Below are 50,707 nucleotides of genomic sequence, written 5' to 3'. Positions count from 1 at the left end.
GAGGCCATGACCGCCAGCCGGCACCTCGACATGGCATCCTTGGAACCGTCGATCCGTCGACTCCAGACAACCAGATGACCCCAAGCCTCGCGCTCACCATGCGTGAGGCACCAGGTCAGCTCTCGCGCTCACTTCTCAGTGAGGCACCTCGCCCCTCGCCCGACCCTGGCGTCGGTTGCGTACTGGTGCAGCACCGGTTAGACGGCGCATCACTCGGATCCGGCGTCACAGCACCGGGTCGGCGGCGAGGGACCAGTCCGTGATGTGGTCCGGATCCTCGCCCACCTCGCGGGTGTACGCGCGGGCGGCGAGCTGGGCGTCCTGCAGGCGCTGCCGGAGTACCGTCTGCGTCCCGTGCAGGGCCGGGACGCGGTCGATCGCGTCGATGGCCAACTGGTACCGGTCGATGCCGTTGAGCAGCGCCATGTCGAACGGCGTCGTCGTCGTGCCCTCCTCGTGGTAGCCGCGCACGTGCATGCCGGCGTGGTTGGTGCGCTTGTAGGTGAGCCGGTGAATCAGGGACGCGTACCCGTGGTAGGCGAAGATCACCGGCCGGTCCTCGGTGAAGATGCCGTCGAAGTCGGCGGCGGAGAGCCCGTGCGGGTGTGACCGGTCATCGATCAGCCGCATCAGGTCCACGACGTTGACCACCCGCACCGACAGGTCCGGCACGTGGTGGGCGAGCAGTTGCGCCGCCGCGACCGTCTCGGTGGTCGGCACGTCACCGGCGCAGGCCAGCACGACGTCGGGCTTCTCGCCGGCCCGTTCGGTTCCGGCGAACTCCCACACACCGAGGCCGCGGGCGCAGTGGTGGGCGGCGTCCTCGGGCCCGAGCCAGGTCAGTGACGGCTGCTTGCCGCTGACCACGATGTTGATCCGGTCCGTGCTGCGCAGGCAGTGATCCATCGTGGAGAGCAGCGTGTTGGTGTCCGGCGGCAGGTAGACCCGCACGACGTCGGCGGACTTGTTCACCGCGTGATCGATGAACCCGGGGTCCTGGTGGGAGAAGCCGTTGTGATCCTGCTGCCACACGTGGGAGGAGAGCAGGTAGGTGAACGAGGCGATGGGCTGCCGCCACGGCAGCCGCTGGTGCACCTTGAGCCACTTGGCGTGCTGGTTGAACATCGAGTCGACGATGTGCACGAACGCCTCGTAGCAGTCGAAGACGCCGTGCCGGCCGGTCAGCAGGTAACCCTCGAGCAGGCCCTGGCACAGGTGTTCGCTGAGCACCTCGATCACCCGGCCGTCCGGGGCCAGGTTCTCGTCCACCGGCAGCAGGCGGGCGTTCCAGGCCTTGTCCGTGGCCTCGTACACGTGCTGCAGCCGGTTGGACGCCGTCTCGTCCGGCCCGAACAGGCGGAACGTCTCGGGGTTGGCCCGGATCACCTCGGCCAGCCAGCTGCCCAGGGTGAGCATCGGGCTGTTCCGCTGCCGCCCGGGCTCGGGCACGTCGGCGGCGACGGGCGTGACGGGGGGCAGCCGCAGCGGCGCGAGGAGCCGGCCACCGTTGGCGAAGGGGGTGGCGCCGAGCCGGCGGTCCCCCACCGGGCTGAGCGCGGTCAACTGCGGACGCGGTCGGCCGTCGTCGTCGAACAGGTCCTCGGGCCGGTAGGAGCGCATCCACGCCGTCAGCGCCTCCCGCGCCGCGTCGTCGTCCGGGCTCACCGGGAGCGGGATCTGGTGGGCCCGCCACGTGCCCTCGACGGGTTTGCCGTCCACCTCCGTCGGACCGGTCCACCCCTTCGGGCTGCGCAGCACGATCATCGGCCACGGTTCGCGCCGCGCCTCGTCCTCGGCCGTGTCGGCCGACGCGGACGTACCGCCGCGGGCGTGCGCCTGGATCCCGGCGATCCGGTCCAGGCAGGCATCCAGGGTGGCGGCGAAGTCCCGGTGGGCGACGTCGACGGCGTCCGGGTCGTCGACCGTGACGAAGAACGGTTCGTAACCGTGCCCGCGCATCCGCCGCTCGAGCTGGTCCTGCGGCATCCGGGCGAGGACCGTGGGGTTGGCGATCTTCCAGCCGTTCAGGTGCAGGATGGGCAGCACCGCGCCGTCGCGGTGGGGGTCGACGAAGACGTGCGCGTCCCAGCTGGCCGACAGGGCCCCGGTCTCCGCTTCCCCGTCGCCGATCACGACGGCGGCCACCAGGCCGGGGTTGTCCAGGACGGCGCCGAACCCGTGGGCGAGACTGTAGCCGAGTTCACCGCCCTCGTTGATCGATCCCGGCGTCTCCGGTGCGGCGTGCGAGGGGATGCCGCCGGGGTAGGAGAACTGCCGCACCAGCAGTTCCATGCCGGCCTCGTCCCGGCTGACGGCCCCGTAGATCTCGGAGTAGGAGCCCTCCAGCCAGGTGCTGGCCACCAGTGCGGGGCCGCCGTGGCCGGGTCCGGCGACCAACAACACGTCCTGGTCGCGGTCGGTGATCACCCGGTTCAGGTGCGCGTAGACGAAGGTCAGCCCGGGGGTCGTGCCCCAGTGGCCGAGCAGGCGCCGCTTGATGTCCTGGTTCTGCAGCGGCCGGCGGAGCAGGGCGTTCTGCCGCAGATAGAGCTGACCCACGGAGAGGTAGTTGGCCGCGCGCCACCAGGCGTCGATGGCGGCCAGCTGCGCGTCGGTGGCTGGGTCGTGGGTGGCTGGATTGTCGGTGGCCATGGTCCCTCCCGGGTCTCGGCCGGCACCGGGTCACGCGCGCGCCGGCGGTCCGTTCATCAGCATACGTATCACCGGCGGGCGGGTCACTCAGCGGGTCACTCAGCTCCCGTTCGGCAGGTGCTCGTCGAGGAAGGCGAGGGCCCGCTGCCAGGAGTCGGCCGCGGGCTCCGCCCGGTAGGCGTGCGGGTTGGTGTCCTCGATCAGCACGAGCCCGCCCCGCACGGGCGCCCCGGGCGAGGGTTCGGCAAGGTGGGCCGGCAGCGTCCGACCGCCGGTGGTCGTCGTGTCGGTGCTGGTCAGTTCGATGATCGGCATGGTGCCGAGTGTAGGACCCGGCGCTGGATACGACGACGGGCCGGCACTCACGCAGTGCCGGCCCGTCGTCGGATATGGGTGGAGATGGGGGGAATCGAACCCCCGTCCGATGAAGTGTTGTCAGGGCTTCTCCGGGCGCATTCTGCGTCGGGTGTTACTCGGCCCCAGCCGTCCTGCAGACAGATGGCTGACCCGGGCCCAGCCGCATCAATGTCCCCTCAGTTCCCTGCGGCAAGGACTGAGAGCAGTGGCTTCCTGATCGACGCCAGTCACCGGGGCGGAAGCGTCCCCGGGCTGACGGACTCATTCTGGCTGCTCAGGCAGCGAGAGCGAAGTCAGTGCGCTTAGAATTGGCACTTATTGGTTTGCAGAGAGCGTTGACGAGATGACTCTGCATCCTCGGCCCGCTTCCCCTGTCGCGACATCCATCGTCGAAACCTGTCATCCCCGTATGCAGTTGCCAACCGCCCCGTGCCGGTGGTCCGGTCGTGACGTCTGTCCGGAACTCGTCCGGACCATTCAGCATAGCGCATGCGGCGCCCGGTGTATTCCTTCACATTCCTTCACCCCCCCGGTGCCCGGTCAGGTGACGGCGAGCATGCCGACGATGACGGCGCCGATCACCAGCGCCGGCACCAGCAGCCACGGCCAGCGGCGCTGCCGGATGAGCACGATGGTCAGCACGGCGCTCATCGGCACCGTCACGAAAGCCGCGTAGGCGGCCAGCACGAGCACGACCAGCAGGTACCAGGACAGGGTCTGGTCCACGAACGAGGACAACGCGAAGCTGATCGCGGTGCCGAGCAGCGTGAACACCAGCCAGATCAAGTCGATGACGACCATCGTCGTCGTCCACCAGGGCATCGGCGGGTTCACGGCCCGGCCGTCAGCCACGGCGATTGCGTTGCCGCATCTCGCGGGCGGCCTCCCGCTTGTCCTGGGCCTCACGCAGGCTCTGTCGCTTGTCGTAATCGCGTTTGCCGCGCCCGATCCCGATCTCCACCTTGGCGCGCCCGCCCACGAAGTAGAGGGAGAGCGGCACGATGGTGAAACCGGACTCGCGTGTCTTCTGGGAGATCTTGATCAGCTGCTCCCGGTGCAGCAGCAGCTTCCGCCGCCGCCGGGCCGTGTGGTTGGTCCAGCTGCCCTGGCTGTACTCCGGAATGTGGACACCCTCGAGCCACAGCTCGTCGTTGTAGAAGACGGCGAACCCGTCGGTCAGATTCGCGTGGCCCTCGCGCAGCGACTTCACCTCGGTGCCCTGCAGCACCAGGCCCGCCTCGAACGTGTCCGAGATGAGGTAGTCGTGCCGGGCCTTGCGGTTCGTCGCCACCCTCGTGATGCCGTCGGCACCGCGGTCCTGGGGCACGGCTTCCTCCTGCCTGGTGCGCGACGAACGACGCCTGCGCTGCTGGGTGGGTGCTCGGCGGCCGGGGACCGCCTCCGCCCGGTGGGCGGCTCACCATTGTACGCGAACCGGGTCAGAGGTAGGGCGCGGGATCCACCAGCGAACCGTTGACCATGACCTCGAAGTGCAGGTGGCAGCCGGTCGAGTTGCCGGTGGTGCCGGCGTACCCGATGGTCTGGCCCCGCGTGACCCGTTGTCCCGGTTTCACCACGGAGGACGCCAAGTGGTAGTAGATCGTCGAGACCGCGCTGCCATCGCGTACGCCATGGTCGAGCACGATTCGGTTGCCCGCGGTGGGCACGGCGCCGTCCGCGAACATCACCTCGCCGTCGGCCGGGGCCAGCACCGGCGTGCCGCACCCGGCCCCGAAGTCCTGACCGGTGTGCAGGTAGGTGCCCGTACCGGTGAAGTCGATCGTGCCCGCCGGGACCGGGCGGGATCCGTAGGGGGAGGTCACCGACACCCCGGCCGGGACGGGGCGGGTGAGACCCAGCGATCCGGACGGGGTGAGGGCCGGGTCGTCCTCCACCGCGGCCGGCGCGAGGGGCGCGCCGGCCGCGGCGGCGGCGGCGGCCACCCGCTGGCGGGCGGCGGCTGCGGCGGCGGCGCGGGCCGCCGCGGCGGCGGCCGCCCGCTGGCGGGCCGCCGCCAGCTCCCGGCGCTGGCGCTCGGCGATCTGGTTCCGCACCTGGGCCCGGTCCGCCTCCACGCGCGCCAGGCGGCTGCTGATCTGCGGCTTCTTCGCCTGCAGTTGGGAGGTCAGTGCGGCGCTGTTCGCGACCAACCCGTCCACGGTGCGCTTCCGCGCGGCGGCGGCGTCCCTGGCGTTCTGCTCCGCCGACAGCGCCGCCTCGGCCCGCGCCTTGAGCTGCCGGATCTCCTCCTCGACGGCGCGCAGCCGGGCGGCGGCGTTCTGGTCGGTCGCCTGCTGCTGGGCGTAGGCGCTCAGCATCGTGCTCTGGCTGCGCAGGGCCGCATCGACCAGGCGCATGCTGTCGGTCAGGTCCGTCGAGGCGCCAGCGCCGAGCAGCAGCGAGACGTTGCTGGACAGGCCACCGTTCTTGTACGCCTGGGCAGCGATGGCTCCGATGGTGCGGCGGGTCCTCTGAGCCCCCTCCCGGTCGCGGCGCAGTTGCCGGTCCAGGTCGGCCTTGGACTGCTCGGCCAGCGTGAGACGCGCCGACTGGGATTCCACCTCCCGGATGGCGTCGGACACCTTCGCCTCGGCGTCGGCGAGCGCCTGGCGCGCACCGGGCAGTTGCTTCTGGTAAACCCTCAGTTGTGCGATGGAGCGGGTGATGCTCGCATCCAGGTTCTCCATCGCCGCACCGACCTGGCGTGCTTCCTCCTCCAGCGCGGACTGCCGATCGGTCAGGTCGTCGGCGGTGGCGGGGGCGACGGCGGCGAGCCCGGTGGTGAGCACGGCAACCACCGTCACGGACGCCCAGCGGGCGGTCCACCGGGACGGACGCGCCGGCCCGGACGTCGTGCGTTTCACGGTCACACCTTCAGGTAGCGGCGCAGGGTCAACGCGGAGCACGTCCCGGCCAGCACGATGCCGAACAGGATCAGGGCGGGCGCCACGAGGAGCGCGTCGGCGGCGGAGATGAAGGCCAGGTCCTGGCTCTCCCGGCTGAGATAGTCCTCGACGTAGAAGCGGGTGAATATCCACAGCGCCGCTGAGGCGAGCAGCGCCCCGATGGTCGCCGCGATGATGCCCTCGAGCACGAAAGGCAGCTGGATCACCGACCTCGAAGCGCCCACCAGACGCATGATACTGGTCTCCCGGCGCCGGCTGAAGGCGGAGAGCCGGATGGTGGTCGCGATCAGCAGCACCGCGCACACGATCATGACCGCCGCCGTGCCCAGGGCGAAGACGGACGCCTGGTTCAGCTTGGAGAACAGGGGTTCGAGCAGTTCCCGTTGGTCGTTGACCGTGTCGACCCCCGGGGTGGACGAGAAGCCCTCCTGGATCACACCGAACGTGGTCGGGTCCTTCAGTTGGATGCGGAAGGACGAGGGCAGTTGGTCGGCGGTGACCGAATCGACGATGGGCGAGTTCCTGAACTGGTCCCGGAAGCGGGTGAAGGCCTCGTCCGAGGACTCGAATTGGGCGGACGCGATGTAGGGCGCGAAGCTCGGAGACCGCAGCTGTGCGGTGATCGCCTCCCGCTGCTGGGTGGTGACCGCGCCGGACGCGCAACTCGGTGATACCGATCCCTGCTGACACAGGAACACCGAGACCTCGACCTTGTCGTACCAGTAGCCCTTCATCTGGTTGATCTGTAGCTGCAGCAGGGCGGCGGCACCGACGAACGTGAGCGACACGAAGGTGACCAGCACGATGGAGATCACCATGGTGAGGTTCCGGCGCAGCCCGTGGCCGATCTCCCCGAGAACGAAGGCGGCCCTCATCGGGCGCCCTCGTAGATGCCCTCGGCCTCGTCGCGGACGACGGCCCCGTGGTCCAGTTCGATCACCCGGCGGCGCAGCTCGTTGACGATCGCCCCGTCGTGCGTGGCCATCACCACCGTGGTCCCGTTCTGGTTGATCGTCTCCAGCACGTTCATGATGCCCATCGACGTCGTGGGATCGAGGTTGCCGGTCGGTTCGTCGGCCAGCAGGATGGCGGGGCGGTTGACGACGGCACGGGCGATGGCGACCCGCTGCTGTTCGCCGCCCGAGAGCTCGTGCGGGAAGCGGCCGTCCTTGCCGTGCAAGCCCACGGTCTCCAGCACCACCGGAACCGTCTGTCTGATCGCAGTGCGGCTCCTGCCCAGCACCTGCATGGCGAAGGCCACGTTGCCGAACACCGTCTTGTTCGGCAGCAGCCGGAAGTCCTGGAAGACGACGCCGATGCCGCGGCGGAAGCGGGGCACGCGCCACGCCGGGATGGCCGACACGTTCTGTCCGGCCACGTGGACGGCGCCCCGGGAGGCGGTCTCCTCGCGGAGCACCAACCGGATGAACGTCGACTTGCCCGAGCCGGAGGCGCCGACCAGGAAGGTGAACTCGCCCCGATCGATCTCGACGCTGACGCCGTCCAGAGCGGGATGCGACGTGTCGCCGTGGACCTTGGTGACGTTGTCGAATCGGATCATGCGCGCATACTGCTCCCGGCCCGCCCCGTCGGCACCGAGGCGGGACCGTACCTGGGAACAGGGGCCTCGGCGGTTCGACTATAGGGCGGTGGCGGTCACCGACTCGTGACCCGCGCCGGTGTGTCGGTCAGTGGGGTGAGAGAACTAGTCCGCGACGGTGCGCGCCGCGGCCCGCCACCGGATGCCGGCGTCGACGAAGTCGTCGATCTCGCCGTCGAGCACCGCCGCCGTGTTGCCGACCTCGTGCTCGGTCCGCAGGTCCTTGACCATCTGGTACGGGTTGAGCACGTAGGAGCGCATCTGGTCGCCCCACGAGGCCTTGACGTCCCCGGCGAGCGCCTTCTTCTCCGCGTCCTCCTGCTCCTTCTTCAGCAGCAGCAGGCGGGACTGCATGACCCGCAGCGCGGCGGCCCGGTTCTGGATCTGCGACTTCTCGTTCTGCATGGACACGACGATGCCCGTGGGCAGGTGGGTCATGCGCACCGCGGAGTCGGTGGTGTTCACGGACTGGCCCCCCGGGCCCGAGGAGCGGAACACGTCGATCTTCAGCTCCGACTCGGGGATCTCGACGCTGTCGGTCTGCTCGATCAAGGGGATCACCTCGACGGCGGCGAAGGACGTCTGCCGCCGGCCCTGGTTGTCGAACGGGCTGATCCGCACCAGCCGGTGGGTGCCGGCCTCGACGGAGAGCGTGCCGAACGCGTACGGCGCCTTGACCTCGAAGGTCGCCGACTTCAGCCCGGCCTCCTCCGCGTACGACGTGTCCAGCACCGAGGTGGCGTAGCCGTGCCGCTCGGCCCAGCGCAGGTACATCCGCATCAGCATCTCGGCGAAGTCCGCGGCGTCGACGCCGCCGGCGCCGGCCCGGATCGTCACGACCGCCTCCCGCTCGTCGTACTCGCCGGAGAGCAGCGTGACGACCTCGAGTTCGCTCAGCGACTTCTTGATCGAACCCAGCTCCCGTTCCGCCTCGGCCCGGGTGTCCTCGTCGTCCTCCTCGCCCGCCAGCTCGACCAGCACCTCGAGGTCCTCGATCCGCGCTCCGAGCCGCTCGACCCGCTCCAGGTCGCTCTGCCGGTGGGAGAGCCGACTGGTGACCTGCTGGGCGGATTCGGGGTCGTCCCACAGGTCCGGTGCGCCGGCCTGCTCGCTCAACGCGGCGATCTCGGCCCGCACCTTCTCGACGTCGACGACGTTCTCGATGCTGGCGAAGGTGGAGCGGAGCTGGGCGATCTCGGCGGGAAAATCGGTGGTTGCCATGGTGCCTTCCAGCCTACGGCACGGTCCTGCTACGCTCGGGCGACCCCCGCCGTCGCCCTCTGGAGTCCCCATGAGCACCGGTCGAGCCCGCCCCACCGTCCTGGCCATCCTGCTCGCCGGTGGTGCCGGCGGCCGGATGGGCCCGCTGACCGAGGGGAAGGCGAAGCCGGCGCTGCCCTTCGCCGGGTCCTACCACCTGGTCGATATCCCGCTGTCCAACCTGATGCACAGCGGCATCGCCGACGTCTGGGTGGTCGAACAGTTCCAGCCGCACGCGTTGAACGAGCACGTGGCCAACGGCCGGCCGTGGGACCTGGACCGCACCCGCGGCGGCCTGCAGCTGCTGCCGCCCTACCAGGGCGACGCCGGGGAGGGCTTCGCCGAGGGCAACGCGGACGCCCTGTACCGGCAGGCGGGCCTGATCCGCGAGTTCGGTCCCGACCTGGTGCTCACCCTCAGCACCGACCACCTCTACCGGCTGGACTACCGCGACCTCATCGACACCCACCTGGCCGCGGACGCGGACCTGACCATGGTGACCACCGAGGTCGACGGCGACGTCTCCCGGTTCTCGGTGGTCACCGCGGAGGATGGCCGGGTCACGGACTTCGCGTACAAGCCCGAGTCCCCGTCGAGCTCCCTGGTGGGAACCGAGGTCTTCCTCTACGACACCGGCGTGCTGCTGGACACCCTGGGCATGCTGCTGGAACGGGACGGGAAGCTCGAGGACTACGGCGACGCACTGATCCCGCACCTGGTGGAGCACGGCACCGTGGCCGAGCACCGGCTGACGGGCTACTGGCGCGACGTCGGCACGGTCGAGAGCTACTGGCAGGCGCACCAGGAGCTGGTCCACGGCACGGGCTTCGACGTCGCCGACCCGACGTGGCCGATGCACACGGCGCAGCCGCAGCAGCGGCCGGCCCTCGTGGCAGCCGGCGCTGTGGTGTCGGACAGCCTGCTCAGCCCGGGCGCGGAGATCCGCGGCACGGTGATCGACTCGGTGATCGGGCCCGGCGTGGTGGTCGCGGCCGACGCGACCGTCCGGGAGTCCGTGCTGATGGACGGTGCGCGCGTCGGCGAGGGCGCGACCGTGACCCGGGCGCTGGTGGATCTCGACGTGCGGGTCGGCGCCGGGGCGGTCGTGGGTGCGGACGACGCCGGTGGCTCGTCCTCCGCCGCGGACGACGACGCCGGCATCACCGTGCTCGGCGCCCGCCACCGGGTGCCCGACGGGGAGCGGATTCCGCCGGGAGCCCGGCTGCCCGAGCCCGACTGACTGCACCGGTGACCTGTGCCGGGCGACCTGCGCTGCGCCCTACTGCCGCAGTTCCGCGCGGGCGTGGGCGAAGGCGGTGACCGGGATGCCGTCGGGCAGCAGGATGCTGATCAGCGGAGGCCGGGCCACGCCGTACAGCTCGACCTGCGCCGTCCGGCCGTCCGCGGTACCCGTACCGGCGCCGATGGTGAGGCCGGACACGCGGGCGTCCGGGCCGAGCCCGTCCAGGTAGGCGCGGACCGCACCGCCGACCCGGTCCGAGCGCAGCACCGGGACCGGAGCGGTGCCCGCACCGTCACCGGCGTCGGCACCGGCCAGGTCGAAGGTGTCCGCGGCCGCGAGCGCCGCGGAGTCCGCGATGCCGAGCAGCTTCTTGTGTTCGATGTAGACCGCCGTGATGCCGGCGACCACGCTGGTCACCAGCAGGGTCAGCAGGACGAACCCGACGATCAGTACCGTCGCCTGCCCGGTCTCCCGATCGTCGTGGCCCGCCGGGCGGGCGGGGGGAGCGCTCACCGGAACCTGCCGAGGATCTCGGTGGCGCTGGACCGGACGGAAGCGGCGCTGAGGGTGGATCCGCCGATCACCGGCGCCATCGGCAGCGGGACGGTCAGGCGGACCGTCACGGTGATCCGGGACCCCGGTTCGCTGCACCCCGGTGCCGAGCAGGCGACGTCGACGGTCCACGCGGCCCGGTCGAAACCGAAGTCCGCCATGGTCGTTGCCGCGGCGGCCCGGGCCGAGCCGCCGGCGGTGGCCGGGTCCTCGCTCAGCGCGATCGTCTTGGCGGCCTGGTCCGCGGCACCGACGACGGCGAAGGACGCGGCCTGCACCGCGCCGAGGCCGAGGATGACGTAGACCACCGGCACCAGGAGCAGCGTCCCGAGAACCACGAACTCGACGACCGCGCTCCCGCCGTCGCCTCCGCCCGGACCACCGACCGCCCGGTGCCGCAGCACGGCGAGCGCGGACCGCGCGGGGCGGTCAGGGGGCGGCACTGGCGTGCCCCTGCACCCGGAGCATTCCGGCCGGACCGATCAACCCGAGCACCGGCATCGGGGCGCTGATCTCGACCCGCAGGGTCCGCCGCCCGCCGTCGCGCCCCTCCGCCACCGTGACCGAGCCCGCGTAGTCCGGCCCGAGCGTCGAACTGACCAGGTCGTACGCGCGCTCCCGACCGTCGGCGGCCGTGCGGTCGGCGAGCGCCCCGTACCGCGCCCCCGAACTCGCCGCGTCGAGCAGGGTGTTGCGCACGTGCAGGACGACGGCGAGCTGGACGATCGACATGGCGAGCAGGGTCAGCACCGCGCCGACGAGCACGAAGTCGACCACCGCCGAGCCCCGGTCGCGGTCGTCCCCATCGGGCCTGCGCGCCTCGGTGCTGCTCGGCGGGGTGCTCATCGGCGGGGTGTTCATCGGCCGGGCTGCACCTGCTGCATGGCCTGTTCGAACAGACCCTGCAGGGCCGGTGCGGCGATCGCGAGCAGCGCCGCGACCAGCACGGCCGACATCAAGGTGATCATCACCCAGCCCGGCACGTCACCGCGTTCGCCGTCCTCATCGCCGCGGGCGCGCGCGAGAAGCAGGTGTGGCGCCGCCGTCAGGACGGCGACCAGCAGCGCGGTCAGCGCGGTCCCCCCGGTGCCGCCGGGGCGACGGTGCACCGGAGCCGGGCGCAGCGAGCGGGCGGTGCGGGTGGTGGTCCTGTCCTGCATGGTTCTCTCCTGAGCGTGTCGTGCCGGTCGTGTCGGCCGGCCGGCGGTGGATGGGTCAGAGTCCGAGGTTGAGCAGGGCGATGCCCGGGAAGACGGCGAACACCACGGTGAGCGGCAGCACCCCGAAGACGAGCGGGACCATCATGCCGATCTCCTTGCGACCGGCGGCCTCCATCAGCTGACGCTTGGACATGTCCCGCACGTCGGCGGCCTGCGCGTGCAGCACATCGGCCAGCGGCGTGCCGCGCTCGATCGCGACGTTGAGGCCGTCCACGAAGCGGGACAGCGGCGCCAGCGCCGTGCGGCGGGACAGCTCGCCCAGGGCCGTCCGCAACGGTGTACCCGCCCGGTTCTGGGCCAGCACGCGCCCGAACTCGCCGGCGAGCTCGCCGTGGGAGGTCCGCACCACGCGCGCCAGGGCGCCGCCGGCGCTCTCCCCCGCACTGACGGCCAGCGCCATCAGCTCCGCCAGGCTCGGGAACTCGGCCAGCATCCGTGCCTCCCGTCGCCGGATCTGCGCTCCCAGCACCGCGTCGCGCAGCGCGAACCCGCCGACCGCCCCGGCCGCGACCAGCAGCGCGGCGGCCAGGGTGGAGAGCCGGCCCGCGAGCACCCCGGCGACGCCCACGGCGGTGCCGACCAGGAGCCCGAGCCCGCACCACAGGACCTGTTGCACGCGGTAGTCCAGGACGCTTCCGTCCCGGCCGGCCTGCGCGAGTCGGCGCCCGGTGGCCGCACCGCCGACGGTGAACCGGGAGAACCAGCGGGCGACGTCGACCAGTACCGGCCGGAAGATGCGTTCGACCGGACCGAACGGCGTCACCGGCCCCGCGCCGTCGAGCAGCCGGGACCGGGTCGAGCTGGCGCGCAACTGCGGGGCGATCCGGTCCGCGAAGGTCGGTGCCCGCAGCACCGGCAGCCGGACGACGGCGAGCCACAGCCCGAGGCCGAGTCCCGCACCGGACAGGACCGCCCAGCCCACCAGTTCGGCCGTCATCGCAGCACCCGCTCGTCGGGCGGCAGGGAGCCGATCCGCAGCATCAGCCGGTAGCAGACGATCGAGACGATCAGGCCGCCGACGAGTACGGCGGCGCCGGCGGCGGAGTTGTAGGCGGCGACCGCCTCGGGCCGGGTCGCCATCAGCAGCAGCACGATCCACGGCGCCGCGACGGCCAGCCGGGCGGCGTTCACCGTCCACGACTGGCGCGCTTCCAGCTCGCTGCGGGTGCGGGAGTTCTCCCGCAGGAAATCGGACAGGGTACCGAGCAGCCTGCCCAGGTCGGACCCGCCGACGTCGCGCGTCATCCGCAGCGCCTCGATGATCCGGTCCGCGACGGGGTCCGCCAGCCGCTCCTTGAGCCGATCCAGGGCGGCCTCGAACTGTCCACCGGACCGGTGATCGGCCCCGAAGTCACGGAAGAAGCGGCGCAGCTCCTCGGGCCCACGCTCCCCCAGCTGGGTCAGCGCCTCGGCCAGGGAGAGCCCGGCACGGATCGCGGAGCGGAGGTGATCGACGACGTCCGGCCAGAGTTCGCGGAGGGAGGCGGCCCGCCGGTGGGCGCGCCAGCGGACGACGGCCAGCGGGGACCAACCACCGAACAGGCCGAAGCAGGCGGCGATCGGCGTGGCACCGGAGCTGAGGACGAAGACCACCAGGAACACGAGCGCACCGGCACCGGCGCAGGTGGCGAGCAGGGCCGTGGGGCTGACGTTCTCGATGCCGGCGGCCAGCAGCATCGACCGCAGCCGCCCGGAGCCGCGGCCGGGGATGCGCGGGGCGGGCCGCGACCAGCAGGACCACCAGATCAGCAGCAGACCGATACCGAGGGCGGTGCCGAGGACCGCGGACATCGTCACACCTCCAGCAGGTCGGCGACGTGGTGGCCGGCGCGGACGAACTTGTCCTCGACCGGCATGCCGCTGCCGGTGGGGCGCAGCTCGCCGTCGCGCCGGTCGAACAGGACCGCGGTCTCGATCACCCCGTTCTCCACCCGGCGGCCGACCGCGAGCACCTGGGCCACCTGCCGGTGGCCCGACGCCAGGCGCTCGGCGTGCACGACCAGATCCAGACAGGACGCCACGGTCGGCACGACGAAGGCGGCGCCGATGTTCTCCCCGGCCAGCAACGGCAGGGTGCAGATCTTGGCCAGAGCGTCGTGCGCGGAGTTGGCGTGCACGCTGGCCAATGCCGCTATGCGCTTAGGGGCGTTCAGCACGCTAGCATGCGTGCATGCCCAACGCTCTCATCTACGCGCGCATCTCGAAGGACAAGACCGGGGCCGGCCTCGGCGTGGATCGGCAAGAGCGAGACTGCCGGAAGCTGGCCGACCGGCTCGGCGCTACGGTGCTCGACGTCTACGTGGACAACGACATATCGGCCTACGGCGGAAAGCACCGCCCCGGCTATCGGGCCATGCTCGACCGGATGACCCAGGGCGGCATCGACTACGTGCTGTGCTGGGCCACCGACCGGCTACACCGCCGCGTCGATGACCTGCGAGAGTACGCCGATATCAGCATCAAGCACGGCGTGCTGACTCACGCCGTCACCGCTGGAATCATCGACCTGAGCACCGGCAGCGGCCTGTTCGCCGCTCAGATCAACGGCGCGTTCGCAGAGCTAGAGTCCACCCGCAAGAGCGAGCGCGTGAAGGCCGCACAAGAGCAGGCAGCCCGCGCCGGTAAGTGGCTCGGCGGGCGACGCCCCTACGGCTGGGCATTCGAGGACGGCGCACCCGTCATCGTGGACGACGAAGCCGAGCGCATCCGCGTCATGCACGACGCCGTTCTCAGCGGCCAGTCGATCCGGTCCATCGTGGACGGCCTCAACTCCGCTGGTGCCCTCACGTCCTACGACGGGCACTGGACACGTAACACCGTGCGGCAGGTGCTCAAACGGCCACGGAACGCCGGACTAGCCACCTACCGGGGGCAGATACTCGACGGGCACGCCTCGACTTTCCCGGCCATTGTCAGCGAGGCCACACACCGCGCCGTCGTCGCCAAGCTCACCGACCCCAACCGGGCGCGCTCCACCAGCAACCGCGTCAAATACCTACTATCAGGCATCGCCCAGTGCGAATGTGGACGACTCATGGTCAAGGCCACCGTCAAGCCGCAGGCGACCAGCCTCTACCGGGTCTACAAATGCCAAGCCAGCGGCCGCGGGCATGCACACAAGAAGATGGAAGCGGCTGACGCCCACGTGCTCGACGTGGTGACCGCCATCCTCCACTCAGACGCCGGACTCGACGCCACCCCTAGCAGCAACGACGACGCACGGCAACAGCTAGAGGACGAAGCCGCAACACTGCGCCAGATGACCGATGAGGCCGCCGACTCACGATTCAGGGGCACCATCGATCAGCGCCAGATGGAGCGGATCACTGTCCCTGCCAACGCTCGCCTTGCCGACATCGAACGCCAGCTAGCTGACCTGCACGCCGCCAGCCAGACACCCGGCGTACTCAGCGCGGAAGGACGCGCGACGCTCGCGGCGCAATGGGACACGGGCGACCTCGAAGAACGACGGCGCATCCTACGTGCCGCGTTCGGCGTCGTCATCACCCGGACCCCGCCCGGTGCCGCCCGCAGGTTCGAACCCTCGACCGTGCGCATTGCCGTCAAAGCCAACGCCGGGCCGCTCACGCCTGAGCAGGTCGAGACAGTCGTAGCCGCCGAGGTAGCCGCCGGGCAAACGTCGATCACCCTCCTACCCTGACCGTCCCGGACGAGGAACGCCCCAGCGCCGCCAGACGGCCCTCTCGCGAGTCAACGGGAGCGGGAGCTAGCTTGGGGTGCTCGACCGCCTGCCAGCCCTCCAGATCGGTGCCGAGCGGTGGCGTCGCTCCGGTCATTCCGACACGCCCACGGATCGAGACACGCCGAGCAGCTTGACACGGCAAGGCGTCATGCCCATCTGTGGACGGAAGTGGCCGAGAACCGCGCCATTCCTCGGACCGCGATCAGTGCCAGCCTGTGGAAAACTAGCCCTCCGGCCGCGCTCGACAGATACATCATCTCGGGGTCGTTCCCACCGCCGAGCACTAGATGTAGTATCTTCCGAGTGGCGTTCGAGAGAACGGCACATCGCCTAGTAAGCGGACCCCCGCATCACCTCTGAGCCCTCCACGCGACGGCACGGTGAGGTCACTGCAAGACGGGTCCGCCCAAGCGTGAGAGTCAGCACCAGCGCCCCGACACGTCGAGCATCCCGCCGACTGCGGCTGAGCGCAGGCAACGCATGACGACCCGAGCGCGTCGCCATGTTCCTCCGCCCCATCCGGGCGAGTCAGGGAACACGCCTTGCCTACCAGCAACACCAAGAACCAAGACGCCCCCGAGGCGTTCACCCTCGTTGCGGACAGCACCGCCGAACTCTCACGGCTCCTGACCGAACACCGCGACCACCCCGCCGTGCGAGCGGGACTCGACCATCTCGGCGCATTCGGACGCCGCAGCCTCACCGGGCAGGTGAGCCGCCATGCTGCCTGACACCCTCGCATGGTCCGAGCAGGCGAAGGCCGCCCACGACGGCGACGCCGAGACGCTGGCCGTAGTCAGCAGCCTTGCCCGCTGGTCCACCGGCCTCGCCGCCCACAGCTACGCGTCGCACCGGGACGTCACCCGTGAGACCGGCATCCCCGCACCCCGGACGCTCGCCGTCCTGCGGACACTCCGACACACCGGCTGGACCGGTCAGCCCGTCACCACGGGCACCCTGCACTACGGGCGGCGGCTCACGATCCCGGCACCCCCGGACGCTGGGAACGGTCACGCCAGTAGTGGGGTAGGGTCCACCGAAATCGCGGGCATGGGCGACCGGCTCGAATCCGGCGCGGATGCTGGGGAAACCTGCGCTCCGCTTGCTGCATGAGCCCGTCTTTTACAACGTCAATCACACCGGTCGTTCCGCTGGCTCGGAAGCCCCGCCGGGGACGCCCGCGACTAGCCGACTGGTGCGACGTGACTGGTTGCTCAGAACCTCACTATGCCAAGGGCAAGTGCCGCCGCCACTGGGAACAGGGATGGCGGGCACAGCCTAAGTGCCGGACGCCGGGTTGCCGTGCCAACGACGCTGGGCACGGTCGATGCCGACCACACGAGCGCGACGCCCTGACGGCAATGCGTCTACAGACAGTCACGCGAGCGCTCGACCGGCTCGCGGAAACTGTCGTGCCGGACTGGAACTCGGGGTGCTGGATCGCCACGGAAACGGACGGCGCCGGGTACGGAGTGATTCGTCCGGGCCGCCAGTGGTGGTACGCCCACCGCTTCACCTACGTGTGGTTCTACGGCGGTCACGGTCACCGGCTCCAATTGGACCATATCGAGAATCGGTCCCTTTGCTGTCGGCCGGACCATCTATGGAGCGTCACAGCAACGCAGAACCAAGCTCTGCGGGACCGGCGGGCATACGCCGGCGACCTTCCCTGGTGGCGAGACGCAGCCGGTATCCCCGTACCGGATGCGCTGGCGACGTGGGCAATCGAGAAGGGACTTCCCATCGGGAAGATGCCCGGATTCGACGCAGCGACTATCGCGCAAGCTCAACCAATCGAGCCGCCGCCAACACTGGTGACGCTGCAAGACAGGAGGGACACGAAATGCCAGGAGGGCGACCGAAACGGTCTTGCAGCGTGGACGGATGCAACAACCCCCGAGACGCTCAGGGCTTGTGCCTAAAGCATCGAATGCGGCTGCGGCGCACCGGCTCCACTGAGCTACTGCCGCAGCCCAGTCGACGCCGCGATCCCGTAGAGCTGTTCATGCAGTACGTCGAGGCCGACTGGCAGAGCGGGCGCGGTTGCTGGCTTTGGAGTGGTATGAAGTTGCGCGGACGGGGAAGGTTCAAGAACGGCGGTAAGGGCTATCAGGCCGCCCGCTTTGCCTTCGAGTTCATCGGAGGGCAGACGATCCCGGAAGGCATGGACGTTGATCATGTGATGTGCCCCGACGTGTCCTGCGTGCGTCCGGCGCATTTGCAACTCGCCACGCGAAGCGACAATCTCCGGCTCCATCACGCCCGCAGGAAATACACCCCGCCCGAAGGAATGGAACTAGTGCCACCGCAGAAAGCGCACAGCATGCGGGAGCTATTCGTGGCCATGGAATATGACCTTCCAACCATCTTTCACCATCCCGGAGCTTCGCAACTAGTCGAAGTTCCATTCATCAGCAACACCAAGTAACACCCCGAGAGGAAACACGATGACTGATAACACGACCATCACCACCGCCGCCGAACTCGAAGCCGCACAAGAGACGCATGCCGCCGCCGTCGCCACCCTCACCGAGGCACGCGGAGAACTCGCCCGCGTGCGTGCCCGCGCTGCCGCGCTGCAAGCCCAGGTGGACGCAGGGGACGCCAGCTTTGACGTGGACGAAATGGTCCGCTCAGGCGCGACGATCAAGGGCGCAGAACTCCGAGAGGAGGCAGCCGCCAACGCTGTCAACGGTGCCGCACAGCGAGTCACACGCGCCAAGGCCGCGCACATGGCGGCGCAGATCGACGGTGGCACGCTTGCGGGCGTCATCACCCGTGAGGCTGTCGAGGCTGAAATCACCCGCATCGGTGAAGAGGCGGGGGCGCAGCTCCGCGCGCTCAACGTCCGCATCGAAGCGAGCAACGCCGTTTTCGACGGGCTGGTCGATGAGGCGTTCACCGCGCACCCGACCTATGCCGAGCACGTCCGACTGGAAACGCTGGGCGGCTCGCCCCTGCCGACGTGGGAGACCACTCGGCGGCGCTTCGGAACGCAAAACGTGGAGGCGGTCCGAACCAACGACGGGTCCGTGATCCACAACATTCCCGAGCATTCGATGGAGTACGTCAAGCGAGCAGGCGAGGCGGTCGAGGACCGTCGCCGTCAGGCGCTCATCGACGCTGACAACGAAGCCCGCCGAGCGGAGCGTCAGGCGCAGGCCGAATGGGACCGCCAGCAGCGGGAGCATGTACGCGCCGTGATGTTCTCAGCGCCGCTCCGTCAAGGACGCTGACCGCTTCAGCAGTACCGGGGCCAGTCGTGCAAGCGCACGGCTGGCCCTTTGCTGTCTCTAAGGCAGCCGCCGTCAACTTTGGTTGACTGTGGAACCCGTACGTCGCGGAGAAAGCTATCTACTAGCGGGGCGGGATTGGCCGGCTGAGGGGAGTCCTCCCCGCCGGGGGTGCTGCTGGGACGCGCCACACGGCCGCCTGCCGCCCGTTCGCTGCCGCCCCCACTACGTGCCGCTGATCCGTCCCGCCAGGCGCTCCCAGCGGCTCTCGCTCCTGCCGCCGCTGCTGCCCTGCTCCTGCCGCTGCCGCTGCCGCTGCTCGCTGCTCGCTGTTGCTGCTGCCCTGCTGCTCCTGCTGCTGTTGTTGCCCTCCACGCCAACGCCTACGCTCGGCCCATGACTATGAGAGTTCTGGTGACCGTGCTTGACGTGCTCGGCTTCATCGTTCCTGTCTCGGCGGCGGTGACTGCCTACTTCAACGTGAAGAAGACGACGCAGACCTTTAAGAGCGAGGAGACGACCTGGGGGGATATGGAGGAGTTCGGGAAGCGTCTGCCCGGCCTTATGCGCGATCGACTTGCCGCCGTGAAGTGGCCCGCGATCGTCGCAGTGTTCGGTGTCGCATGCTCGACCGCCGCGAGCATCCTCTCCACGTGGTGCCTGAGCTAGACGACTGACTGTCGCTCAACCGACGACTCATAAGACACCCGACCGACACACGGCGAGCACCACGGAATCACGGGAGATATTGTGTCTTGCAACGTGTAACGCAACCTGATACCTTCGATCACGAGATCAAACAGTCTTGCGAGACACACAGGAGAACAGTCATGGCGGCAAAGGTCATCGGATATGCGCGAGTCAGCACGAGCGGACAGGACTCCGATAGGCAGGTGGCGGACCTGCGAGCGGCAGGCGTGCGCGCCGATGACATGTACGTGGACAGCGGAGTGTCAGGAGCCAAGGCGAAGCGGCCCGAACTCGACCGCGCTATGTCCGCGCTCGAAGCTGGGGACACCCTCGTCATCACCACGCTCGACCGGCTCGGCCGATCCACAGTCAACATGCTGGAACTCTCGCGGCAGCTCGATGAGCGCGGCGTCAACCTAAGGGTGCTCAACCTCGGCGGCGAGGCCGTAGACACCCGAACCCCCATGGGACGCATGGTTTTTACTGTCATGGCGGCGCTGGCCGAAATGGAGTGGGAAGTCAAGAGCGAGCGCAATCGGGACAGCGTGACGAAGCGCCGTGCCAAGGGTGCCGACCTCGGCGGGCGACGCGAGCAGTGGACCGATCAGGAGGTGCGGCGAGCGCGGGGACGCATCGCGGACGGCGAGTCCGCAACCGCCGTCGCCCGTGCGTTCGGGATGAGTCGAGCCACGCTCTACCGTCGCATCGGCGCGCTAGCCGACTGACGCGCCCCTCCGAGCTGTACCCTCGGCGGCATGGATATCCGAGATACCAGCGAAGTGATCGAACTACTGGACCGCGTTGCCGAGGCAGACGAAACGTGGCGCGTCGAGACGTTCCGCATGCATCGACGGAATAAGGCTGGCGACCACCAAGACGTGACCGTGGAGATACTGGATCGCGGGCCGACCTTCTCGCCCCGGTATTCCGTGTCGGCGGATTCCTCGGACGGAAAGAAGTGCTCCGGCAATTCTGGCGACGACCTCACGCAGACAATCAGCTTGGTCCACTGGTACCAACTCGACAGGTGACCACTGACCAACGACAGCGGCCCCGGCTCCACGAAGGAACCGGGGCCGCTGTCTATGCTGGTGCGCTCACCACTTACCGAACTCGTCGGGCCAGCCGTGGACGCCCGTGGGGTCACCCTTCGCGGGCGTCGTCTTTCATCTGTGCGGTCAGCGACTCCACCAACTGCCGTGCGACGTGATCGAGGTTCGATGCCTCATGCTCATTCGACGGCTGGTCGATCTGAGCGGGGGTGTGGTCTTGGGACGCCGAGTAGTTCTTCCCGGCCGAGGTGACGTGAACACGGAACCGGTGTTTACTCCATCCGCCGAACTCGCCCTCGTCGGAGACGAGTTCGACCAGTGCTCCGGGGAAGACGTCGTGAACCTGACTCTCGACACGCTGACAAATCCACTGCTGGTGTTCTTCCATGCTCATGCCGCCTCCTGTTGTTGTTTGAGCCACGCCTCGACCTCGGACCTCTTGTACCGGATGACGTTACCCGGGAGCCGGTAGAACGGTGGGCCGGACTTGATGTGCCGACTGAACCACTCGTGCCGGACGCCGAGGAAGTCCGCCACCTGCTGGCGGGTGAGCATCGCCTCGCCCATCACGCAGCTACGCCCAAGCACTCCATGTCCACCAAGAGCGAGCGCACATCCACCAGCACGCCGCCGTCCTCCGCCCGCGCGAACTGCCACCGCAGATCGCCCACGGTCAGCGGCTCGCGCAACTCCAGCTGCTCCAAGTCGCCAAGCACGCCAACCTCAGCGAACACCTGCACCGGCACGTCGTCGGCCATGTCCGCGAGCGCGGCGACCCACTCGGCCACCGGGGCGAACCCGTGAAGCCATGACCGTTCGCACACTGTGACCGACCGGACTACGCCGGCCGGCTCCACGACGGCATAGCAGCCCAGGGCTGGCGTCAGGCTGCAATCTTCCACATGCTCCACGGTGAGACCTCCAAGTCGTACCGACTCCAGCCCCTCGCTGGCGTTTAACGCCCCTGAGCGTAACCCGGCGAACCCGGGCAGTCCGGCGTTCAGCGCGATCAGCATGTCCAGTGCCTCCGCCTCCCGCACCTCACCAACGATCAGCCGGTCCGGTCGCATCCGCAGCGCTTCCTTGACCAGCCGCCGCAGGGGGATCTCCCCGGTGCCCTCGAGGTTCTCCTGCCGGCACTGCATGCCGACGACGTCGCGCAGCGGCAGGTGCAGTTCGAACACCTCCTCGACGGTGATCACCCGTTCGCGCGGGCCGATCGCCGCGCCGAGACAGTTCAGCAACGTCGTCTTGCCCGCCTGCGTAGCACCGGAGACGAGGATGTTCAGGCCCGCCCCGACGGCAGTGGCGAGGAACCGCGCCGCCGACGGAGACAGGGAACCCAGCTCCACCAGGTGCTCGAGCCGCCGCGCCCGGACGACGAACTTACGGATGTTCACGGACCAGTGCCGCCGGGTGACATCGGGGATCACCACGTGCAACCGGGAGCCGTCCGGCAGCGCCGCGTCCACGAACGGGCTGGAGAGGTCGAGCCGCCGGCCGGAGGAGGCGAGCATCCGTTCGACCAGGTCCCGCACCTGCTGGTCGGTCAGGGAGAGGGACGTCAACTCGGACTCGCCGCCCCGGGCCACGTACACCTCGCGGGGCGAGTTGATCCAGATCTCCTCGATGCCGGGGTCGTCCAGGAGCGGCTGGAGGGGACCGAACCCGGCGACGGCGTCGAAGACCTGACGCTGGGCCGCGGACAGGGCACCGAGCGGCGGCAGCGAGGTGACGAGGGCACGCTCGGAGTAGTCGTTGACCGCGGCGTCGACGAGCAGGCGCACCTCGGGGCCCTGCCGGGCCGGATCCAGACCGCGCAGCCGGATGAGCTCGCGGACCTCCCCCTCGACGATCTGAACAGCGTCCGTCATCGGACCCCCCGTATTCACGCGGAGCCCCCCACAGGCTTCCGCGACGACCCGCCGTCACCGGTCGTGGGCACAGCGTAACCGCCGGGATGTGAGGTGCACCACCCTCGGTCGCCAGCCTGTGGACAACTGTCGGGGCGCGGAGCGACACCGCGACGGCGCGAACGGGTCCCGGAACGCACCGAACTGTTGCCCCGATCTGCTCGGGAGCTGCTCGAACGGATTCCGCTGTGAGTCGCTACTTCCCTCGGATGTCCGCTTTCGCCGCTGGGTCAGGCGGTCGCGCGCTGCTCGACGACCGTCCCGTCCTGCTCGACGTGGACCACGAGGACGCCCGCACGCGCCAGGCGCTGCAATGTCGCGACCGACGGCGTCACGTCGCCGCGCTCCAGCCGGGCCACTTGCGGCTGCTTCCAGCCGAGCAGCGCGGCGAACTGTGACTGGGTCAGGCCCCGCTGGGCCCGCTGTGCGACGACGGCGACGCTCACCGCGTTCGCCAGCGCCAGGCGATCGACCTCGGCGACGTAGGCGGGGTCCGCGGCGCGGCGCTCCCCCACGACGCTGTCGTGGCTCTTCAGCTCCGAGACCTTCATCGTCATCACTCCTCCATCTGACCGAGCCGGCGTTCGGCCTCTCGACACGCTCTCGCGAAGCCCCGCTTGTCGGATTCGGCCTCGGGCGCGTATGCCCGACGACAAAGACGTCGCCGAACTGCCGGTACAAGGGCCTCGTCACGCTCCTGCCGCCCCGGGGCCTGAGCTCCCGAAGCTTCTTCGACCCCTCCACGTTGCTACTGTGCGGGTACGGGAGATTCGGTCCCAGCCCCCTCAGCTTCTCCACCGCGTTGTCGACGGCGGCGGCCTCTCTCGCGCTGAGCGCGTGGTACTCGGCCTCGGCTCCGGGGTGGTCCTTCACTTCCCACACGAATCATATGATAACAGTCGTGTTATATCCAGTGGTGGAGCGCGGGTCGCTGGTGGCAATTCGGCGCGGCGCTGTCCGGCTCACCGCGGGGCACACGCAGGTGTAGGTCCTCGCCGTCTCGCAGTTGGCGGTTGTGACCCATGGTCGTTGTCGACCTCCTCAAGTCAGGGCGTCCGACTTCTGTGGCCGAGCAGCCAGAGCGATACCGGCACCACCACGGCGTACACGCAGCCCGCGACCAGCAGCGCTACCCGGGTGTCCGCGGCCCCCAGGAGCGCCGCTCCGCCGAATGCGAGGGCCGAGCCGAGCTTGGAGACGATGGACCACCAGGCGTAGACCCGTCCGAGCCACCGGTCGGGCACCACGGCGGAGACCCGCGCGTCCGCGACGACGTCCTCCGGACCGAACGCGACTCCCCACAGCAGCCAGGCGAGGGCGAGGACCTCCCACGCCGGCACGGCGACGCTGAGGACGACCAGGAGACCGTAGACGAGGTTCGCCACGACCAGGATGACGCGCAGGCTGTATCGCTTCCAGTCGGCGATGCCGGCGAACCACAGACCGGCCAGCGCGCCCACGCTGTAGACCGCGATCGCGTAACCGTAGGCACCCGGCGGGGCGTGGTCGAGGCCGTCGAGGTAGGGGACGGCGACCACCGTCGCGAGCCCGACGAGGAACGACCCGGTCAGGGCCGAGACGAAGGCCAGCCGGGCGTCCCGCGGCACTCGGCCGACGACGCGCCAGTCGAGGCGTCGCGTTTCCCGTCGCTCGCTCCGCTCCAAGAACTCCGGCGCGGGTGACCGCTGCCGGCCAGGGTAGAGGACGATCAGCGCGATGACGAACGCAGCCACGTTCACGCCCAGCGCGAGCTGAATCCCCCCGGCACCGAACAGGAACCCGCCCAGGGCGGGGCCGACGAGGGCGGAGAGCGTCTTGCCGGTCTTGCGTGCCGCGGCCAGCGACTGGAGGTCGTGCCGGTAGGCGGTCCTCAGGCTCGCCTCGGCCGCGGGGTTGTCGAAGGAGCCACTGGCCCCGACCAGGATGCCGAGCAGGGCGAACACCACTGCCTCATCCTGCGGGACGAGCATCAGCGCCACCACCAGTAGCGCCCGCACCACGTAGCTGACCAGCAGGATCCGACGGCGGTCCCACCGGTCGGCCACCGCGCCGCCAAGGGCCGCGAAGGCGGACGCGAACAGCAGCCGGCCGAGGAACGTCCCGGCCAGGGCGACGAGGTCGTTGCTCACGGCGTAGACGCCGAGCGGGATGACGATGAAGGTCGATCCGTCGCCCAGCTCCGAGACGAGGAAGGCCGCCAGCAGCCGTCTACTCTTCGGGCTGCGGAACGGCTCCAGCAGCCGCGCGGCCCGACCCTGCTGTTGTTCACTCACGGTGTGCCCGCACGCGCGTCGTCATTCCGGCGCCGCCAACGGGATCGGTGAACGCGATCGGCTTGCCGGCGGCGCGGGCATAGGCGATCTCCCTGCGTGTGGACTCGCCGATGTACCCGCCGGGATTGACGACCAGAACACGGTCAGCCAGGTCGATCTTGCGCAGGTGCAGAGCGTCCAGCGCGGTCTTCTGCTCGTCAGTGATCGACACGTCCGCTTCCCCTGGCGCGACGACGATGACTCCCGCGAAGGTCAGATCACGGTTCGCCGCGCGCATCTCGTCCACGAACCGAGTAGAGCCACAGATGCAGACGATCTCAGGCCGGTCGGGAACGGCTCGATCCTCCAGTCCAACGGAAGAGTTCACGCTGCCATTCTTCTCCACCGCAAGCCCGTGCCCACCGCCCAGGTCGGGTCCGGCGAGAACGACCCGCAAGCGGAAGTTCCGAAAGAAACATCGCCGATCTGCCCATACTTGGACGCATGACAACACGACCGCTCGTCGCCGTGTCGAAGGCGGCAGCCGGTGATCGGGTGGCGGTACTGTCGCCCGCATTCGCCGCTCCGTCCGTCTCCGAGGCTGTGCACGAGCAGGCGATGCGTCGGCTGCAGGAAGCCACGGGCCTGGTCCCGGTGGAGTACCCGACGACCCGCCTGCGCGGTGCCAGTGCGCAGGCGCGTGCCGCCGACATCAACGCGGCCTTCGCGGACCCGTCGGTCCGGGCGGTGCTGGCAACCGTGGGCGGTGACGACCAGGTGACAGTCATCCGGCACATCGACGCCGGGTTGGTTGGCGCGAACCCGAAGCCGTTCCTCGGATACAGCGACAACACGAACCTGCACAACTTCCTGTGGGGCCTCGGCGTCCCGAGCTACTACGGCGGCTCGACCCAGGTGCACCTCGGCGCCGGTCCCCACATGGACGAAGTACACCGGGTGTCGCTGCAAGCCGCACTGCTGGACGGCGGCGTCCTCGAACTGACCGACCCCGGTGAGTCCGAGGACGTCGGCGTCGAATGGACAGACCCGAGAGCGCTCGTCGAGTTCGGCGTCCGGGAGCCGACCGAACCGTGGGCGTGGGCCGGCCCGTCCGCGGTGGCCGAGGGCCGGACATGGGGCGGATGCCTCGAGGTCATCGAACAGATCGCCCTGGCCGGTCGGATGCCGGCAACAGATGACCTGGTCGGGGCGGTCCTGCTGCTGGAGACCAGCGAGGAAGTCCCGACGACGGAACAGGTGCGGCGGTGGGTGCGGGCCCTCGGCGAAAGGGGCGTGCTCGGATCGGTCACCGGCGTGCTGGCCGCACGTCCCCCGGTCAGCCAGCTCGGATCACCTGCCCCCGCCGCAGAGGAGCGCGCACGGATGCGCGCTGACCAGCGTGACGTGATCATCGAGCAGGTCAGCCGGTACAACCCCGACGCCGTGGTCTGCGTCGGCGTCCCCTTCGGCCACACCCGGCCGCAGTGGATCGTTCCCCACGGCGGCACCATCCGCCTCGACGGCCGCACCAGGACGGTCGTGGCGGACTACAGCTGACCCCCGGTCAGCCACCGGCCGTCGGCCCGTCGGATGACCGAGAGGTTCAGTCGATCGCCTCGTCCCAGGCGGCATCGATCTCGGCCTGCTCTACCTCGTCGACGCGCTGGAGGGCGAGCGCGGCAATCTCGCGCTCGTCGGCGTCGCGGCTCTTGCCCGCCTCGATGTCATCACCCAGCTTCCGGATCATGCTTCCCGTCTACGGTGGCGCGCCCGTCGAGCCGCCCCACGGGCTCCCACAGCCTTCCCGTGACGACCCGTCGTCACCGACGCGTGACCGCCCGGTGTGGCCGGACCACCACCGGGCGCGGCGCCTTCTGGACAACTTCGAGGTCGCGCTGTGGCTTACGCGTGCCCCGCGGCGGCCGATAGGGGGAGTCGGGACTGCCGAGACGGCCGTGACCGATCCGTCATCACGATCGCGTCGTCAGCCCCACCCGAAACACCGTCGTGACTCGATCCCAGGCCCCGGCCCGAGCGATCGAGACCGGCACGCCGTGAGCATCGGGGGGTGTACACGGCGGGACCAGCCCTCATCGGGAATCCGGTGAGCCCAACCACGCCCGACCCCGCGGGCGCCATCGCGGAGACACCTTTCATGACACCTCACGCACGTGACGCACAGATCCGCGACAGCGGACACCACCTCGACTCGACGACACGACGCCCGTCCCGGGCGCTCACCCGCGCTCTCACGGCGGCGACTGCCCTCGCCCTGGTCGTCGGCCCCGGCGCCGGAGCCGCCATCGCGGCACCGGTCTCCCCGACCGCGCCGGACGGCACGCCCTCCTCGGGCACTCCCTGGACCGCGGCCGCGGCGCTGCCGACACAGCAGCTCAGCCCGGCCGCGCCGGCCGCGCCCGCGCGCAGCTCGGCTCCGGGCACCACCCTGCCCCAGCAGTCCGCCCCACTGACCGAGGCCCAGCGGGCCGCCACGGTTGTCACCAAGGGCACCGATCTGGCCGCACTGAAGAAGGAGCAGGGCGCCAACGGCGCCTTCCTGGGACAGAGCGTCAAGGGCCGCGCCTCCGGCGGCGGCCCGGCCCGCACCCAGTCCGGGACGAACTCGAACACCGCCGGGAAGTCGATTCTCAGCTACACCATCCCGTCCGGCGGCGTGCTCGGCATGGACGTCAGCGGCTGGCAGCAGAACGTGAACTGGTCCACCGCCTGGAACCAGGGGTCCCGCTTCGCCTACGTCAAGTCCTCCGAGGGCAACGCCAAGATCAACGACTACTTCGGCCAGCAGTACAACGGTGCGGCTGCGATGGGCATGATCCGTGGGGCATACCACTTCGCCCTGCCCGGGGTCACCTCCGGCGCCAGCCAGGCGGACGCGTTCATCGCCAGCGGCGGTGGCTGGTCCGGCGACGGCAAGACCCTTCCCCCGCTGCTGGACGTCGAGTACAACCCGTACTCCGCCATCGCCGGCGGCAACGTCTGCTTCGGGCTGAGCGGCCCGCAGATGGTGTCCTGGATCAAGGACTTCTCCAACCGGATGCAGGCGCGCACGGGTCGCGCTCCCGCGATCTACACGACCACGGACTGGTGGAGCAAGTGCACGGGCAACAGCACCGCCTTCGGTGACAACCCGCTGCACCTGGCCGCGTACTCCTCCTGGGTCGGCCCGATGCCGGCCAGCTGGTCGACCTTCAGCATCTGGCAGTTCTCCTCCACCGGCCCCTTCGTCGGGGACTCCAACCAGTGGAACGGCTCCTACGCCCAACTGCAGACCTTCGCTCGCGGCGCAGTCGTGCCGCCGGTGCCGCCCGCCGTGGTCAAGCCCGCGCCGGCGCCGAAGCCGAAGCCGGCTCCCAGCGGGCCGTCGATCAAGTCGGCCGCCGACGTCGTCGCCGCCGACAGTGGTGGCACCCTGTGGAACTACCCGGCCGTCGACGGCAAGACCGCCCTCAGTGGGCGTTACCGGATCGGCTCAGGGTGGGCTAGCGCGCGTTCGGTCACGGTGATCGACTGGAACAACGATGGCTACTTCGATCTGCTCGCGCAGTGGCGCAGCGGCATCGTTACCATGTACACCGGTAAGCCGACCGGTGGATTCAACACCCCGCGGATCCTGTTCACCGGTGGCATGGCCGGTGCCCAATTGACGGTGGGCTACTGGATCGCCAGCAGCGCCAGTCCGCAGATCCTGTCCCGGAACACGGACGGCACCGTCACCCTGTGGAGGTACACGGACGGCGGGTACGTCTACAACGCGGGAACCATCGGGCGGGGCTGGAACGGCCTGGACATGACCATGGTCGATTTCGACGGCGACGGTTACCAGGACATCCTGGCCCGTCGAGGAAACGGCGACTTGGCGCTGTACCGCGGCAACGGGCGAGGCTCCTTCGTCGGCGAGGCTCGACGCGTCGTCGGATGGGGCTGGAACGCGATTACCGCCCTGTCGATCACGAGCGGGTTCGCCACCGATGGCAGCACCGGCATCAACGCTCGCCGTACCGACGGCACCCTCCAGCATTACCCGCTGAGTGGCAGGGGCGGCTGGGGCACTCGCACACAGATCGGCAACGGAGGCTGGAACCCCATGCTGATCGCTGGTGGGGAGACCATCCGGGCAAACTGACCCGGCGATCGGGGATGGGCCGGTGTGACACGTTCACACCGGCCCATTCTCATGTTGGCGACGGTTGATCGTCGTGCGGTGTCGCCCACATTGTCATGCCTCGCGACCGTGCACGGTAGTCTCGATGGGCCGTTGTCCTCCACAGAAAGTCAGTGCGATATGACCTGGATCGACGCTACGCCGCCCTTACTCGGGAGCATCGTCATACTTCTCCTTCCGGGCATCGTCGTCGGCTTGGCCAGTGGAGCGCGACCATGGTTGGCCATCGGCGCCGCACCAGTGCTCAGTGCCGGAGTTCTCGGGGTCGGCGCGATGACGACACAGATGGTGTCGCTTCCCTGGTCCCTGAGCAGCGCAGCACTGGTATCCGTAGTCGCTGCAGTTCTGTGTCTCGCGACCAGGCTGGCGGTGCTTCGTCTGCGACCTACTCGGGTTGACGACACGGTCGGCACCAGTCTCCCGGTTGATCGACGGAGTGTAGCGGCGACAATCATCGGCGTGCTGGTGGGCGGCGGCATCGTGGGTTTCCGCTTGACCCAGATGTTCATCGCGCCCGAAAATGTGTCGCAGACTCCGGACAATCTGTTCCACCAGAACGCCCTGCGGGTGATCGAGGAGACGGGCCGCGCATCCTCCCTCACCCTGGGTAACCTCGACCCCACAGCGACGGGCATCTCGTTTTATCCGGGCGTCTGGCACGACATGACGGCGCTCATCATGAGTACGTTCGGGCTCTCGACCGCGGTCGCGTCGAACCTGATGTCCATCGTGATCGGCGCCGTGTTCTGGCCACTCTCCATCGTGCTCCTGCTGCGCGTCTTTTTCGGACGCAACATGCTGCTGATGGTGGCGGGCGGTCTCCTCAGCGCCTTCTTCGGCATCTTCCCCTATGTGCCTCTGTTTTTCGGCGTTCTGTACCCGAACTACCTGGCGATGGCGCTCTTGCCCGCGCTACTGGCTCTCATAGCCGCTGCCCTCGGCGTCTCCCGAGACCTGGACTCGCCTCTACCCGCTCGGTTACTGCTCGGTGCAATCGCATCCGTGGGGACCTTTCTGGCTCATCCCTCCATCGGTTTGTTGGCAATGGCGGCGAGTTGTCCGCTGCTGATCTTCTGGTCCGTCCGCGTCACCCGCACGTCTCGCTTGCGGTGGCGGGTGGCCGTCCCCACGGTGGTCGGGGTGAGTTATGTGGCGATTGTCTGCCTTCTGTGGGCTCGTCTCCGGCCGTCCGCCGCAGCGTCGGGGTGGAAGCCCTTTCAGACGGTCGCGCAGGCCGTCGGCGAGGCCGTCAGTTCCGCCCCGGTCGGTCGGCCGTTTCCCACGGCGCTGACGATCCTCACCGTGCTGGGCATCTGGTTCCTACTACGTCGACGCGACGCACCGGCGATCAGCTTGGTGGTGATCTGCGCCCTCACGATGTGGTTCTACGTTGTCTCCGCGTCGTGGCGGCCCGATTCGGTGCGGGACGCCATCACGCGCGTTTGGTACAACGACTCGTTCCGTACGGGTCCGCAGATCGCCGCAGTGGTCGCCCCGGTCGCGGCTTACGGACTCGCGGTTATCCTCATGCTTCTAGCTCGTTCTGTCTGTCGCGCGACCGGGCGGCTGCGTCGGCCGGTTCGCCAACTCAGCGCCACCGCGCTCGTCATCGTGTCCGCCGTTGCGGTCACGGCCTGGGGGCAGGACTACTCGGTGTCGTACGGGCAGATCATCGGTCAGGGCAATTACCGATTCAACGATCACTCGCCCCTGCTGAACACCGATGAGGCGCAAGTGGTTTCCCGCCTGAACAAAACCGTGGCGCCAAACTCAGTGATCGCCAACGTGCCCGGCGACGGCAGCGGCCTGATCTACGCGATGACAGGGCAACGGACTGTGCTGATGACCGCACAAGCGACCCCCACAGGGGACGCGAAGCAGATCTACGACCGTCTCGGCAACGTCCAGAGCGATCCGAGTGTCTGTCGAGCGGTCGACGCGACACGGATACGGTACGTCGCCGCTTTCGGCTCCGAGGTCAATCTCATGCGGCACGACTATGCGGGGTTCCGGGGCCTGGAGAACAATCCGGGTGTGACCTTGGTCGACTCCGCTGGCCAAGCGCGTCTCTACCGCATCACCGCATGTGACGAGTCGGCCAGTTGAACCTCGTTCAACCGTCGTGCGCCCGCCCCTGCGGGTTGAACGACGGACCTGAGACTGACCCAGCGTCAGCGGTCGATGGTGCCGTGTTCGGCGAACTCCTCGGGCGTCACGACCTCATCGATCGCGATTCGACGCGCGAGTTGCGTGACCGTTGACTCCATGTGCCGGAACCGTTGGAAGCTCGTCGCCATGTACACCAGGAAGCTGACGATCAGTGCGTAGAGCACCAGGTCGGTGCCGCGACCGATACCCAGCAGGCGCGCCAGCCGGGTGAGCAGTTCTGGGAATACCACCGACAACGCCGCCACGAGGGCGAAGACCATCAAAAAGATGCGCCGGATGGCGAGATGACGGGCGTTGATGCCGCCGCGCATCAGCGCGACTGACATCCCGACCACCGCAAGGACGAGAACTAGCTGGACGAGGATCTGCACGATGTCACCTGAAGAATAGATCGGCGAGGATGTTGACCGAGTTGAGGAGAGACTGTCCCTTGGCCTTGGAGTAGTCGGTGTAAACGATCTCCACCGGCTGTTCCTCCCACCGCACACCCATGGCGGCCACCTGGTGGATGAGCTCGGACGCGTGCGCCATCCGGTTCTGTTGAAGGTTCAGCCGGCGCGCCGCCACGGCAGCGAAGGCCCGCAATCCGTTGTGGGCGTCCGTCAGATCCATACCAGTGCTCATCCGTGACTGGATGGCGGCGGTGCGCAGCACGATACGCTTGGGCGTGGACAGCTTAGTGCGCTTGTCCAGGAACCGCGAGCCGAGGACGACGTCGACCTCACCGCTGCGGATCCGATCTGCCATCCTCCGGGCGTCCTGCACTCGGTGCTGACCGTCGGCGTCAAACGTGATGACGCAATCCAACTCAGGATCCTGAGCTGCGTAGCTGATGCCGGTCTGAAGCGCGGCGCCCTGACCGAGATTGACCGGGTGCTTGACCACGACGGCACCTGCGCTGCCCGCCACGCGCACCGAGTCGTCCGAACTCCCGTCGTCGACGCAGACGACGAACGGAAAATGCTCATGCAGACCCTCAATGACCCTGCCGACCACCGATCCCTCGTTGTACATCGGGATGACGATCCAAGTCCGGCTCACTGCCCAAGTATCCCACAGCGGGGATCGACGACATCGCACCCACCCGGCGGCGCTGCCACATGGCAACGGTCGGTACGGTTGCCATAAGGCTGGCGAGCACGAGCACCACGCCACAGTACACTCGATGGGTGCCCACGCTGTACCGCCGTACCGACGTGTCTCGATCGAGCATCCGGGCTATGCCGTCCCGATGGATGTACGGGCTGCTCGGAAGTTTCTCGCAGGGGCTCACCCGCTTCCTGTACAGCGTGCTCATCGGTCGCTTCCTCGGGGCGGCCGACTTGGCGAACATCAATTCGGCGATCAGTCTCGCACTGTTCCTCAGCCTCCTGTGGCCGACGTCCGCGGGGCAGGCCGCCACCCGCTTCGTCGCCCAGTTGCGGGGCGAGCAGCGACCCGACCAGGCGCAGGCGGTCGCGAATCACCTCGGCGTCAGAATGCTCGGCGTGTCGGTGCCGCTCGCGGCGCTCAGCGTCGGAATCTCGATCACCGTTCTGCATCTGGACGTCGCCACCGCGTCGTGTGCCGGCCTACTGTTGCTCGGTTACGCGGGCTGGTCGTTCACCCGAGGCGTGCAGTACGGGGCGGGGCAGATTGTGCGATCCGCCCTGTGGGATGTCGCCGGATCCCTCGCTGCCTTGGTCATGCTGGCGGCGGTCCTTATCGCCGGGCTACAACCTTTCCTGCTCCTGCCGTTGGCGCTCAGCTACGGCCTCTACGCCGTCGTCTGCTGGCCGGCACCGTCCACCGCCGTCGTCGACACCGCGCTGCTGTCGTCGATCAACGCGTTCGTGCGGTACGGCGTGCTGGGTACGCTCTCCAGCGCCGGGATGCTGCAGTTGTCCATGCTCGCCGCGAATATGGCGGGAACCGGAGTGCAGGCAGGCATGTATGCGGCAGCGCTGAGCTTGGCGACTCCGGCCACCATGCTCGCCCGAACGGGCAGTCAGGTGCTCTTCCCTGCTATGGCCGAAGCGGGCGGCCGCAACGACGCTCAGACGATGCGGCACCAGACCGACGCGGTGACCCGCGCTCTGGTCGTTGCCATGCCCGCCGTCTTCGGCGGCCTCGCGCTGGCCAGTCCGCTCCTCATCGATGTCCTGTACGGCCAACGCTTCGCCGGCGCGCAAGATATTCTTCCGGTCCTGTTGATCGCCGTCATGTTCACAACAATCCCCGTAGCGGCAGTCAACCGCTTGAACGCGACCGGGATCAGGGGTGCGCGGTTCGTCTCGATCGTCGCGGCTTGCGGCCTCCTCGTGGCCTTCGCGCTATGGCTGGTCTTCGGGCCCGTCGCCGGAGTGCTTGGTGTAGCTCTGGGGTATCTCGTGGCGACGTCCGCAACGTCGCTCGTCATGGTCATCCGGTGTTGGCGCATGGAGCATCACCAGTGGACGGGTGTCGTGCTCCGCTTCACCGTGAGCTTGCTCCTGTTGGCGAGCGGTGTCATCTTCACCAATGTCGCCGATCCGCCCCACTGGGTCGGGATCGTTCTGTCGGTCAGCTTCGTCGGCGTGTGGACACTGGTCAATTTCCGCGAAATCCGGACGCTGCGTGCGGCACGACCTCGGCCCACGACGCCCACCGGCGTTCAGCGTTCCGCTGCCTCACGGTAGATCGCGTGCAGTTCGTCGCAGCTGCCCCGCAGACTGCGGTCGCGGCGGACGAACCGAACGGCATCACGACGCAGTTCCTCCCGCACGCCGGACTGCATCGTCAGGACCTGAGTGACCGCATCGGCCAGCTGACCGACTGACCCTTCATCCACCTGCTGACCACTGAGCGGGTCCGTCATCTCCGGCAGGCCTCCGCTGCGGGTCGTGACGATCGGGGTCCCACACGCCTGCGCTTCGAGAGCCACCAGTCCCGCCGACTCGCCGCGCCCGTCAACAGTCCGGCTCGGCACCACTTGCAGGGTTGCACGTTGCATCCACGCACGGACGTCACGCCGATCTGCGGTACCGACGACCCTGATGTGTGGGTGCAGCCGAGCGACATCGTCGATCCGGGATCGGAACGGGCCGTCTCCGATGACGACCAACTCGTGGTCATGCTGGGTCTGCACCGTCTCCGACGCGGCCAGAAGATCAACAATGCCCTTCTGCTCGTTGAGTGCTCCAACGAAGAGCACGACCGGGCGTCCGCCAGTCGATCCTTCTGGACTGGGCTGGAAGAACTCGGTGTCCACTCCCTGGTAGTGGACCTGTAGGCGGGCGGAGTCGAAACCGGCGCGGAGCGCATGGTCTGCCAGGTAGGTGCTCACGGCGAGCGTCCGCGTCCCGTACCGGGCGACGAGATCCACGTTGCGGGAGTGCCAGCGGCCCATGGCTCCCCGAGCCGGGCGCAGCCGGGCGAAGACGTCCGCCCCATGCAGGGTGGTCACGAGCGGAACGCCTAGTAGCCGCCGGGCCGCGCGCACCGCAGGCCAAGACCAGGTAGCGAAGTGCTGATGGACCACGTCCGGCCGCCAGGCGACGACAGCGTGGACCATGGCTGGCATGAAGAACGGGATCAACCACTCCCGCTGGGCGAATGGGGCGCTATGGAAGGGCACCATCTCGGTGACGGGTACGTCGACATGCGGATCGGTGACCTCGGCGGCCAGCGTGAAGACCCGCCAGTCCAGCTCATCGCGCATGCGTTCTGCGTGCGCCACGGCGAAGTAGGTAGGTGGCACCAGCAACGTGCTCTTCGTCAGTGCGACCCGCATAGGAGTGAGCCTACCGTTCCCCGCTGAGTAGACTTGGTGTGCCCCGTTCCCCCCGTCGACGCGAAAGGCCCTCACGGCCCATGCCTCGCATTCTGTGCATCTCCTTCTCCGACATTCGTGCCGATTCGCGGGTGTTGCGTCAGGTCGGAGTGCTCGCGGAGTTCGGTGAGGTGACCACGCTCTCCTACGGCGACCGGCCTGACGCCGCGACAGAACACCTGCGGATCGACGAGTCGCTGCCGTCGCTGCCGCAGACGCCGAGCGGCGTCTTCCGCCTCCTTCTACGCCGGTATGCATCCCTCGAATTGACCGCGCCGGCTGTTGCCGCCGCCCACCGTTTGGCGCAATGCGAACAATTCGACTTGATCGTCGCCAACGAGGCCCGTGCCGTGCCGTTGGCGCTGCGGCTGTCGGCCGAGCTGGGGAAGGTGCCCGTTTGGGGCGACCTGCACGAGTGGGCGCCTGAGGAACGCGTCCACGTCCTTTCGTGGCGGCTGCTGATCAAGCCGTTCATGACCGACGTCTGCCGCCGGTACCTGCCGCGTCTGGACGCGGTGACCGCCGTCAACGAGCCGATCGCCCAGCTGTACCGGGAGCGGTTCGGCATCGCTTGCGACGTCGTGCGCAACGCCGCCCCCTACCAGGCCCTCACCCCGTCCGCGCCCGCGCAGGACATCCGGCTCGTGCACAGCGGCGGCGCGGTGCCTGGGCGCAATCTCGAGGGCACCATCGACGCCGCCATCGCCCTCGGCGAGGGCTACACGCTCGACCTCTACCTCGTGAAGGCGCGCGACGGCGGCAAGTACTGGACCGAGCTGAAGGAACGGGCCTCCGCCTCGGACCGGATCACCTTCCACGACGCCGTCGCCCCCGCGGATTTGGCCCGCACCCTGAACCAGTACGACATCGGCATCTTCAGCCTGCCGCCGCGCACCGTCAATCACCGGTTCATGCTGCCCAACAAGTTCTTCGACTTTGTCCAGGCTCGGCTCGCCGTGGTGTTCGGCCCCTCCCCCGTCACCACCGAACTGATCGAGGAGCACGGGCTCGGCGCGGTGGCCGAGGACTTCTCCACGGAGAGCCTCGTCCGCACCGTCCGCGGCCTGAGCCGCGAGCAGATCAGGGCAGGTAAGCAGCACGCCGACGAGGCGGCGCACGAGCTGTCCTCGGAACGCGAGGAGGAGGTCGAGCGCACGATCCTGCGCCGCCTGCTGCCCGCGACGTCCGACCCCGCCCAGGCATGAAAACAAGGCGTGAAACCGGAAGGAACCATGAAGATCCTCAGCGTCGTCGGCGCTCGCCCCCAGTTCGTCAAGCTCGCCCCCATCGCCCGGGCTATGGAGGGACGAGCGGAACACGTGATCGTGCACACCGGTCAGCACTACGACGAGCTGATGAGCGACGTCTTCTTCCGCGACCTCGGCATCCCCGAGCCGGACGAGAACCTCGCCGTCGGCTCCGGTAAGCACGGCGCCCAGACCGGAGCCATGCTCGCCGGCCTTGAGGGCCTGTTCGAGAAGCACGCGCCCGACGTCGTCCTCGTCTACGGCGACACCAACTCGACGCTCGCCGCCGCGATCGCCGCCGTGAAGATCCACCTCCCGGTCGCGCACCTGGAGGCCGGCCTGCGGTCCTTCAACCGGCGGATGCCCGAGGAGCACAACCGGGTACTCACCGACCACGCGGCCGACCTGCTGCTCGCCCCCACGCAGGTGGCCGTCGACCACCTGGCCTCGGAGGGCCTGGGCGAGCGCACCGTGCTCGTCGGAGACGTCATGACCGACGTGCTGTTCGCCGTCCGAGACCGGCTCGACGCCTCCCCACTGCCCCTGCTGGAGGGACTCCTGGAGGGCGAGTACTACGTCGCCACCATCCACCGGCCTGACAACACCGACGACGCCGCCCGGCTGCGGGCCGTCGTCGAGAACCTGGCGAGCCTGAGCAAGCCCGTCCTGCTGCTCGCCCACCCACGGCTGCGCAAACTCGCCGACCAGCACGGGATCGACCTCACGGCCGGGTCCATCACGGCGACGACGCCGCTGGCCTATCCGGCGCTCGTGGACGCGGTCCGGCGCAGCGCCGGCGTGGTCACCGACTCCGGTGGCCTGCAGAAGGAGGCGTTCCTGCTGCGGGTCCCGTGCACGACGATCCGCGCGGAGACGGAGTGGGTGGAGACGGTCGAGCTTGGCTGGAACGCCTTAGTCAGCGCGGACCTTAGCGTCTTGGCCAGCACCGTGGAGCGGCTTGCTCCGGCGCCGACCGACGCGACGCCCTACGGCGACGGCCACGCCGCCGAGCGCACGGTGGAGGCGTTGCTGGCACACGGCAGCCACTGACGCCGAAAGCGGCCCAGCCTTTCAGCGGGTCAGCGCAGGACGGCGAGCACCATGTCGGCGGCGAGCTCACCGGACGCGGCGAGCGAGGCGTTCTCCCGCACCCACGCCATCCGGTGCTCCCGCTGGGCCGGCGACGAGGAGGCGGTCAGCCGCTCCTCGATCGCGGCGGCGACGGCGTCGGGCGTGTGGTCGACGGCGTCGCCGAGCTCGTTGTCCGCCACCACGGCAGCACCGGCGCCCTTCCCGGCGAAGATCACCGGGGTCCCGCAGGCGGCCGCGGCGTAGATTTTGGTCGGCTTGGCGAAGTCGTACCCCTGGTCCGGCTTGATGCTGACCAACGCGGCACGCGCCCCGCTGATCCAGGCGGCCGCCTCGGCCGGCGGCACCACCCCGCCGAACACCACGTTCTGCGGGCAGAGGCGGGCGGCCAGTTCCCGCAGATGCACCTCGTCGGTGCCCTGACCGAAGAACCGCAGTTGCGCGCGAGGATGTCGGCGGGCGACGATCGCCATCGCCTTGACGAACACGTCCGCCCCCTGCCACTCGGACATGGTGCCGGTGTACACCACGTAGGGATCGCTCCCGGACACGGCGGGTGAAGCGGTCGGCCGGAAGACGTCCGTGTCGACGCCGTTGCCCACCACGGCGACCCGCTCGGGTGGGACCCCGAAGGCCCCGACCTGCTCGCCGACGACGTCGGAGACGGCGATGACCATCGCGGCGTGCCGTAGCACGCGCCCCTCCACGGCCCGCATGATCCCGATCACCGGAGCCGGGACGGTCATGGCGGCCAGAGCATCCGACCACACGTCCGCCGCGTAGTAGACGTACGGTCGGTGTCGCAGCCACGAGGTGAGCGCGACCACCGCCCCGGTCGTGGGCGGCGGCTCGGAGACGACGACGTCGGCGTCGGTGACCAGGAGTCTGAAGAACGCCGGGATGTCGTAGCTGAGGTACTGCACGTACCCCCGGACGTTGCCACCTCGGTCGCGCAGCACGGGCCAGCGGCGCACCCGTGCGGGCACGGCCGGGACGGGCAGTGCCCGCGGGGGTGTCGTCGTGAGCACCTGCACTCGTGCCCCGCGGCTGTCCAGCCCGTTCACCAGCGCCCGGAGCCGGAACGCAGCGGCGGCGACGTCCGGGACAAAGACCCGGCTGGCGACCACGACACGAGGGGCCGTGGTCGGCTTCACGAGGCGGTCAGCCTCTCGGTCTGCCTGGACGTCGCCGACGCGATCATCGCCTCGGCCACCCGCAGCGTGTCGAGGCCCTCGCGCATGGTCACGACGTTGTGCGCCTTCCCGAGGATCGCGTCCCGGAAGGCCTCGTGCTCCACCCGCAGCGGCTCGCGCTTGGCGATGGCCAGGCGGGTGACGTTGCCCTCGGAGACCCCGCGGAAGTTGGAGACTGCCTCCCACTCGGTCTTGACGGAGCCGTTCTCGTAGAAGGTCAGGTCGGCGGTGAGGGTGTCGGCGACGAAGGCGCCCCGCTCCCCCGTGACGACCGTGACGCGCTCCTTCATGGGTGAGAGCCAATTGACCAGGTGGCTGGTCATGATGCCGTTCTCGAGGGTGCCGACGGCGGCGACCATGTCTTCGTGCGGCCGGCCGGACTGGGTGGTGGTGCGCGCGCTGACCGAGGTGAACGGGGACTGCACGAGCCACGCGGTCAGGTCGATGTCGTGGGTGCCCAAGTCCTTGACGACGCCGACGTCGGCGATCCGGGCCGGGAACGGGCCCTGCCGCCGGGTGGCGATCTGGTACACCTGTCCCAGGTCGCCGGCCTCGATCCGGGCCTTCAGCGACTGCAGCGCCGGGTTGAAGCGTTCGATGTGCCCTACGGCGCCGACCAAGCCTCGTGAGTTGAAGGCCTCGACGAGTCGCTGCCCTGCGGGCACCGAGGAGGCGATGGGCTTCTCCACCAGCACGTGCACGCCGGCCTCGGCGAGGGCGAGCCCGACCTCCTCGTGCAGACCGGTGGGCACGGCGACCACGGCCATGTCGATCCCGGCGGCGATGAGGTCGTCGACTCCCCCGAGCAGCGGGAGCGTCCCGGCCGCACCGTGCGGGTCACCGTGGGCGTCGGCGACGGCGACCAGGTCGACGCCGTCGAGCTCGCGCAGGACGCGCGCGTGGTTGCGGCCCATCATGCCCAGGCCGATCAGACCGGCACGCAGGTTCGCCATCAGGCACCCGCCGTCGCGAGGGCGTTGACGGCGGTGACGATGCGGTCCAGGTCCTCCGCATCAAGCGACGGGTGCACCGGCAAGGAGAGCACCTGGTCCGCCGCGATCTCGGTGTTGGGCAGGTCCTCGGTCCGGTTGAAGGAGGGCAGCCGGTGGTTCGGCACCGGGTAGTACACGCCGGAGCCGATGTCGTACTGCTCGCGCAGGGCCTTCGCGAAGCCGTCCCGGTCCTCCGGCACCCGGATCGTGTACTGGTGGTACACGTGCACCGCACCGTCGGCGACGGCCGGGGTCGCCACGTTGCGCAGGTGCTCGGTCAGGAACGCGGCGTTGGCCTGCCGGGTCGCGGTCCAGCCCTCGACCTTGGTCAGTTGGACCCGGCCGATCGCGGCGTGCAGGTTGGTCATCCGGGCGTTGAAGCCGACGAGCTCGTTCTCGTACTGCTTCTCCATGCCCTGGTTGCGCAGCAGCCGCAGCCGACGCGCCACGTCCGCGTCCGCGGTGGAGACCATGCCACCCTCCCCCGACGTCATGTTCTTCGTCGGGTAGAGGCTGAACACGCCGAACGTGCCGAACGTGCCGACCTTCTGCCCGTGCAGGCTCGCGCCGTGCGCCTGGGCGGCGTCCTCGAACAGGGCGATCCCGTGCTTCTGCGCGAGTGCCTGGAACCGGTCCGCGGCGAACGGATGACCGTACAGGTGAACGGGCATGATGCCCTTCGTCTTGCCCGTGATCAGGGAGGCCACGTGGTCGACGTCGAGGCCGTAGTGGTCCAGCTCGATGTCGGCGAAGACCGGGGTGGCGCCGGTCAGGGCGACCGAGTTGCCGGTGGCGGCGAAGGTGAAGGAGGGGACGATGACCTCGTCACCGGGGCCGATGCCGGCGGCGAGCAGACCCAGGTGCAGGCCCGAGGTACCGGAATTGACGGCGACGGACGCCCGGCCGTCCAGCAGGACCTCGCTGAACTCCTGCTCGAAGGAAGCGACCTCCGCGCCCTGCGCCAGCATCCCGCTGGCCAGGACCGCGTCCACCGCGCGGCGCTCCTCCTCCCCCACGATGGGCCTGGCGGCGGGAATGAAGTCCTTACTCATGCGTTCTCCTCCGACTCGGTGAGCTCCTCACCGTTCTGCACGTACGTGTCCCCGGTCTGCGGGCACACCCACCGACCGTCCTGCTCACGCAGCGGGTGGCCGGCCTTGCCCACCCAGCCGATCCGGCGGGCCGGGACCCCGGCCATCAACGCGAACGCGGGCACGTCCTTGACCACCACGGCACCGGCGGCGATCGTCGCCCACCGGCCGATCGTCACGGGAGCCACGCACACGCTGCGCGCCCCGATCGAGGCCCCGTCCTGGATCGTCACGCCGACGGGCGTCCAGTCGTGGGCGCTCTTGAGCGACCCGTCCGGGCTGATCGAGCGCGGGTAGGTGTCGTTGGTCAGCACCACCGCGGGACCGATGAAGACACCCCGGCCCAGCACGGCCGGCTCGTACACCAGCGCATAGTTCTGGATCTTCGTGTTCTCCCCGATCGTCACGCCCGTGCCCACGTAGGCTCCGCGGCCGACGATGCAGTTCGCGCCGAGGACCGCGTCCTCGCGAACCTGGGCCAGGTGCCAGATCTTCGTCCCGTCCCCGAGCGTGGCACGCTCCGAGACATCGGCGCTCTCGACGACGTCAGCCATGTCCCTCTCCTCCCTCATGTGCTGAGTGTTCTGTGTCCGGCTCAGGCGGCCGGGCGGCCGATCACCCGGTAGGTCACGCCCGGCCACGCCTCGGGCGAGGACACCCGGCGCCCGTCGATGAACGTGCGGATGCCCGGCAGGTCCGCCGGGGACAGGGATCGGTATTCGGCGTGGTCGGCCTGCACCACCGCCGCGTCGACCGGCTCGCCCAGGTGGTACGGCATGAAGCCGAGCTTGCCCAGCTCCTCGTCGGTGTACATCGGGTCGTGCACGAGAGCGGTGGCGCCCCGTTCGGTGATCGAGGTGACGGCGTCGAACACCCCGGAGAACGCCGTTTCCTTCACACCCCCGCGATAAGCGGCGCCGAGGACGACGACGCGCTGGCCGGTCAGGTCACCGTGCGCGCCCTCGAGCAGGCCGACCGTGAAGTCCGGCATCCCGGCGTTGGCCTCCCGGGCCGCACGCACCACGGTGGCGTCCGGGTCGTTCCACAGGTACAAACGCGGGTAGACCGGGATGCAGTGACCGCCGACGGCGATGCCGGGCTGGTGGATGTGGCTGTAGGGCTGCGAATTGGACGCCTCGATCACGTTGTAGACGTCGATACCGTTCTGCCCTGCGAACCGGGCGAACTGGTTGGCCAGACCGATGTTCACGTCCCGGTAGGTGGTCTCGGCCAGCTTCGCCAGTTCGGAGGCCTCCGCGGACCCCAGGTCCCACACGCCGTTGGGGCGGGCCAGGTCGGTGCGCTCGTCGAAGTCGAGCACCGCCTCGTAGAACTCGCTGGCCCGCTGCGCGCCGACCTCACTCAGGCCGCCGACCAACTTGGGGTACTTGCGCAGATCCTCAAATACCCGGCCGGTGAGCACCCGCTCCGGGGAGAAGACAAGGTGGAAGTCCTTCCCCTCGGTCAGACCGGAGATCTCCTCCAACATCGGCTTCCACCGGGTGCGGGTGGTACCGACGGGCAGCGTCGTCTCGTACGAGACCAGCGTGCCCGGGGTCAGATGCTCGGCTAGCGAACGGGTCGCCGCGTCCATCCAGCCGAAATCGGGGCGCGCCTGCGCGTCGACGAACAACGGCACCACCAGCACCACCGCATCGGCGCCGGGAACGGCGTCGGCATAGTCCGTGGTCGCTCGCAACCGCCCGGCCGGCACGAGCTCCGTCAGCTTTTCCTGCAGGTGCGCCTCGCCCGGGAACGGCTCACGCGCCTCGTTGACCTGGTCCACGACCGCGTGATTTACGTCGACGCCGACGACGTCGTGCCCCTTCGACGCGAACTGAACGGCCAGCGGCAGGCCGATCTTCCCCAGAGCGATCACTGCGATCTTCACGAATCGGCTACCTGTTCTCCTGCGTTCCATGGTCCGGGATGTTCACGGCCACCCCTGATGAAGCCCCCGTCAATGGTAGCGGGCGGCGTCGGCCTCCCGGCGCACCGGCGCACCGGGAGGGGCCGGTCACGACGTAGGGATCAGCGCCTTCGTCCGCGAAGGACGATCACGTCGCCGTGGGTTCCATATCCGAGAACTGCTGCGTCATGAGTAGTTCCGTCGAAGGTGAGGATGAGTGGCTCGTCGTCGGGGTCGATCACCAGCGGATGAGGGATGTTCGTGAAATACGGGGCGGCGAGGAGATCGACCTGGGCCATGCGTGCGTCATATATCGGATAGTCACTGGCGTCACCGTCGCTCGCGAGCACGTACAGGCGCCCGTTCAGCAGCGTCAGCAGCGTTCCTTCAGTCTGTTCACGGGTTGTATCGCTACCAACGTGTTCGAGGGGACCGTCCCAGTTGACTCCGCGGGCGGAACGTGCCAAGGCCGGACGGAAGCTGAACCGGGGGTCATAGGAAGTGCATTCCACAAATGCGAGCCACCACCGACCGGCGTGGTGCAACAGGGAGGGGTCCCAGGCGTCGAAAGCCGTGGGCAGATCCCAACGATTCGATTCGAGAACGTGGACACCCTCGAGCACCTTCTCCTCGGTCGTCGCCCAGCGAACGTGAGCATTTCTGTCGAAATCACCCCAGGAGCTCACGCCGACGACGAACGTGCCGCCACCGCGAAGGATGAAACCGGCATGGTCACCGAGACGTCTGCCGTTTCTGTCGAAGAACACATGGCTTTCCAGTCGCAGGTCAGCGGGATCCTCCTTGGAGAAGGAAAAAACCGCCCAATGTGCGGTGGGGAAGAAGCCCGGCCCGGCACAGGTCGCGGTGATCCAGAGCCTCCCGTGATTACGGACCGGCTCTCCGTCCATGTCGCGGACGAGTTGGGGGTCGCGTACACCGAGGTAGCCGAAGTAGCCGGCCCGCACCCGTCGGAAGTCGCCCTGATAGAACAGACGGGAGGTAGTCAGTAGAGCAGCGTCGCGTAGATCGATCCCCGCGTTCCCGCCACAGGGGTGCGTGAGCAGCACGCGCCAAACGGCCCCATCCCATCGCCACAGCGTCACGATGTTCTCCGTGATGCTGACCGCCGTGCGAAATCCCTCGCCTGGGAACATGGTCTGTGTCAACACGGTTGCGGTTCTACCCGCAAGCTTCAGCATGATTCGCGCCCGACCGGATTCAGCGTTGTAATCAGCCCAGACATCACCGACCCTTGTTTCGATGCCGGCTGCGGAGAGAACCGCGTCTTCCTGCGGTGTCAACTCCACCGTCAGAAAGGGAGCGAGCAGATCAGCGTCGACGCGGCACGGCTCGTCGGTCTGCAAACCTTCCGCGTCGAACAGAAGACCACTCGCAGGCAGCAACTCAAAGGGCCGGAATCGACTTCGTTCCACGAACTCGAGCCCCGACCAGCCGTTCCCGGTGTGCGGAGGTCTGCCAGCGAGCTGGCGAACTGCGTCGACGATGCGACCCGTCGAAGCCGACATTCGCGTGCGAATGGAACCCATGGCCGTAACGATAACCGAGACTCTGATCTGCCGGTCCGTGGCACTCCGGTCCTTCGCACGCCGGTCGGTGTGACCACGTCCGAGTACACTCGAGCACCATGCATCTGGGCCGGGGTACAGCATTCTGATCGAACGGATTCCCGGCCGGGACACTGGACGTGGTGAGGCAGGTCACCGCGCTCTCGTCGTCCTTGTGCTGCTCTGGCCGGAAGCGAGGACGAATGCGGCGTCGAAGTACATCGCGTCCGCGCGGGGCGGACGATTCCGACTCGCCGCGGCGTCGGCGTGGACGATGAGTCTGCAAGAGCCCGCCGTGATGGTCCTGTTGGCGGGTCTCGGTGCCGCGTACCGGCGACCGTCCGGGATCTCGACGTCCACAGCCCTGCTCGTGGTGAGCTTGTCGCAACGGGGCATCGAGGTGAGTGTCGCCTTGGTCGCGGTTTGGCTGCTGCTCTTCCGACGCCAAGTGGCCGTGGCGTGGCATGTACTGCCCGTGGGCAAGACGGTGCCAGCCGCTGCGCTGAGCGCACCGACGCAGTTCCGGATCAGTCCTCGCCGCGGAGCCGCTTGATCGCGTCCGTCACCGACCCGTCCACGACCTTGCGTCCATGTTCGAGCAGAATGCCCCGATCGCAGATGTCGGCGACCTTGTCCAGCTCGTGGCTGACAACCACGAGGGTGTGCCCGGCGGCGATCAACTCGGCGATCTTGTCCATGCACTTCTTCTGGAACGGCTCGTCGCCGACGGCAAGGATCTCGTCGACCAGGAAGACGTCGGGGGTCGTGTGGATGGCCACGGCGAACGCGAGCCGCAGGTACATGCCCGACGAGTAGAACTTCACCTCGGTGTCGATGAACTGGCCGATCTCGGAGAACTCAACGATGGCGTCGAACTTCTCGTCCAGCTCACTCGCGGTCATACCCAGGATTGCGCCGTTGAGGTAAACGTTGTCCCGGCCGGTTAGATCGGGATGGAACCCGGCCCCCACCTCGATCAGTCCGGCGACGCGACCGCGCGTCGCGACCAGGCCGGAATCGGGCATCATGACACCGGAAATCATCTTGAGCATCGTCGACTTTCCCGAGCCGTTCAGACCGAGCAGGGCGACGGCCTCTCCCTCGTGGACGTCGAAGGACACGTCGTCGATCGCCGTGAACTTCTCGGAGAGGTCGCCGCGACGACCCTTGATCAGCCACATGAAGGCTTCCTTCATGGACCGGGTGTGCCGGAGGACGAAGTCCTTCCGCACGTCCCGCACGGTGATCGCCAGCGGGGTGGCTGTCACGGGCTGACGCGCGGTAGAGCGCGATGCGTCGGGCCGCGGTTCAGAGTTCCTGGGCAAAACGCCCCTCCAGACGGGAAAACATCAGGCTGCCGACGAGCAGGGTGAGCAGGGCCACCAAAGCGGCCAGCGGCGTCCACACGGTGAACAGGTGGGGCGGCACTTCGAGCACGACGCCGAAGCGGCCGTCCACCGTGCCGCGCCACCAGCCGAAGTGGAACAGCTCGACCGCGGGGGTCAACGGGTTCAGCATGTAGACGTTGAACCAGAGGTCACCGAACTTGTCCTGCACCATCGTCCACGTGTAGAGCACCGGCGAGAGCCAAGTGGCCACCATGATGTAGAGGTCGACGAGGTTCTCCGAGTCCCGAAAGAAGACGTTCGCGGCACCGAAGATCAGGCCCAGTCCCGTGGCGAAGACCGCCGTGATGATGAGCCCGACGAGGATAGCGACGACGCTCAGCAGGGACGGCGCCCAGCCCACGATCAGGCATGCGATGACAAGGACGACCATCTGCGGGACGAAGTGGACGCCGGCGACCCACAGCGTGGCGAAGGAGAACAGCTGCCGGGGCAGGAAGATCTTCTTGATCAGGCCGCCGTTGGCGACCATCGCCCGGGCACCGTTGCCGAAGGCCTCGGAGAAGAAGTTGATTACGACGATCCCCGAGAACAGGTAAATCGCGTAGTTCGGGGTGCCCTTTTCCAGCTCGAGGAAGATGCCCATGGCCACGTAGAACACGACGAACTGCACGGCGGGCCGGATGTAAGACCACAGCAGGCCCAGCACCGAGCCCCGGTAGCGGACCTTGACCTCCTTGTTGACCAGGAGGCGCAGGAGGTAGAAGTGGCGGATGACGTCGCGGAAACCGCGGCTCCTTCCGGGCGTGGTCATCCCGGGAGGAACGGCGAGCGACGTCGTCGAGCGAGAGCTCAACTCCTGTCCTTGCGCGGCGCCGCCGGTTCCGGCTCCGACGCCGCGAACGTCGCTGCCCAGGCCTCGCGGGACGTGTAGTACGGCAGCGCATCGCGGTACTGCCGGGCGAGGGCGTCCCAATCGCGGTGAAGCCGCTGGTGCAGCCGTGTGCTGCGGCCCATCATCCGCTTGAAGGTGCCGTCGTCACGCTTGTACCAGGAGGCGCCCGTGCCATCGGCGCTGGAGACCAGCGCCGAGTCGAGGGTCGCCATCCGCCACCACTGCAGGTCGAGGGCGGGCACCCGGGCCTCGGGGTACTCCGCCTCCGCCGCCCGCGTGGGCAGCATCTGGTGGACGGCACCGGCCAGGAGCCGGGCTGCGCGCGTGATCGGCCCGCGCGGCGGGCGGGGCTCGAGACCGTGGTGGAGCGGTTTGACGCGCTTGACGGGCGGGAAGTCCGCCAGATCCTTCTTGACCTGGGCATCGCTGAACGAGCCGCGGACCTTCCGCACCTGGGGGAGCCGGCTGCCGATGGTGCGATGCAGGTGCTCAGGCCCCCCCAGCAGATCCTCCAGGGCCATCGCCCGCAGCTCGGCGGCCGAGTACTGCATGGACACGAGGTGGCGCAGGTCGGTCAGCACCGACTCACGAGGCAGGTTGCCTCCCTTGGCGTACGGGCTGTAGAGCAACGCCGCGAGCCAGCGGTTGCGGGCATGATAGTACGCCTGCCAGTCGATGGTGTCGTCCTTCTCCGTCCACGGCATGTGCCAGACGGCGACGCCAGGCAGGGACACGGTGTCGTAACCGGCCCGCTTGGCGCGCAGCCCGTACTCGGCGTCGTCCCACTTGATGAAGACGGGCAGGGCGAGGCCAATCTCGCGGATGATCTGCGTGGGAATCAGGCACATCCACCAGCCGTTGTAGTCCACGTCGACCCGGCGGTGCATCCACGGCGTCGTGCGCAGGTTGCTCCCGGCGAAGTCGTGCGCCTCGCGCACCCCGTCGACTGAGCCCCACATGAAGCGATACTCGTTGACCCTCTCGCCGAAGCTGTGGATCACCGACTTCTCGTACAGGTTGAACATGTGGCCGCCCACGATGGTCGGCCGGCGTGCGAAGTCGCCGAACTTGACGGCCCGCAGGATTGACTCTGGGTGCACGTCGACGTCGTCATCCAGCAGCATCACGTACCGGCTGCGGTCGTCGCTCGTCGCCTCGTACATGCCGCGGGCGAAGCCTCCCGAGCCTCCGAGGTTCCCTTGTTCGAGGTGGACCAGCTTCTGCCCAAGCGTCGCAGCCACCTCGTCGTAACCAGGTTCGTTCCGGACCTTCTGGTTCCCTTGGTCGGTGATGATGAAACGGTCGACGACGTCGGCCAGGACATCCGCCTCCCCCAACGCTTTGAGATTACGAACGCAGAAATCGGGGCGGTTGTAGGTGGTGATCGCGACGCTCACGGTCCCGGGGACGTATCCGTCGGGCTCCGGCACCGACCACTCCGCGAACGCGAGCTCGACCGCGGTGTCCGCCGTGACGACGTCGAACCAGTACCAGCCACCGTCTCCGAAGGCGGCCAACGGCAGATCGGTGAACTGCGCGGACCCTGTCATCTCCAGGGTGACGACCCGGTTGGACGTGCCACGGGCGGTCGAGCGGTACACCAGCACCTTGCAGGGACCGGTCGTAGACACCGTCAGGCGGACCGTGTCCACCGAGCTGTAGGCCCGCCAGTACGACGCCGGGAACGCGTTGAAGTAGGTGCCCATAGAGATGCGCGTGTGCGCGGGAATGTGGATGCTGCGCTCACCCGAGAGCAGCTCCGAGCGCAGTTGGTTGGTCTGCGCCGCGACGGCCCCCTCCGCCGGCGCGTTCTCAGCGGCCGGCTCGTTCTCGGTGGCCTCGGTCGGCCGGAGAGAGGTGACGGCAGCGTGCCGCTGCGCGTTGAAGTCGACGAACAGGGGCAGCGTGTCAGTGTCCGAGTCCGTGGGGAAAACCACGTGATGGACGACGTGCCAGTTCCTGTCGCGGCCGCTGATATTGCTGTCCTGCGTCGTGCGCGTTGCTGTGCTCATTCGTCCACTCCCCCGCTGACCAGCGGCTGCCCGCCGCTGAAGTGCGGTTTGATCGTGTTCTCGTACATGGTCAGGGCGGAGCCGATGGCCATGTGCATGTCGAGGTACTTGTAGGTGCCGAGCCGGCCGCCGAACAGGACCGACTTCTCACCCCGGGCGAGATCGCGGTAGGCGAGCAGCTTGGCGCGGTCCTCGGCGGTGTTGATCGGGTAGTAGGGTTCGTCGCCCTGCTGCGCGAACCGGGAGTACTCGCGCATGATGACGGTGGCGTCCTTCGTGTAGTCCCGCTCCGGGTGGAAGTGCCGGAACTCGTGGATCCGGGTGAAGGGGACGTCCTCGTCGGGGTAGTTCATCACCGGGCAGCCCTGGAAGTCCTCGATGTCCAGGACCTCCTCCTCCAGGTCGATGGTCCGCCAGGACAGGTCGCCCTCGGCGTAGTCGAAGTAGCGGTCCACCGGGCCGGTGTAGACGGCGGGCACCTGCCCGAGCACGGCCGTGCGCCCCAGTTCGTGGTCCTCGTCGAAGAAGTCGGTGTTCAGGTGCACGTCGATGTTCGGATGGTCGGCCATCCGCTCGATCCAGGCGGTGTAGCCGTCGACCGGCAGGCCCTCGTGCGTGTCGTTGAAGTACCGGTTGTCGTACGTGTAGCGGACCGGCAGCCGGGAGATGATGTCCGCGGGCAGGTTCTTCGGGTCCGTCTGCCACTGCTTGCCGGTGTAGTACTTGATGAACGCCTCGTACAGGGGGCGGCCGATCAGCTGGATGCCCTTGTCGTTCAGGTTCTGCGGGTCGGTGCCCGCGAGTTCACCGGCCTGCTCCCGGATCAGCTCGCGGGCCTCGGCCGGACTGTGGGCGGCGCGGAAGAACTGGTTGATCGTACCGAGGTTGATCGGCATGGGGTACACCTCGCCCCGGTGTCGGGTGTAGACCCGGTGCACGTAGGACGTGAACCGGGTGAACCGGTTGACGTACTCCCAGACCTTCTCGTTCGAGGTGTGGAAGAGGTGCGCGCCGTAACGGTGCACCTCGATCCCGGTGCGCTCCTCGTTCTCGCTGTACGCGTTGCCCCCGATGTGGTGCCGACGGTCCAGCACCGCCACCTTCAGGCCGAGCTCCTCCGCGGCTCGCTCGGCCACGGTCAGGCCGAAGAAGCCCGAACCGACGACGACAAGATCAGCTTTCACCAACACTCCTGGGGATCGAGGAATCCGGGCGCGTGGGGACGCTACCCGAAAGAGCACCGGCCCAAGATTACCCGACCGGCCCTGCGCTCCGACCGGGAACGGGGCCGACGACGGCGTGCCGCGCCGCCGCGGCCACCGCTCCGTGCGCGCGCTTCTCCCTCCACCAGGGCCAACCAGCATCGGGTTGTGCACATCGTCACGTCGGCCTCATCCGGAAGGGCCTGGTCGACCCTAGGGTCGAGCCGAGGACGCCGGTACGGTGCCGGTTCCGGGCGAGAGGAGACCCCGATGCTGCTGCAGGTCGTCCTCGTGCACGGGCCCGGCGCGGCGGGATGCCGGTGCGGCGTCCCGGTGGTCCATCTCGTCGCCGACCTGCCGGACCGTTCTCCCGCGCTGCCCCTCGAGGGCCGCCCAGCCCGGGCCTCCGCCCGGGACTGGAGCGCGCCCGGGGTCGCGCTGGCGGAATTGCTGGCGCGCGCCTGCGGGCACGTCGACGCCACCGTCGACGGCACGCCCGTGGCCCGACTGCGCACCCTGCCGGCCACCGGCGCTCTCGTGGTCCGGGTGGGAGTCCCCCCGTGCCGCGATGGCCCGCCGGACGGGCTGCGCACCGCCCCGGCATCGAGCGCCGACCTCACCGCCGGACTGGTTCTCGGCGTGGTGGGTGGCACCGGCGCCGGCACCCTGCTGGCCCTACGCCGGGGACGGCACACGGTCGGCCGGATCGGCGCCGACCTGGTGGTCGACGACCCGTCCGTCTCTCGCCGGCACGCCACCGTGGACGTGCTGGCCGACCGGATCGTGCTGACCGACACCGGGTCGGTCAACGGGTCGACCGTCGACGGTCGGTCTCGCCGGCAGGGGCTGGTCACCGTGGCTTCCCGGATCGCCATCGGCTCGGTGCCGCTGTGTCTGCGCGCGCTCGACACCGCGCTGCCGGCGCATCCGACCGCGATCCGCTCACCCGCTCCTGCCACCGCACCGTCGGCCGCCCCTCCCCGCAGCACCTCGCCGGGGCTGCTGGTGGCCACCGCGGCCCTGCCCCTGCTGATCGGCATCGTCCTCGCCACGACGACCGGGTCCTGGCTGCTGCTCGGGCTGACGGCGATGTCGGCCCCGATGAGCCTGCTGCCGGCACTGGCCGGGCTGCGCGCCCGGCAGCGGCGGGGTGAGCCGGTCGACGACGATGCCACCACGGAGGTCCCCGACCTGACCACGCACCTGCTGGCGGCTCGCCAGGACCTGCCTGGTCAGAGCTCTGTCCGCCAGGACGCCGCTCACGAGGACCCAGCTCGCCAGGACACAGCTCGCCGGCACACTGCCGGGCGGTTCGCCGGTGCCGGGCAATTCGACGGTGCCGGGCAATTCGACGGTGCCGGGCAATTCGACGGTGCCGGGCAATTCGACGG

The 50,707-nt window shown here is 68.7% G+C and carries 52 protein-coding genes and 1 other RNA gene (1 of these 53 running past the window's edge); 16 read left to right on the top strand and 37 right to left on the bottom strand.

All coding sequences use genetic code 11. From position 1 onward, the window contains the following. Positions 1-225: 225 nt before the first annotated feature. The 9 genes from BKD30_RS04235 to prfB all read right to left on the bottom strand — a co-directional run bounded on the left by BKD30_RS04235 (position 226) and on the right by prfB (position 8,736). Complete coding sequence (locus BKD30_RS04235; RefSeq protein ID WP_076702460.1) at positions 226-2,652, bottom strand: phosphoketolase family protein; 2,427 nt, start codon at positions 2,650-2,652, stop codon at positions 226-228. Between the two features lie 99 nt (positions 2,653-2,751). Continuing rightward, entirely contained in the window at positions 2,752-2,967 is a 216-nt protein-coding gene (locus BKD30_RS04230) for a hypothetical protein (protein ID WP_076702457.1), read from the bottom strand. A 76-nt stretch (positions 2,968-3,043) separates the two neighbouring features. Next, positions 3,044-3,416, bottom strand: a transfer-messenger RNA (tmRNA) gene (gene ssrA, locus BKD30_RS04225). A gap of 133 nt (positions 3,417-3,549) precedes the next feature. Continuing rightward, positions 3,550-3,861 carry a hypothetical protein gene (locus BKD30_RS04220; protein WP_143588050.1) on the bottom strand — a complete coding sequence of 104 codons (312 nt, stop codon included), beginning with the start codon at positions 3,859-3,861 and terminating at the stop codon, positions 3,550-3,552. Beyond that, on the bottom strand, positions 3,854-4,300 hold the full coding sequence (smpB, locus tag BKD30_RS04215) for an SsrA-binding protein SmpB (RefSeq protein WP_143588054.1): 447 nt from the start codon (positions 4,298-4,300) through the stop codon (positions 3,854-3,856). Before smpB ends, BKD30_RS04220 begins: the two co-directional genes overlap by 8 nt. Positions 4,301-4,448: 148 nt before the next feature. Then, positions 4,449-5,873, bottom strand: coding sequence for a peptidoglycan DD-metalloendopeptidase family protein (locus tag BKD30_RS16910; protein ID WP_328586891.1), 1,425 nt, complete (start codon positions 5,871-5,873; stop codon positions 4,449-4,451). A 2-nt stretch (positions 5,874-5,875) separates the two neighbouring features. Next, entirely contained in the window at positions 5,876-6,790 is a 915-nt protein-coding gene (ftsX, locus tag BKD30_RS04205) for a permease-like cell division protein FtsX (protein ID WP_076702448.1), read from the bottom strand. Further along, a complete protein-coding gene (ftsE, locus tag BKD30_RS04200; RefSeq protein WP_076702446.1) occupies positions 6,787-7,476 on the bottom strand; it encodes a cell division ATP-binding protein FtsE in 690 nt (229 codons plus the stop codon). Before ftsE ends, ftsX begins: the two co-directional genes overlap by 4 nt. A 144-nt stretch (positions 7,477-7,620) precedes the next feature. Continuing rightward, a complete protein-coding gene (prfB, locus tag BKD30_RS04195; protein WP_076702442.1) occupies positions 7,621-8,736 on the bottom strand; it encodes a peptide chain release factor 2 in 1,116 nt (371 codons plus the stop codon). 70 nt (positions 8,737-8,806) lie between these two features. On the opposite strand from prfB, the gene BKD30_RS04190 reads away from it, so the two are divergent. Next, entirely contained in the window at positions 8,807-10,015 is a 1,209-nt protein-coding gene (locus BKD30_RS04190; RefSeq protein ID WP_076702438.1) for a glucose-1-phosphate adenylyltransferase family protein, read from the top strand. 39 nt (positions 10,016-10,054) lie between these two features. On the opposite strand, the gene BKD30_RS04185 is transcribed toward BKD30_RS04190, so the two are convergent. The 7 genes from BKD30_RS04185 to BKD30_RS04155 are packed head-to-tail and all read right to left on the bottom strand — an operon-like array spanning position 10,055 to position 13,946. Next, complete coding sequence (locus BKD30_RS04185; protein ID WP_076702435.1) at positions 10,055-10,531, bottom strand: pilus assembly protein TadG-related protein; 477 nt, start codon at positions 10,529-10,531, stop codon at positions 10,055-10,057. After that, entirely contained in the window at positions 10,528-11,013 is a 486-nt protein-coding gene (locus tag BKD30_RS16065) for a hypothetical protein (RefSeq protein WP_083956000.1), read from the bottom strand. The genes BKD30_RS04185 and BKD30_RS16065 overlap by 4 nt, the downstream gene beginning before the upstream one ends. Further along, positions 11,000-11,416, bottom strand: a complete 417-nt coding sequence (locus BKD30_RS04175) for a TadE family protein (RefSeq protein WP_076702432.1) — start codon at positions 11,414-11,416, stop codon at positions 11,000-11,002. The genes BKD30_RS16065 and BKD30_RS04175 overlap by 14 nt, the downstream gene beginning before the upstream one ends. A gap of 11 nt (positions 11,417-11,427) precedes the next feature. Beyond that, a complete protein-coding gene (locus BKD30_RS17000; RefSeq protein ID WP_408033355.1) occupies positions 11,428-11,730 on the bottom strand; it encodes a hypothetical protein in 303 nt (100 codons plus the stop codon). Positions 11,731-11,785: 55 nt separating this feature from the next. After that, a complete protein-coding gene (locus tag BKD30_RS04165) occupies positions 11,786-12,727 on the bottom strand; it encodes a type II secretion system F family protein (protein ID WP_076702430.1) in 942 nt (313 codons plus the stop codon). After that, positions 12,724-13,581, bottom strand: coding sequence for a type II secretion system F family protein (locus tag BKD30_RS04160; protein ID WP_076702427.1), 858 nt, complete (start codon positions 13,579-13,581; stop codon positions 12,724-12,726). Before BKD30_RS04160 ends, BKD30_RS04165 begins: the two co-directional genes overlap by 4 nt. A gap of 2 nt (positions 13,582-13,583) precedes the next feature. Further along, positions 13,584-13,946 carry a hypothetical protein gene (locus BKD30_RS04155; protein WP_159440539.1) on the bottom strand — a complete coding sequence of 121 codons (363 nt, stop codon included), beginning with the start codon at positions 13,944-13,946 and terminating at the stop codon, positions 13,584-13,586. 14 nt (positions 13,947-13,960) lie between these two features. Between BKD30_RS04155 and BKD30_RS04150 the strand changes: the two genes are divergently transcribed. The 5 genes from BKD30_RS04150 to BKD30_RS04135 all read left to right on the top strand — a co-directional run bounded on the left by BKD30_RS04150 (position 13,961) and on the right by BKD30_RS04135 (position 18,729). Then, positions 13,961-15,451, top strand: a complete 1,491-nt coding sequence (locus tag BKD30_RS04150) for a recombinase family protein (protein WP_076702420.1) — start codon at positions 13,961-13,963, stop codon at positions 15,449-15,451. 584 nt (positions 15,452-16,035) lie between these two features. Then, positions 16,036-16,224, top strand: coding sequence for a hypothetical protein (locus tag BKD30_RS15770; RefSeq protein WP_143588048.1), 189 nt, complete (start codon positions 16,036-16,038; stop codon positions 16,222-16,224). Then, a complete protein-coding gene (locus tag BKD30_RS04145; RefSeq protein ID WP_076702418.1) occupies positions 16,214-16,606 on the top strand; it encodes a hypothetical protein in 393 nt (130 codons plus the stop codon). Before BKD30_RS15770 ends, BKD30_RS04145 begins: the two co-directional genes overlap by 11 nt. A gap of 892 nt (positions 16,607-17,498) precedes the next feature. Then, on the top strand, positions 17,499-17,921 hold the full coding sequence (locus BKD30_RS16060) for an HNH endonuclease (RefSeq protein WP_076702415.1): 423 nt from the start codon (positions 17,499-17,501) through the stop codon (positions 17,919-17,921). 19 nt (positions 17,922-17,940) lie between these two features. Continuing rightward, positions 17,941-18,729 (top strand): hypothetical protein, encoded by a 789-nt coding sequence (locus BKD30_RS04135; protein ID WP_076702411.1) that lies wholly within the window; start codon positions 17,941-17,943, stop codon positions 18,727-18,729. Positions 18,730-18,951: 222 nt separating this feature from the next. On the opposite strand, the gene BKD30_RS16055 is transcribed toward BKD30_RS04135, so the two are convergent. Further along, on the bottom strand, positions 18,952-19,101 hold the full coding sequence (locus tag BKD30_RS16055) for a hypothetical protein (RefSeq protein WP_159440538.1): 150 nt from the start codon (positions 19,099-19,101) through the stop codon (positions 18,952-18,954). A gap of 39 nt (positions 19,102-19,140) precedes the next feature. Between BKD30_RS16055 and BKD30_RS04130 the strand changes: the two genes are divergently transcribed. The 3 genes from BKD30_RS04130 to BKD30_RS04120 all read left to right on the top strand — a co-directional run bounded on the left by BKD30_RS04130 (position 19,141) and on the right by BKD30_RS04120 (position 20,447). Next, positions 19,141-19,395, top strand: coding sequence for a hypothetical protein (locus BKD30_RS04130; RefSeq protein WP_143588047.1), 255 nt, complete (start codon positions 19,141-19,143; stop codon positions 19,393-19,395). A gap of 161 nt (positions 19,396-19,556) precedes the next feature. Then, positions 19,557-20,141 (top strand): recombinase family protein, encoded by a 585-nt coding sequence (locus BKD30_RS04125; RefSeq protein ID WP_076702405.1) that lies wholly within the window; start codon positions 19,557-19,559, stop codon positions 20,139-20,141. A 30-nt stretch (positions 20,142-20,171) separates the two neighbouring features. Next, a complete protein-coding gene (locus BKD30_RS04120) occupies positions 20,172-20,447 on the top strand; it encodes a hypothetical protein (protein ID WP_143588046.1) in 276 nt (91 codons plus the stop codon). 112 nt (positions 20,448-20,559) lie between these two features. Here the strand turns inward: BKD30_RS04120 and BKD30_RS04115 are convergent, their stop codons facing one another. The 6 genes from BKD30_RS04115 to BKD30_RS04090 all read right to left on the bottom strand — a co-directional run bounded on the left by BKD30_RS04115 (position 20,560) and on the right by BKD30_RS04090 (position 24,931). Next, positions 20,560-20,856, bottom strand: a complete 297-nt coding sequence (locus BKD30_RS04115; RefSeq protein WP_143588045.1) for a hypothetical protein — start codon at positions 20,854-20,856, stop codon at positions 20,560-20,562. Between the two features lie 2 nt (positions 20,857-20,858). Beyond that, positions 20,859-21,056 carry a helix-turn-helix transcriptional regulator gene (locus BKD30_RS04110; protein ID WP_218189249.1) on the bottom strand — a complete coding sequence of 66 codons (198 nt, stop codon included), beginning with the start codon at positions 21,054-21,056 and terminating at the stop codon, positions 20,859-20,861. After that, positions 21,035-22,342, bottom strand: a complete 1,308-nt coding sequence (locus BKD30_RS04105) for a CpaF family protein (protein WP_083955997.1) — start codon at positions 22,340-22,342, stop codon at positions 21,035-21,037. Before BKD30_RS04105 ends, BKD30_RS04110 begins: the two co-directional genes overlap by 22 nt. 269 nt (positions 22,343-22,611) lie before the next feature. Continuing rightward, positions 22,612-22,938, bottom strand: coding sequence for a helix-turn-helix domain-containing protein (locus BKD30_RS04100; RefSeq protein WP_076702397.1), 327 nt, complete (start codon positions 22,936-22,938; stop codon positions 22,612-22,614). 489 nt (positions 22,939-23,427) lie between these two features. Beyond that, positions 23,428-24,654: an MFS transporter gene (locus BKD30_RS04095; protein ID WP_076702394.1), complete on the bottom strand. Its 1,227-nt coding sequence runs from the start codon at positions 24,652-24,654 to the stop codon at positions 23,428-23,430. Next, complete coding sequence (locus tag BKD30_RS04090) at positions 24,647-24,931, bottom strand: hypothetical protein (RefSeq protein ID WP_076702390.1); 285 nt, start codon at positions 24,929-24,931, stop codon at positions 24,647-24,649. Before BKD30_RS04090 ends, BKD30_RS04095 begins: the two co-directional genes overlap by 8 nt. Before the next feature lie 206 nt (positions 24,932-25,137). Here BKD30_RS04090 and BKD30_RS04085 point away from each other — a divergent pair, with 206 nt between their 5' ends. Next, entirely contained in the window at positions 25,138-26,190 is a 1,053-nt protein-coding gene (locus tag BKD30_RS04085; protein WP_076702387.1) for a S66 family peptidase, read from the top strand. A 46-nt stretch (positions 26,191-26,236) separates the two neighbouring features. Here the strand turns inward: BKD30_RS04085 and BKD30_RS16050 are convergent, their stop codons facing one another. Beyond that, a complete protein-coding gene (locus tag BKD30_RS16050) occupies positions 26,237-26,380 on the bottom strand; it encodes a hypothetical protein (protein WP_159440536.1) in 144 nt (47 codons plus the stop codon). A gap of 408 nt (positions 26,381-26,788) precedes the next feature. Here BKD30_RS16050 and BKD30_RS04080 point away from each other — a divergent pair, with 408 nt between their 5' ends. Together BKD30_RS04080 and BKD30_RS04075 are read left to right on the top strand one after the other, a co-directional pair. Next, on the top strand, positions 26,789-28,777 hold the full coding sequence (locus BKD30_RS04080; RefSeq protein WP_076702383.1) for a GH25 family lysozyme: 1,989 nt from the start codon (positions 26,789-26,791) through the stop codon (positions 28,775-28,777). A gap of 51 nt (positions 28,778-28,828) precedes the next feature. Further along, on the top strand, positions 28,829-30,922 hold the full coding sequence (locus BKD30_RS04075; protein WP_328586890.1) for a DUF6541 family protein: 2,094 nt from the start codon (positions 28,829-28,831) through the stop codon (positions 30,920-30,922). Positions 30,923-30,987: 65 nt separating this feature from the next. Here the strand turns inward: BKD30_RS04075 and BKD30_RS04070 are convergent, their stop codons facing one another. After that, positions 30,988-31,356 (bottom strand): DUF2304 domain-containing protein, encoded by a 369-nt coding sequence (locus BKD30_RS04070; protein WP_076702377.1) that lies wholly within the window; start codon positions 31,354-31,356, stop codon positions 30,988-30,990. Positions 31,357-31,360: 4 nt separating this feature from the next. Beyond that, positions 31,361-32,026, bottom strand: a complete 666-nt coding sequence (locus BKD30_RS04065) for a glycosyltransferase family 2 protein (RefSeq protein WP_235861436.1) — start codon at positions 32,024-32,026, stop codon at positions 31,361-31,363. A gap of 128 nt (positions 32,027-32,154) precedes the next feature. On the opposite strand from BKD30_RS04065, the gene BKD30_RS04060 reads away from it, so the two are divergent. After that, the gene (locus BKD30_RS04060; RefSeq protein WP_143588044.1) at positions 32,155-33,642 is read left to right on the top strand and encodes a lipopolysaccharide biosynthesis protein; all 1,488 of its coding nucleotides are present in this window, start codon (positions 32,155-32,157) and stop codon (positions 33,640-33,642) included. Here BKD30_RS04060 and BKD30_RS04055 read toward each other — a convergent pair. Then, positions 33,618-34,736: a glycosyltransferase gene (locus BKD30_RS04055; RefSeq protein WP_076702492.1), complete on the bottom strand. Its 1,119-nt coding sequence runs from the start codon at positions 34,734-34,736 to the stop codon at positions 33,618-33,620. The genes BKD30_RS04060 and BKD30_RS04055 overlap by 25 nt on opposite strands. Positions 34,737-34,816: 80 nt before the next feature. Here BKD30_RS04055 and BKD30_RS04050 point away from each other — a divergent pair, with 80 nt between their 5' ends. Both BKD30_RS04050 and wecB read left to right on the top strand, forming a co-directional pair. Then, complete coding sequence (locus tag BKD30_RS04050) at positions 34,817-35,980, top strand: glycosyltransferase (RefSeq protein ID WP_076702371.1); 1,164 nt, start codon at positions 34,817-34,819, stop codon at positions 35,978-35,980. A 27-nt stretch (positions 35,981-36,007) separates the two neighbouring features. After that, positions 36,008-37,072, top strand: a complete 1,065-nt coding sequence (gene wecB, locus BKD30_RS04045; RefSeq protein ID WP_076702369.1) for a non-hydrolyzing UDP-N-acetylglucosamine 2-epimerase — start codon at positions 36,008-36,010, stop codon at positions 37,070-37,072. Between the two features lie 29 nt (positions 37,073-37,101). Here wecB and BKD30_RS04040 read toward each other — a convergent pair whose 3' ends face one another. The 10 genes from BKD30_RS04040 to glf form a co-directional block, all read right to left on the bottom strand. Continuing rightward, the gene (locus tag BKD30_RS04040) at positions 37,102-38,265 is read right to left on the bottom strand and encodes a glycosyltransferase family 4 protein (protein ID WP_076702366.1); all 1,164 of its coding nucleotides are present in this window, start codon (positions 38,263-38,265) and stop codon (positions 37,102-37,104) included. Further along, complete coding sequence (locus BKD30_RS04035; RefSeq protein ID WP_076702363.1) at positions 38,262-39,257, bottom strand: Gfo/Idh/MocA family protein; 996 nt, start codon at positions 39,255-39,257, stop codon at positions 38,262-38,264. Before BKD30_RS04035 ends, BKD30_RS04040 begins: the two co-directional genes overlap by 4 nt. Next, positions 39,257-40,348, bottom strand: coding sequence for a DegT/DnrJ/EryC1/StrS family aminotransferase (locus BKD30_RS04030; protein ID WP_076702360.1), 1,092 nt, complete (start codon positions 40,346-40,348; stop codon positions 39,257-39,259). Before BKD30_RS04030 ends, BKD30_RS04035 begins: the two co-directional genes overlap by 1 nt. Beyond that, positions 40,345-40,941 (bottom strand): acyltransferase, encoded by a 597-nt coding sequence (locus tag BKD30_RS04025; RefSeq protein ID WP_143588043.1) that lies wholly within the window; start codon positions 40,939-40,941, stop codon positions 40,345-40,347. Before BKD30_RS04025 ends, BKD30_RS04030 begins: the two co-directional genes overlap by 4 nt. 41 nt (positions 40,942-40,982) lie before the next feature. Beyond that, on the bottom strand, positions 40,983-42,278 hold the full coding sequence (locus BKD30_RS04020) for a nucleotide sugar dehydrogenase (protein ID WP_076702357.1): 1,296 nt from the start codon (positions 42,276-42,278) through the stop codon (positions 40,983-40,985). A 140-nt stretch (positions 42,279-42,418) separates the two neighbouring features. Next, positions 42,419-43,843, bottom strand: coding sequence for a hypothetical protein (locus tag BKD30_RS04015; protein WP_143588042.1), 1,425 nt, complete (start codon positions 43,841-43,843; stop codon positions 42,419-42,421). 545 nt (positions 43,844-44,388) lie between these two features. After that, the gene (locus BKD30_RS04005) at positions 44,389-45,129 is read right to left on the bottom strand and encodes an ABC transporter ATP-binding protein (protein WP_076702347.1); all 741 of its coding nucleotides are present in this window, start codon (positions 45,127-45,129) and stop codon (positions 44,389-44,391) included. Between the two features lie 40 nt (positions 45,130-45,169). Beyond that, complete coding sequence (locus tag BKD30_RS04000) at positions 45,170-46,021, bottom strand: ABC transporter permease (RefSeq protein ID WP_076702345.1); 852 nt, start codon at positions 46,019-46,021, stop codon at positions 45,170-45,172. 38 nt (positions 46,022-46,059) lie between these two features. Further along, positions 46,060-48,114: a glycosyltransferase gene (locus tag BKD30_RS03995; protein WP_083955996.1), complete on the bottom strand. Its 2,055-nt coding sequence runs from the start codon at positions 48,112-48,114 to the stop codon at positions 46,060-46,062. Then, positions 48,111-49,298: a UDP-galactopyranose mutase gene (gene glf, locus BKD30_RS03990; protein WP_076702342.1), complete on the bottom strand. Its 1,188-nt coding sequence runs from the start codon at positions 49,296-49,298 to the stop codon at positions 48,111-48,113. Before glf ends, BKD30_RS03995 begins: the two co-directional genes overlap by 4 nt. Before the next feature lie 288 nt (positions 49,299-49,586). Between glf and BKD30_RS03985 the strand changes: the two genes are divergently transcribed. Next, positions 49,587-50,707, top strand: partial view of an FtsK/SpoIIIE domain-containing protein gene (locus tag BKD30_RS03985; protein ID WP_076702339.1) — the 5' end (the start) only. Its footprint extends 3,235 nt past the window's final position; 1,121 of the gene's 4,356 nt are visible here — the first part of the coding sequence; its start codon is at positions 49,587-49,589; the stop codon falls past the right edge of the window.

It is taken from the genome of Tersicoccus phoenicis, assembly GCF_001968835.1.
In the GTDB taxonomy this organism is placed as follows: Bacteria; Actinomycetota; Actinomycetes; order Actinomycetales; family Micrococcaceae; genus Tersicoccus; species Tersicoccus phoenicis.
This window is presented reverse-complemented; position numbering and strand designations above follow the sequence as displayed.

Coding starts and splice junctions, on each gene's coding strand:
- BKD30_RS04235 (WP_076702460.1), bottom strand. CDS start 2,652: ATGGCCACCGACAATCCAGCCACCCACGACCCAGCCACCGACGCGCAG.
- BKD30_RS04230 (WP_076702457.1), bottom strand. CDS start 2,967: ATGCCGATCATCGAACTGACCAGCACCGACACGACGACCACCGGCGGT.
- ftsX (WP_076702448.1), bottom strand. CDS start 6,790: ATGAGGGCCGCCTTCGTTCTCGGGGAGATCGGCCACGGGCTGCGCCGG.
- ftsE (WP_076702446.1), bottom strand. CDS start 7,476: ATGATCCGATTCGACAACGTCACCAAGGTCCACGGCGACACGTCGCAT.
- prfB (WP_076702442.1), bottom strand. CDS start 8,736: ATGGCAACCACCGATTTTCCCGCCGAGATCGCCCAGCTCCGCTCCACC.
- BKD30_RS04190 (WP_076702438.1), top strand. CDS start 8,807: ATGAGCACCGGTCGAGCCCGCCCCACCGTCCTGGCCATCCTGCTCGCC.
- BKD30_RS04175 (WP_076702432.1), bottom strand. CDS start 11,416: ATGAGCACCCCGCCGAGCAGCACCGAGGCGCGCAGGCCCGATGGGGAC.
- BKD30_RS17000 (WP_408033355.1), bottom strand. CDS start 11,730: ATGCAGGACAGGACCACCACCCGCACCGCCCGCTCGCTGCGCCCGGCT.
- BKD30_RS04165 (WP_076702430.1), bottom strand. CDS start 12,727: ATGACGGCCGAACTGGTGGGCTGGGCGGTCCTGTCCGGTGCGGGACTC.
- BKD30_RS04160 (WP_076702427.1), bottom strand. CDS start 13,581: ATGTCCGCGGTCCTCGGCACCGCCCTCGGTATCGGTCTGCTGCTGATC.
- BKD30_RS04150 (WP_076702420.1), top strand. CDS start 13,961: ATGCCCAACGCTCTCATCTACGCGCGCATCTCGAAGGACAAGACCGGG.
- BKD30_RS04145 (WP_076702418.1), top strand. CDS start 16,214: ATGCTGCCTGACACCCTCGCATGGTCCGAGCAGGCGAAGGCCGCCCAC.
- BKD30_RS16060 (WP_076702415.1), top strand. CDS start 17,499: ATGCAGTACGTCGAGGCCGACTGGCAGAGCGGGCGCGGTTGCTGGCTT.
- BKD30_RS04135 (WP_076702411.1), top strand. CDS start 17,941: ATGACTGATAACACGACCATCACCACCGCCGCCGAACTCGAAGCCGCA.
- BKD30_RS04125 (WP_076702405.1), top strand. CDS start 19,557: ATGGCGGCAAAGGTCATCGGATATGCGCGAGTCAGCACGAGCGGACAG.
- BKD30_RS04120 (WP_143588046.1), top strand. CDS start 20,172: ATGGATATCCGAGATACCAGCGAAGTGATCGAACTACTGGACCGCGTT.
- BKD30_RS04115 (WP_143588045.1), bottom strand. CDS start 20,856: ATGGAAGAACACCAGCAGTGGATTTGTCAGCGTGTCGAGAGTCAGGTT.
- BKD30_RS04105 (WP_083955997.1), bottom strand. CDS start 22,342: ATGACGGACGCTGTTCAGATCGTCGAGGGGGAGGTCCGCGAGCTCATC.
- BKD30_RS04100 (WP_076702397.1), bottom strand. CDS start 22,938: ATGACGATGAAGGTCTCGGAGCTGAAGAGCCACGACAGCGTCGTGGGG.
- BKD30_RS04090 (WP_076702390.1), bottom strand. CDS start 24,931: ATGCGCGCGGCGAACCGTGATCTGACCTTCGCGGGAGTCATCGTCGTC.
- BKD30_RS04085 (WP_076702387.1), top strand. CDS start 25,138: ATGACAACACGACCGCTCGTCGCCGTGTCGAAGGCGGCAGCCGGTGAT.
- BKD30_RS16050 (WP_159440536.1), bottom strand. CDS start 26,380: ATGATCCGGAAGCTGGGTGATGACATCGAGGCGGGCAAGAGCCGCGAC.
- BKD30_RS04080 (WP_076702383.1), top strand. CDS start 26,789: ATGACACCTCACGCACGTGACGCACAGATCCGCGACAGCGGACACCAC.
- BKD30_RS04075 (WP_328586890.1), top strand. CDS start 28,829: ATGTTGGCGACGGTTGATCGTCGTGCGGTGTCGCCCACATTGTCATGC.
- BKD30_RS04055 (WP_076702492.1), bottom strand. CDS start 34,736: ATGCGGGTCGCACTGACGAAGAGCACGTTGCTGGTGCCACCTACCTAC.
- BKD30_RS04050 (WP_076702371.1), top strand. CDS start 34,817: ATGCCTCGCATTCTGTGCATCTCCTTCTCCGACATTCGTGCCGATTCG.
- wecB (WP_076702369.1), top strand. CDS start 36,008: ATGAAGATCCTCAGCGTCGTCGGCGCTCGCCCCCAGTTCGTCAAGCTC.
- BKD30_RS04035 (WP_076702363.1), bottom strand. CDS start 39,257: ATGGCGAACCTGCGTGCCGGTCTGATCGGCCTGGGCATGATGGGCCGC.
- BKD30_RS04030 (WP_076702360.1), bottom strand. CDS start 40,348: ATGAGTAAGGACTTCATTCCCGCCGCCAGGCCCATCGTGGGGGAGGAG.
- BKD30_RS04025 (WP_143588043.1), bottom strand. CDS start 40,941: ATGGCTGACGTCGTCGAGAGCGCCGATGTCTCGGAGCGTGCCACGCTC.
- BKD30_RS04015 (WP_143588042.1), bottom strand. CDS start 43,843: ATGGGTTCCATTCGCACGCGAATGTCGGCTTCGACGGGTCGCATCGTC.
- BKD30_RS04000 (WP_076702345.1), bottom strand. CDS start 46,021: ATGACCACGCCCGGAAGGAGCCGCGGTTTCCGCGACGTCATCCGCCAC.
- BKD30_RS03995 (WP_083955996.1), bottom strand. CDS start 48,114: ATGAGCACAGCAACGCGCACGACGCAGGACAGCAATATCAGCGGCCGC.